This window comes from Streptomyces sp. NPDC001903, from assembly GCF_042891345.1.
Taxonomy (GTDB): Bacteria; Actinomycetota; Actinomycetes; order Streptomycetales; family Streptomycetaceae; genus Streptomyces.
The window spans coordinates 1-56,752 of sequence record NZ_JBIASZ010000027.1 but is presented as its reverse complement, the minus strand read 5'-3'; the positions used below and the strand labels follow the sequence as shown (position 1 = coordinate 56,752).

Here is a 56,752-nt window from a genome sequence, read left to right as displayed (position 1 = left end):
GCCGACGACCAGCCGCTGGTACGCCGGGGCCTGGCACTGATCCTGGCGCCCGACCCGGCGTTCGAGGTGGTGGGCGAGGCCGAGGACGGGGCGCGGGCCGTGGCGCTGGCCCACGAATTGCGGCCCGACGTGGTCGTCATGGACATCCGGATGCCGGTCCTCGACGGTGTCCAGGCCACCGAGGAGCTGGCACGGACCCTGCCGGAGTCCCGGGTTCTGGCCCTCAGCACCTTCGACATGGACGAGTACGTGGTCGCCGCCCTGCGCGCCGGCGCGTACGGCTTCCTCCCCAAGGACGTCTCCCCGGAGGAGCTCATCTCCTCGGTCCGCACCGTCCACACCGGCGAGGCCGCCGTCGCGCCCCGGCTCCTCACCCGGCTGATCTCCACGTACGTACGGGCCTCCGCCCCCGCCCGGCCGCGCCCGGCGGCGACGGATCCGGCCGGCCTCACGCCGCGCGAGCTGGAGATCTGGCAGCTGCTGGCGACCGGATTCGACAACGCGGAGATCGCCGGGGACCTGGAGATCAGCGTCTCCACGGTCAAGAACCACATCACCGGCATCTTCACGAAACTGGGCGTCCGCGACCGCGCCCAGGCAGTCATCGCGGCGTACGAATCGGGGCTGGTGGCGGCGGGGCACGGAAGCGGCTGACCGCCGAGCGGGCGGAGCGGGCCGAGCGGGCCCAGTGGCGGCGGATTCAGATGGTGACGCAGATGCCGTCCTCGATGGACCGGCCATCACGCTCCAGACCACCGCACACGAGCTTCGAACCCGCCTGCTCGTACCCCACCGCCCACCGGTGCGAGGCCGCGTTCACCTTCGAGCTGTGGAAGTCGCCCCAGTACGAGCGCAACGTGCCGGGCACGCCGTCCCGGGTCTGCACCGTGATGTCCTGCACGAACCGGTTGTGGTGCGCGGTCATCACGCAGATGTACTTTCCGCACTGGCTGTCGACACCGCTCGGGCGTGCGTCGGCGGGTGCCGCCGCGGTCAGTGCCAGCGCGGCGCCGGCGGCCAGGGTGGCGGTGAGGTGTCGCACGCGGTGGTTCAGGTTCACGGAGGGCCTTCTCTCCATCGGCGGTCGGGCGGTACTCGCGCAGCGGCTGTGCCAGCCAGACCAAAGATGTAGCGGCCCTGCGGCGCCCCCGGACAGGTACGAGGCCCACAACTCACCCGGGCGGGTGGGCGGTTTCACCGCAGTAACGACACTGCACCGCCCCACACCGGTGTCCCCCACCGCAAGCAACCACTCATATGATCTTCGGATGACGGATCCCCTCTATCCCGCGAAGCCCCGTCCCGGCGACCGGGTCGCGGTGCTGTCCCCCTCGTCCGGTCTGCCCGGTCTCCTGCCCCTGCCCTACGAGTTGGGGCTGCGCAGGCTCCAGGACGACTTCGGGTTGAGGACGGTGGAATACCCGACGACCCGCACGATGGGCGCTTCGCCCGAGGCGCGGGCCGCGGACATCCACGCGGCCTTCGCGGACCCCGACATCAAGGCGGTGATCGCCAGCATCGGCGGCGACGACCAGATCACCGTCCTCCCCCATCTCGACCGCGACCTTCTGCGGGCCAATCCCAAGCCCTTCTTCGGCTACAGCGACAACACCAACCTGCTGCTGTTCCTGCGCAACGCCGGCATCGTCGGATACCACGGCGGCTCGGTGATGGTCGAGCTCGGACGCCCCGGCGCGATGCACCCGCTGACCTCGGACTCCCTCAGGGCCGCGTTGTTCACGTCCGGCGAGTACGAACTCACCCCGGCCGGCTCCTTCCGGGAGGTCGACCGGCCCTGGCAGGACCCCCGCACGTTCGAGTCCGAACCCGAGACCGAACCCGCCGGCGGCTGGACCTGGCTGGGCGGTGGCCATGTCGTCGAGGGGCCCGGCTGGGGCGGCAACCTGGAGATCATCTCCTGGCTGCTGATGGCCGACCGCGCCGTACTGCCGGTCGACGCGTACGCCGGCAGCGTGCTCTTCCTCGAGACGTCCGAAGAAATGCCGTCCGCCGAAGAGGTCTACCGGATCCTGCGGAACATGGGCCAACGCGGGCTGCTCCGACAGTTCCCCGCACTCCTGATGGGCAGGGCCAAGGCCTGGTCGTTCGAGAGCCCGCTCGGCGCCCGGGACAGGGACCTCTTCCGCCTGCGGCAGCGCGAGGCGGTGATGCGGGCCCTCCAAGAGTACGCCCCTGCCACCATGGCGGTCTTCGACGTGGACCTGGGCCACACCGACCCCCAGCTCGTGGTCCCCGTCGGAGGTCGCATCCGGGTGGACGGCCGCTCACGCCGGATCACCGTCACCTACTGAGCCGGGCCCCGGACCGGACCCGCCGGGTGGTTATTTGTTGAGGCAGTTCTGGCGGAACGCCTCGTCGTACGCGGTGTCGTAGCCGACCGCGTAGCCGTTCTGGAAGGCGAGGATCAGCGGGTCGGGCTGCTTCTGCGGGACCAGTCGGGCGTGGGTGCGCGCGGTCACGCAGGCCTTGCCCTCGTCGCGGCCCCAGGCCTCGCCGGCAGCCTGGCCGGCGGCGGCCATGCTCTCCTGGGTCTGCGCCGGCGGCTTGGGCGCCTGCGGCTTGTTCACGGCGTCGCACGCAGCCTTGTTGGCCGCCGCGGACTTGGCGTACGCCTGGTTGTAGCCGTACGTGTAGCCCTCCGCCTTGCCCTGTACGAAGGGGGTGGGGTTGGGCGGGACCAGCGGCGGGAGGGTCTTGCGGCACATGGGCGGCTTGCCGTCGCGGTTGCCGGAGCTGGAGCCCTGGAGATAGCCCTCCCGGCAGCCCCGGTGGTAGGGGTCGTTGCCCTGTGTCAGACCGTGGCAGATCGAGGGAACGGCCGCGGGATCCTGCGCCGGCCGCTGGGCTGCGGCGGCGGGAACGACCGCCGACAACACGAGAGCCGGTGCGGCCAGCAGGGCGAGCGGGGCGAGCGCCCGCCGTCGGAAGTGGCGGGTCATGGTCATCCTCCCGGACGGGTGGTCCGGCCCCGGGCGGTCTACCGGGCGCGCGGCCCATCGGTGGAATCCCTGAGCCCGCCCCCGGGCGGCCGACGCCACGCCGGAACCCCTTGCGGACTGGTCCCTTGCCGGGCCCGCGCGCGGGCGGTCGACTCAGCCCTGGGTGAGCGCAGGACGTACACCTCCACTCTATTCCCGGCCACCACGAGGCGCCTGTCCGGTACATCCGGCGAGGCGGAACGGGACTCGCCGCGGCGGGATCGGCCCGCAAGGGCCCCGGCGGGACATACTGGACCGCGCGGCCACCCGACGGCTCACGGCGGGCCCGAAGGCTCGGGCGGCAGGTGCTGCGCGCCGTACCGGCCTGCGACGTGTGCCCGCGCGTACCACCTGACGTGACCGCGACGGCCTTCCACGACCCGCCCTCGCCCGACAGCAAAGGGCGGCATGCGCGAACTCACCTTCACCGCTTCGAGGACTCTCACGGCCGGGGGCCTGCTCTGGGCTTCTCTGGTCCAGATCTTCGTGGTGAACAACGCCGTCGTCCTGCCCCGTGCTTCGAGCCAGAACCTGATGGACCACATCATCTCGGCGCTCGGCGTGACCCGTTGCGGCCGCATCGGGGGATTTCGCTTCTGCTCTCCCTGGCACGAGGCCGCCGACATCGCCTGGATCGTGGGAGGCGTCTGTCTCATCCTGGGCGCGGGGCTCAATGCCGCGATCTTTCCCCCGGACCGTCTGCGGAACCTGGCGTTCGGCGTCCTGGCCGTCAGCGGGGCCGGACTCGTCTCCACCGGCTTCAACCCGTACAACCTCCGTCCCTCCGTACACCTGTTGTCGGCCGGAACGTGCTTCTTCTGCGGGGCCGTGGGCGTCCTGCTGCTGGGCGGCATGCTGCGACAGGCGGGGCGGCCCTTCTGGGGCACGATGGGCATCCTGTGCGGGATCACGTCCATCATCTCGGCCACGCTCACGGCGCTCAGACCGGACCCCTACGTCCAAGGGCTGTTCGAGCGGATCGCCGCGTGGCCCAGCGTCATCTGGGTGATCTGCGCCGGGGCGTACATCGCGCTCTCCGCGCGGCGGACATCGCGCAGCCGGGGTGCCTGACCGGCGAGCCCCGAGCACCGGTCAGGGACGGGGCCGCTCCGGCGCGGGCCCCGCCGGCTCCGCGGGTCCCGAGGGTCCCGCCGGCTCCGCAAGTCCCGCAGGCCCCGCCGGCTCCGCGGTCTCGCCCGTCACCCGCGTCCCCGGGTGCAGCAGCGTGCACAGGCATGCCAGGCCCAGCGCGATGGCCATCCCGTAGAACACCCACTGGTTGGCCTCGGCGAAGTCCATGTGGACGGCCTGGAAGGAACTCCGCATCAGCGTGGCGGTCGGACCGGTGCCGGTGGGCGCGCGGTCGTCCGGATGGCCGGTGACCGCTTCCGCGACGGCGTGGGCCGCGCCCTGGACCTCCGCCTCCGGCAGGCCCTTCGCCGTGAGCGTCTGCGCGACCCGGCTGGTCGTGACGTGGGTGAGGAGCGTGCCGAACACCGCCATGCCCACGGCTCCCCCGTAGTTGCGTACCGTCTGGGTGATGCCGGTGACCTCTCCGTACGAGGCGTCGATCGCGCGGTTCACGGCGTCCGTGGACGCCGGGGAGAGCACGAGGCCCATGCCGGCTCCGGCCAGGCAGGCGTAGGGCCACTGGTCGTGGGCCGACAGGTCCGTCAGTTTCCACGCCCACAGGGCGAATCCCACGCAGGCGAGGGCCGTGCCGAGCTTCATCGTGGGCTTGGCGCCGTGCTTGTCGAGGATCCGGCCGCCCCACTGCGCCGAGAGGCCGAAACCGACGAAGAAGTACAGCACGTAGAGCGCGGCCTGGTGGGGCGAGCAGCTGAGCGAGATCTGCGCGTACACCGACGCGAAGAACAGCACCGGGACGAACGCCAGCATCGAGAAGAAGAGCACCAGGACGTCGGCCGTGAACGCCCGGTCGCGGAAGACGCGCAGCTTGATCAGCGGCTCGTCGGTGCGCAGCTCGTACCGGCAGAAGAGCGCGAGGACGAGGAGCCCGCCGATGATGCAGGCCCAGGTGGCGAGGCTGTTCCAGCCCCAGGTGGCCGACTGCTGGATCCCGAAGACGTTCAGTGCCATGCCGAGGGCGACGAGTACGGCGCCCGGCACGTCGAGGCGTTCGCGCCGCCGGGCGTCGGGGATGCGGGCGAGGGCGATCAGGACGAGCGCGAGAACGGCCACGGGGACGTTGATCCAGAAGACGGCCCGCCAGGTCCAGGAGGTCAGCCAGCCGCCGACGAGCGGTCCGAGGGCGGTGAGCGCGCCGGCGAGGACGAAGAACAGGGCCAGCGCCCGGCCCCGTTTGCCGACGGGGACGACGCCGACGACCACGGCGAGGGCGGCGGGGAACACCAGCGCCGCACCCACGCCCTGGGTGGCGCGGAAGACGACGAGCCAGCTCTGGGCGAACTCCCCGGACGGGACCGAGCCGCACAGCACGGACGAGACGACGAAGACGAGCGTGCCCGCCACCACCATCCGGCGGTGCCCGAGGACGTCGGCGAGGCGCCCGCCGAGTGCGAAGCACGCGGCGAGCGCGAGGAGGTACGCGTTGACCACGCGTTGCATCCCGGAGGACGTGAGGCCGAGTTCCTCGACGATGCTGGGGGCGGCGATGCTGACGATGGTCTGGTCCACGAAGACCATCGCCACCGCGAAGAGCATGGCCGCGAGGGCGAGCGCCTGCCTCGGTGCACCGTGGGAGGACTCCCCGGCAGCGCTCCCTCTGTCCCGCACAATCCTCATCCTGCCCGGCGCGGATCCGTTCCGCACGCCGGGTACGGTCGGGCCCCGATCGCCGGGCGGGGCGGCGCGCCGGCTGTCGCCCCGCCCCCCTCGGTCAGTGTGCGGCGAGCCGGTAGGCGTTCGTGATCGTCTCCTGCACGGTGTTGCCCTCCTTGTCCGTCAGGTTCACGCGGAAGGAGACGGCCTCGGCGGTCGCGGGGTGTGTGACGTTCACCGAGCGCCCTCCCTTCGCGTCGGTCCGCACCGTGAGCGGCTTCCAGGTCGCGCCCTCGTCGTAGGAGACCTCGACGGTCAGCGCGCTCACGCGCCCGGCCCCCGCGGCCGCTCCGCCCAGTCGCAGCGGTACGTTCAGGGTGCCGCCCGCCGGCGCCGTCCCGCTCAGGGTCAGGTCCGGAGAGAGGCGTACGGTCGACAGGGGCAGCCGGACCGACTCGTCCGCGGGCGGGCGGGCCGAGGTGAACGTCCAGACCGCGGCCACCTTCGTGCTGGTGGAGGTGTCCTGCGTGGAGCGGCTCGCCTCCATGCTCAGCCGGTACGGCGCGGACGCGGCCGGAACCTCGGCGCTCAGCCAGTCGTTGGCCGAGCCCTCGGCGATGACCCGGCCCCCGGATTCCAGCCGGCTGAAGCCGTCGGTGATGGCGGACGAGCCCGAGTGGCCGGCGCCGTCGTTGAACAGCTGGACCCTGGAGCTGATGTAGTCGCCGCCGCGGGTGGCGTCCTGGTCGTCCCCGGCCTCCAGATCGGGCCCGACCACGCCGGTGTTGAAGTTCAGCGTCCGGCGCGTGGCCGGCTTGTAGGCCACCGGTCCCTCGAGGTAGATGATGCGTTCCTCGCCCCGGGCGTCGACCTGCGAGGCGTTCCAGGACCAGCGCACCCCGGCGGTGCTGACGTAACTCGTGGCGGCCAGCGGCAGGCTCTGGTCGACCGGGTCCCACACGCCGACGCCGAATCCGTCCGCGTCGGTGGGGGTCACCCGGATCCGGCCCTTCACCCCGGTGACCGAGGCGCCGAAGCCGAGCTTCACTTCGGCCACATCGGCCCGGGTGACGGTGCGCGTGAGGCCGGTGAACCAGCTGCCCGTGCGGTGGAAGGCGAGCCGGTAGTCCGTGTTCTCGCCCGCCGCGCCGGGCCTCTTCCACACTCCGTTGTACTGGGCGTGCAGATCGGCGCCGGCCGGACCCAGCCCGGCGGTGAGGATCTGCGTCCGGCCGTCGGTGAACCAGACGTTCGCGACGCCCGCGACCCGGTCCTCGTACCCGACGGTGGCGCTCACCAGCCGCGCGGCCGGATCCGGCGCCGTGACGGTGAACGGCTTGGCCTTGCGGAAGTCGAGCGTGATCGTGGCCTTGGCCGTCAGCTTCAGCACCGGCTGGACGAAGACGGCCAGCCGGTCGTCCGTGCCGTAGACGAAGCTCTCCAGCTGGTAGTCGCCTTTGGGCAGCCGCCGGGTGACGACGCCGGTCGGGTTGTTGGGGAAGTCGAAGCGCTCCGACGTCTGCGCGCCGACCCGGGAGACCGTGGCGTAGTAGGACAGCGGGTCCGGCCCGTTGCCGCCGGTGTGCCGCAGGGTGAGGTCGTACGACTCCACCTCGCGCTCGACCACGAGGCCGGTGCGCACCGACTGGCCGCCGCCCGCCGCCAGTACGCTGCCGCCGAACGCGCCGTCCACGGTGCCCTTGCGGGTGTCGGCGGTGACGGCGGTCTGTGCGCTGCCGCCTGCGGGGACGGTCAGCTCGGCGTCCTTGACGGTGAACATCCCGGCCGGGGCCGGGTTGCCCGCCGGGTCGGTCCCGGCCGCACTCAGCCGCAGTGTGACGGGCTCGGCGCCGAAGTTGCGGTAGGTGAGGGTTTTCGTGACCGGCTCGTCGTCGGCGTGCGGCCAGGACTGCGTGCCGAAGGAGAGGGCGGCGGGCTCGGAGGCGACCCGGGCGGTCACGGCACGCTCCAGGTCCACCCTGCCCGCGCCCTGCTGGTGGGCGTTGAGTGCGGGGTGGGGCTTGGCCGATCCGGTCAGCAGCGCCTTGACCTGGGCGCCGCTCCACGTCGGGTGCTGCTGGAACACCAGGGCGGCGGCACCCGCGGCGTGCGGGGCGGCCATCGAGGTGCCGCTCATGGAGACGTAGCCGTCACCCGGGGGGAAGTAGGGGCTCTGCGAGGTCTGGGCGGCGGTGATGTCGACGCCGGGGGCGGTGAGGTCCGGCTTCGACGATCCGTCGGCCGTCGGGCCGCGGCTGGAGAAGGAGGCGAGCCGGTCCTGCTTGTCGACCGCCCCGACGGTGAGCGCCTCGGGAGCACTGCCGGGTGAGACGATCGTGCCCGCCCTGTCGCCGTTGTTGCCCGCGCTCGCCACGAAGAGGGCCCTGTCGGAGAGCCGCGCGACGGCCTCCTCCATCGGGTCGGTATCCGGCTGGTCCTGGAACGCGAGGCTCATGTTGACGACCTTCGCGCCCTGGTCCACGGCCCATTGCATGCCGCTGACGACGCTCGATTCGGCGCCGTAGCCCTCGTCGCTCATGACCTTGGCGTCCAGGATCTGCACGCTCGGCGCCACGCCCCTGTAGCGCCCGCCCGACAGCGCGCCCGAGCCGGCGATGGTGGATGCCACGTGCGTGCCGTGCCCGTTGACGTCCTTGGCGTCCGGCGCTTCGGTGAAGTTCTGCTGCGCCGCCTCGATGCCCTTGAGGTCGGGGTGGGTCTCGTCGACGCCCGTGTCCAGGACGGCCACCTTGACGCCTTTGCCGGTGTAGCCGGCCGTCCACATGGCGGGTGCGCCGATCTGCGGCACGCTCGTGTCGAGGGCGGCGCGGACCTTGCCGTCCAGCCACAGGTGGGCGATGGGCGCCGCGGGGGCGGCTCCCCGCGTGCGGGCTGCGGGCGTGAGAGCGGTGACCGTCGACCACAGGGCCCCGGTGTCGGCCTTGGGCGCGTGGAATGCCTCGCCGTCCACGGCGGGCAGCGGGCGGCGCTCGCGCGCGAGCCCGGCGAGTGCGTCCGGGGTGGTGGCGAAGGAGCCCACCGCGGCGCCGTCCCGGCGGTAGCCGACGATCAGGGGCAGCGTGCTGCGGTGCGCGTCGTCGTACCCGTCCGCGACCAGCTGCGTGACGTCGAACAGCCGCCGGTCGAGGACGCCGTCGGCGACCATGCGCAGCGTGTCCTGCGGGAGGACGTACGTGTGCCCGGCCTCGCGCCGGACCGAGATGACGATCCCCTCCCGGCCCTTGCCGCGCACGAATCGGCTGACGCGGCCGTCGTCGCCGAGGACGACGCGATCGCCGGTGATCAGTGTGACGGTCGCCGGGGCCTTGGCCGGCTTCACCGGCTCCGCCGCCGCCGGTGTCCTCGTACCGCCTTGTGCGGTGGTGCTCGCGGCGCGCGCCGGCTGGATGCCGGCACCGGACGCCCCCGTGATCAGCGTTCCGACCACCGCGGCGGCCAGTGCCGCCGTTCTGGCCCTTGAAACCATCGCCACCCGAATTCCCCCAACTCCACGTGTGTACCGGTGTGTTCGCCGGTAGCACGCCCTCGGGGCGGCGTCCGGTTCGCGGCCGGGACGAGATGGGCGGCGTGGGCCGGGGAAATACAACCGTGGTGGTAGGGGGACGCTCCCCCAGGTGGTAGGTGGCCGGGAGGGAAAAATCCCGAGCCGTGGCGGGCGCGGGAAGTGCAGACTCGCTCCATGGCGGACATGTGGGCGTTCCGGGACGCGGTCGGACGCTGGGCGGCCGGCGGGCCCGGCGGACCGGCGGGGGACTTGGCGGTACGACTGGGGTTGCGGACGGCGGTGTTGCTGGAAGGGCTGAGCGACCTGGCGGCGGTCGAGGCGCTCGCCGCGCGGCGCGGCCGGGACCTCGCCGCCGAAGGGGTGTGCGTCGTGTCGATGGGCGGCGCGATGAACGTCGCCCGCTACGCCGGCCTTCTCGGGCCGCCCGGACTCGGCCTGCGCCTGACGGGACTGTGCGACGAGAGGGAACAGCCCTTCTACGAACGCGGCTTGGCGCGGGCCGGGGCGCGAGGCTCAGGGTTCTTCGTGTGCGCGGCGGATCTGGAGGACGAGCTCATCCGCGCGCTCGGCACGGCGACGGTCGAGGAGATCATCCGGGTCGAGGGCGATCTGCGTCCCTGGCAGACCTTCCTGCGGCAGCCCGCGCAGGACGGCCGGCCCCGGCACCAGCAGTTGCGGCGCTTCCTGGGCACGAAGAAGGGCCGCAAGATCCGCTACGGGGGCCTCCTGGTGGAGGCCCTGGCCCCCGGACGGGTACCGGCCCCGCTCGAGGACCTCCTCATGAGCCTGTGACGGGTCCGCCGCCTGCGGTCGAACCCGGTACGCCGCACCTACTGGGGGGCTGCTCGGCAGGCGGTCGCCGCGGTCGTGCCGGTCACGCCGCCCGCGGTCAGGCCCGCCACGCATTGGTCCTGGTCCCCGGTGAGTCCGACGTAGCAGGCCATGCGTACGGAGTCCGGGGCCTCGCCGCCGTGGAGCTCCTGCTCGACCTGGTTGATGCAGGCCGAGATGTCCGCCTGGGCGGCGGGGGCCGTGAAGGCCGCGCCACCGAGTGCGAGGGTCAGGCCGGCGAGGACGCTTGCGATGCGAGTCGACGCGCGCATGAGAGGCACCTGCTCTCCGGGGTCTTCCGTTCCGGTCCCCCCATCGACGCTAGAACAGCCCTCCGCGGCCCGCACCCGCTGTGGGTGACGGCGGAGGCGGACAGGAGGGTGGCCGCGGCGAGGGTGCCCCAGAGGGCGGCCGGGCCGTGGGGGGCCAGGGCGGTGATGGCCGCCGGGGAGACGGCCAGCCCGAGGCCCGTGGAGAGCTCGAAGCGGGCGAGGGTGCGGCCCAGGACGCGGGGCGGGGCCAGGGCGGTGACGAGCGCGGTGGCGCTGCCCGCGTAGAGGATCTCGCCGACCGTGCAGACCACGGACACCGCGGCGACGGCCGGGGCGCCCCAGCCGGGTCCCAGTGAGGTCGCCACGAGGAAGCCGAGGTAGGAGGCGGCGAGCAGCAGGCCGGCGAGGGCCAGTACGGTCCGCCGGGAGAAGCGGGACATCAGGACGGTCACCGGGACCTGCAGGGTGACCACCAGCACCGTGTTGGCCACGAAGACGGCCGCGGACCACATCGGGGACGCGTGCAACCGGGTCACGAGGACCAGCGGGACCGCGATTTCGGGGACGTTGAGGCAGAAGACGTAGATCACGTTGGCGGCGAGCAGCCCGCGGATGCGGGGAGCCGGCCCGTCCGCTTCGGACTCCGCGGGGCCGGCGGCCGGATCCGCGCGGAGGCGGACCGACCAGGCCAGGGCCGCCGCCGTGAGATACGCGAGCCCGGTGACGGCTGCCAGGGCCTGCAGCGCGGTGGCGCCGCCCGCCAGGCACGCGGTGGCGAGGAGTGCGCCCGCGCCCAGTCCGGCGTTGCGCAGGGCGCGGCCCGCCGCGAGAGCGGTGTCGCGCTCGCGGCCGCGGGAGACCGTGGCCACGAGGGCCGTGTGGGCGGCCGGCCAGGCCTGGTTGCCCATGCCCAGGAAGAGGGCGGCGGCCGCGAACGGCCAGGCGTGCCCGGCCGGGGTGGCCAGCAGCACCGCCACACCCAGCACCCGTACCAGCATCGACGCCGCCACGACCGTGCTGCGCGCACCGCGGTCCAGCCAACGGCCGACGGCGGGCATGCACGCCAGCCCCATGACCACGCCGGCCGTCATGGCGATGCCGGTGGCCGGCGCGGACAGTCCGAGCACCGTCAGCCCGTAGAGCAGCAGGAAGGGGCGCAGCAGGCCGGTGCCGAGCGCGTCCACGGCCAGGGCCACGGCGTAGCGGGGGCCGCCGGAGGCCCGGACGAGGGTGCGGGGCCGGATCTTGGTCAGGGTTGCCATGGCGTCCACCGTGGGCCGGGACGCCGGGCCGGCCGCGTCGGTTGACGGACACCGTCAACCGACTTCGGGGGCGGCCGTCCGGTCGGGGATCCTGAGGGGATGACCTTGAGGATCGACATCGGCGGGCTGCCGTCCGAGCGACTGCGGTTCGCCGCCTCGCCGCTGGCCGAGCTGACCGCGATGCTGCACGTACTGGCCGAACCGGGGCATCATCCGCAGTTCGCCGGCTGGGCCGGGGAAGTCTGGGCCGGGCTGCGGCCGGAGCTGGCGGAGCGGTTGCGGGAGGCGGAGTTCCTCTGGCGTTCCTCGCAAGCCGACTTCCTGCTCCCCGCCCGGCCCCGGCCGACCCTCGCCGAGGAGTTGGACGAGGTGGACCGGATCGACGACGAGAGGTACGTGACCGCCGCGCTCGTCACCACGTGCGGCGGCAGCCGCGTCCACCTCGCCGCGCCGTCGCCGCTCACCGATGCCGCGGCGCGCGAGCGGGCCCTGGAACTGGCCCAAGCCCGCGGCGCGCGGCAAGAGGCCTTCGCGGAACGGCTGCTGGCGGACCCGGCCGCCGTACGGTCGCGGGTGCGCCGCACCCTGGAAGAGTGCGCCGACGCGTTCTTCGACGAGGCCTGGACGGACGCAGCCGTACGGCTCGCCACCGACCTGCGCCTGAAGAACGACCTGCTGAAGCACCAGGGCGTCGCGGCGGCACTCGCGTCCGTCTCCGGCGCCGTCACCCTGGCTCCGGACGGCGACTGCATCATCGTGGACAAGCTGCAGGACAAGGCGACGGCCGCCCACGGCAGCGGGGTCACCTTCATCCCGAGCGTCTTCGGCAGCCCCCACCTGGTGGTGGTCCACGCGCCCGGGTGGCAGCCGGTGGTGCAGTACCCCGTGGCCGGGCCCGGCCCCTCGGAGCCGGTGTCGCTGGAGACGGTCACGCTGCGGCTGGAGGCGCTCGCCCATCCGGTACGGCTGCGGCTGCTGCGCACCCTGGCCCGCGGCCCGCACACCAACGGCGAACTGGCCCACGCCTGGGAGCTCTCGCCCCCGGAGGTCTCCCGCCACCTCGCCGTCCTGCGCGGCGCGGGCCTGCTCACGGCCCGGCGCCGGGGACGCTACGTCCGCTACACCCTCGATCTGCCCGAGCTGACGGCGCTGGGCACCGACCTGCTGGCGGCCGTACTGCGCTGAACGGCAGCGGCGGAGGCAACGACGGCGGCCGGCGGCCAGTGCCTGATGGCCGGTCAGGTGGCGGTGGGCCAGGTCCGCAGGAGCGCGGAGATCCTCCCGGCGGAACAGGAGGGGCTGAGGAGGAGGTCCTTGAGGGCGATCGCGTCCTCACGGGTGGGCTTGACCCGGATCCCCGCGGCTTCCAGGTACATCACCGCGGTGGCCGCCGCGACGGCCAGATTGGAACGCTCCAGCCAGCGGCAGCGCCCGAGGGTGTGCATGAGGGCCGCGGCTTTGGCGTAGGGGCCGTCGTACAGCGGCTGCCCGAACAGCTCGGCCCGGTGGCGGGCGACCGCCGAGACGGGCACGCCGTAGTCGTCCGGGGCCGGGTCGCCCACCCCGGCCGCTTCGGCGACCTGGAGGATCCAGGCGACGTCGATGTGCGGTTCCATCAGGCGGCACGCGCCCCCGGCGAGGCCTGCTGGGCGTCCTCGGCCTCGTCGAAGACGCTCTGGTGCTCGGCGAGGAAGCGGGCGGCGGCGTCCACCGCCCGGGCCCGCAGTCCGCTGGCGTCGTCCTGCACGAGGCGTGCGAGGTAGTCGCCGATGCTCAAGCCCAGGTCGGCCGCGCGCTTCCTCGCCAGTTCCGCGATGTCCGCGTCCACGCGGGCTCCCAGCTGTGTTTTCGCCATACCCGGATGGTAACAGCTGTTACCAGTCCCGGGGGCGAGCCTCCGGGACTACAACTGCGTGAGGGCCCGGGGGTCGGCCGGGCGGGGGACGTAGACCGGGGAGTCCGACTGGTAGAAGAGGTCGATGTCGGCCTCCTCGCCGCCGACGATCAGGGTGTCCCAGGCTCCGCTCTCCCGCAGGGTGCGCAGGGTGGCGGGGGCGATCGAGGCGAGGTGGGAGCGGAGCTCCTCGTCCGTCGGCAGGCCGGGAAGCCGGGGCGCCAGCCGGTCGCGGATCCCGGACATGCGCTCCAGCAGCGCGTCCAGGTCGCCCCCGTCCTCGGCGCCGGGCGCCGCAGCGCCGCCGGCCTCCGCGCTGCGCGCGATGATGTCCCTGATGGCGCGGGTGACGCCCTGCTCGTCCGTGGTCACCATCGCGTTCCAGGCCCGGCTCTTGTGGCGGTACTGGAGCATGGACATCGCCGCCTCGTGCCGGATGAAGTCGGCGTCCCGCAGCGGCTTGCCCCGCCAGGCGCGGCTGAGTGAGCGGGCGAGTGAAGTGGCGGAGGCGAGACCGCTGTTGAGGCCGCGGCCCGGCCAGAAGTGGATGGCGTTGGCCGCGTCGCCCAGCAGGAAGCCGTACGTGCCGGGGCTGGTCGCGGTCGGGCGGTGCAGCTGCGCGGTGAACCGCGGGCGCTGCACCATGTCCAGCCGGAACGAGGTGATCGCGGACAGGTCGTCCTCGGCCACGCCGAAGAGGCCGAGGCCCTGCCGGATCTCCTTCCACAGCGGGGAGCTGCGCAGCAGCGCGGGCAGGAAGAGGGTGCCGTGGGTGGGGCAGCGGAACTCGTTGTCCTCCTCCTGTCGGCTCATGAGGCAGGGGCGGGTGGCGATGCACTCCTCGAAGACCTGGCGCACCGGGTCGATGCCGATGACGTTCCTGGCCTCCTCCCGGGTGAGCCGCATGTTCAGGAAGCCCTCGCCGCGCAGCGAGTTGAGGAGGAACCGGTTCTGCGACACCGTGAGCAGCACGCTCATCGGGTCCGGCAGCTTCGACTTGACGCGCAAACCCAGGACGATGTCCTGGAGGTGCTCGCCGTCGAGGGAGTAGATCGAGGCGTCGGCGGCGCCGAAGCGGTCGGCGTAGTGCTCGCGGGTACGGGAGCGGCCGCCCTCGCAGACCACGAGGACGTGCTCCTGGGTGAGCCGGTTCTGCTGCTCCTCCACGTCGAAGCGCCTCGGGACGAGGCGGATGGCCGACCTGCGGTTCGCCAGGGCCAGCAGCCGGTCCTCGATGTGGGCGATCCGGATGTTGCGGGGCGGGCGGCCGTCGACGGAGTCAGGGCCGACGGGCCACATCTCGGAGTACGCGCCGTCGTCGTCGAAGAGCGCGCCGAGCACCTCCTCGGACAGGGCGAGGTACTGCCGGCTCTGGACGGTCACCACCTGCTGGCGGCGGAAGTTGCCCTGGGTCTCGTCCTTCCAGACGACCGCGGCGCCCTTCCTGGTCCAGCGTCCGTCGTAGAGGGTGATGAGGGTGCGGCCGGGCAGCATCTCGTCGAGCGCCAGGGCGAAGGCGAGGCCGACCGGGCCGCCGCCGGTGACGGTGACCCGCAGCATGCCGGGGTCCGCGGCGCTCGGGCGGGGGACGTCCAGGAGGGAGAGGTCCATGACCGTCTCCATGGAGTCCTGCGCCTCGTAGAGGAAGGTTTCATCACCGATGCGGATGCAGTCGTTCGGGCGCAGGACGTGCCGGGTGACGCGCTGGTCGTTGACGAAGGTGCCGTTGCGGCTGTCCCGGTCGTAGAGGACGAAGCCGGTGTCCTCTGCGAGGACCTCGGCGTGCAGCCGGGAAGCGCTGGGGCTGACGATCACGACGCCGTTGTCGCTCTTGCGCCCGAAGCTGAGGGGCTCGCTGCCCAGGACGACACTCTGCCCGGTGAAGGGACCCGTGCGCCCGACGATGACCGATGGCACTGCACACTCCTCGAAAGCGATGCTGCTGACTGTTCCTACGACAGCAACACGCCATCGAGAAGGTGTTCGGTTCAACCATCTCCGAAAAATTCCTCGCGTTCGGCTGAACCGGGAGCCCGGCAGGTACGTGATGCTCACGTCGGCCGCCTTGAGAGGAAGAACCGCCCCCATGCACAACGAGGAAACCGAGACCGAGACCGTGTCGGAGACCGTGCTCGCCGCCACCACCGCGGGCGCGGCCACCACCGCGGCCGTGCCGCAGGCATCGGGTGCACCCGGCGGCGAGCGACTGATCGCGGGCCGCTACCGCCTGCTGTCCAGGCTTGGCGAGGGCGGCATGGGCACCGTGTGGCGGGCCCTGGACGAGACCCTGCAGCGGGAGGTCGCCGTCAAGGAGGTGCGGGCCCCGGCCGGTCTGGGGGCGGGCGACATCGCGCGGATGTACAGCCGGCTCGAGCGGGAGGCGTGGGCGGCGGCCCGAATACCCGACCGCAATGTGGTGACGGTCCACGACGTGGTCATGGACGACCGCCGGCCCTGGATCGTCATGGAGCTGATCCGCGGGCGGTCACTCGCCGATCTGCTGCGGGACGAGGGGCCGCTGACCCCGCGCCGCGCCGCACACATCGGCGCGGGAGTGCTGGGCGCGCTGCGTGCCGCGCACGCCGTCGGGGTGGAGCACCGGGACGTGAAGCCGGCGAACGTGCTGCTCGCGGAGGACGGGCGGGTGGTGCTCGGCGACTTCGGCATCGCCATGGTCGAGGGCAGCACCGCCCTGACCATGACCGGCGAGGTGGTCGGCTCCCCCGAGTACTTGCCGCCCGAGCGGGCGCTGGGCCGCCCCTCGGGCCCCGAATCGGACCTCTGGTCGCTCGGCGTGATGCTGTACGCGGCCGTCGAGGGGATCTCCCCGTTCCGGCAGGACACCGCGCTGAGCACGCTGCGCGCCGTCGTGGACGAGGAACCGCCGCTACCGACCCGGGCCGGCCCGCTGGCCCCGGTCATCGCGGGGCTGCTCCGCAAGGAGCCCGCCGAGCGGACCCCCGCCGCCGAAGTCGCCGAGGCCCTGCGGGACATCGCCCACGGACCGGACGCCACCACCACCGCGACCACCACCGCCACCGCGAGCACTGCCGCGAGCACTGCCCCCGCCCTGCCGAGCCCGGTGGATCCGACCGCGGCTCCGGAGCCCGTGCCCGCCGGGCCCGCCGCCCTCCCCCGCAAGCGCCGTACGGCGGCCTTCGTCACGGCCGGAGCGGCCGCCTGCGTACTGGCGGCCGCCGGGCTGGCCTATGCCCTCACGGAGACCGACGGCGCCGCGCCCGATTCGGGCGTACGGATGTCGGTGGCGGGCGCGAACACCACCTACACCGGAAGCTGCCCGGTTCCCGAGAACCGGGCCCCGTCGTTCACCGCGACCTTCACCGCCTCCGAGCCCACCCTGATCTCCTACCGCTGGGTGTCCGGCGACGGCTCGGTGGTGGATCCGCACTGGCGCACCATGAAGATCGGAGACAAGGCCGACCCCACGGGACACGACACCGTACGCCTCACCACCTACGCCAAGGCCGGCACCCTGACCACCGGCATGGCCGTGGAGCTCCAGAGCCCCGCCCACGCCACCTCCAACCCGGCCCCCTTCTCGATCACCTGCACCGGCTGATCCCCATCGCGCCGAGGGGGTCCAGACCGGCGGACCGGCTCACTCCCCGGGGCCGTTCTGGAGCTGGTCGGCGAGGGCACGGGCGATCGAGCCGGTGATCGGGGCGGGTTGCCATGCCCACTGTCCGTTGGGGTTGCACTCGAGGAAGTACCAGTCGCCGGCGGGCGTGACGGCGAAGTCGAACGCGCCGAAGGTGAGCCGGGAACCGGTGAGGTAGGCGGACACCGAGCGCGCGACCTGGTCGGGGACGGTGATCGGCGTGCACTCCATCAGGGACTGCCGATGCCGCCAGTCGAGATCGGGACTGTCGATCCGGACCGCGAACAGCCGGTGGCCGACAGCCGTGAGGCGTACGTCGAACGCCTTCTCCACCTTGGCCTGGAACATGTGCGGGCAGCCGGCCACGGCGGCGGTGATCTCCTGCGGGCGCACGTCCCGCACCCACACCTGCCGGGCTCGGCCGTCAACCGCATAGGGGGTGTTCCACAACGGCTTGTAGACCACTCCGCCGCTCTGATGGGCGGCGAACTCCCTGGCCCGGTCGGCGTCGTTGGTGATGAGCGTGCTGGGGACCGAGAGGCCGCAGCGCCGGGCGGTGGAGAGCTGGGCCGGTTTGTACTCCGCCGCCCGGTTGTCCCACGGGTGGTTGACGTAATGGGCTCCGGGAAGCGACGCCAGGATGCCTCCGACCCCCCACAGGGATTGCGATGCCGCGAACCGGCGGTCCTGTCCCTCCAGTTCGGGCGGGCCGTCGAAGGGCGAGGGACGGCGGGTCCAGACGGAGCGCACCCTCGTGAGGTCGAGCTCGCGGCTCGGCGTGCGCAGGGTGCCGCACTGACCGCCCGTACCGTACCTGGCGGTCAGCGCGGCACCTGCGTGCAGGTCGGTGCCGGGGTCGAGACGGACCACCGGGACCCGGCGTTCCGCGAGGATGCGCAGTACCAGGTCGGTGGTCACGTCGTCAGGCTTGGTCAGCACCAGCACCGACCCGCCCGTGCCTGTCGTCGTCACTGGTCGTAGTCGGAGTCCGAGGTGTCGTCGGAGTCCGAGCTGTCCCAGGTACTGGTACTCGTGGAGCCCGAGGTGCTGCTGCTGGTCCGGGAGTCCTGGAGTTCGACCGTCCGGCCCTGCTCGTCGACGAAGACGGCGATCTGGGTTTCGGGGTCGATCTCCGGGACGTACGGGGGTACCTGGGCGGTCTCGGCGTACGGTGCCATGCGGGTGGTGCCCCAGGGTGCGCCGGTGTCTCGCGTTTCCATCGTCGTGCTCCTTCGCTTGTGACCGGTCGTCGGTATGGCTCTCCCCAAGAGGGGACGGGTGCGGTTGCGCCCGTCAGGAGGCGAAGGCCCTTTCCAGCCTGGGGATCAGGTCACGCAGGTCCTGTTCCCAGCAGCCGGCGTTGTGGCCGCCGTTGCACTGGGTGCCCCAGGCGGAACCGTCGCCGTAATCGACGTAGTAGTAGGACATTCCCAGGGCGTCCATGCTGTCCTTGACGTGCTTGGACGCGCTCTCGACCCAGAACTCCAAGTCGGTGACGTCTCCGCGCCCGTTGCCCACGTAGATGGAGACCCCGACTCCCGCCAGCTTGTTCATGTGCGCCGCCGGGTCGACCTCGTTGAACCGCCAGTCGGCGTTGAACACCGGGTAGGGCGAGCCGAACACGGCGTCGCTGTCCACGCTGGGCTCGTAGGCGACGAGGGAGGCGACGACGGCCATCCGCAGGTCCATGGAGCGGACCGACAGATCGATGTCACCCGACAGGGACGCGGTCTGGCTGAACAGGTCGGGACGGACCTGGGCGTAGTGCAGGGCCCCGAACCCGCCCATCGAGACACCGGCGACGGCCCTGGCCTTCTTGGTGGCGATGGTGCGCAGGTTCGCGTCGATGAACGGGATCACCTGCTTGAGGTGGAAGTTCTCCCAGTTCTGGGCGCCGGCCGCGGTCCTCTGGTTGAGCCAGTTGGCGTACCAGCCCCGAGGACCGCCGTCCGGAATGACGGTGATCATCTGGTCGGAGGTGGTGAGCGCCGGGTAGTTCTGCTGGATCGGGTCGTCGGGAGAACCGTGCAGGAAGTACAGCACCGGATAGCGCCTGGCCGGGTCGTCGTAATAGCCGCGCGGCAGGATGATTTTGATGTGGTGCCCACCCGCGACCTCCGGTGTGGTCACGGTGATGTGGAAGTTGGTGGGACCGCCTGTCGCCGCGCCGACCTGGGTCAGGCCGAAGCCGTCCGCCAGCGGCGGGGGGCCGGTGGGCTCGGCCGCCTGCGCCGAGCCCACCGGCACGGCCAGCGCCACCATGGCGGCCATCAGTGCCACCATCAAGCGCCACCGACTCGTCTTTCTCATCACGGTGTTCCCCCTCGGGAGCGTTGTCGTTGGAAGTCCTGATGGAAGAGAGGCCTCAGGAAAGGACCTTGGTCTCCAGCGCCGGTGAAGCCGCGATCTGATCCTCGGTGAACCGTTCCGTCACCCACTGCCCGGCCGAGAACAGCTTGGTCTGGTCGGCGTGGTGCGGCGAGTTGGGGTCGGCCGACTGGGAGTAGGCGAGCACCGAGGAGGCCTGTGGCGGGCCGTCGGCGGTGAACTTCACCTGCTGGATGAAACTGGACCCGAAGAAGATGTCCGGCTTGCCGTCGACCAGGCCGGGTGTGACCACGTTCAGTACGCCCAGTTCACTGATCGAACCGTGGATCGGGATCTGCTCACCGTTGCGGGTGATCTTCTGGACCTCCGACAGCGGCGCGTTCAGCGGAACACCCGCCCTGCGCAGGGCGAGGACCGCCCGGCCGAACGCGTCGCGGACGGCGGAGCTTCCGGAGTCCAGCGAATTGGGCGTGTGAACCGGGTCCTTGGGGTCGAAGGGCACCCGCCACGGCAGCTTCTCGATCGCCTGCCCGCCCAGTAGGAAGGCCCAGTAGTTCTCGAACAGCCAGGACCCGCGGCTGTCCGCCGTGAAGTCATGGTCACGCCAGGCGGCCAGGACCGGGCACGCCTCGCTCACGTTGACCAGATTGCCGTCCACCAGGATGAGCCCGAAGGGCACGCTCCGGCACATGGCCACCGTGGCATCGAGGGCCAGGTCGGCCGCCCTGCTGTTGTCGGCGAACAGCAACTGACGCATGTTCTCCGGTGTGAAGCCCCTGCCGGGCAGGCCGTCGGTGCCGTTGATCCGGTTCTGCGCGGTCAGGATCAGCTCCTGGGTGCGCAGCGACCGGGGGGCCGCCGTATCGCCCATCACCCTGGGGAAGGACAGCGGCTGCTCGGGGTTGGCCAGCCAGGCACTGTCGTTGGCGTTGCCGACGAAGTCCTTTCGGATCAGGCGCGGCTGCTTGTGCGGGTCCAGCAGTCCCGGCGCGACCGCGTTCGGGTCATCGGGCCAGTCGCAGGCGCTGCGTTTGCCGTCGAAGATGGAGACCGGAGGTACGTTGGGCAGCCGCAGCTCCTGGTTGAACAGCAGCCGCCCGGTCAGGGTGAGGCACGACTGCGCGTGCTCGTCGGTGATGTTCGGGGTGGCCTGGATGTCCGCGTACAGCGCGTTGCCCGTGCGGTCGGAGGCCACGGTGTTGAAGAAGGGGACGCCCTGCGTGGTCTCCAGGGTGTTGACCACCTCGTTGACGTCCTTGGCCTGGTCCAGGTGGAACCAGGTGTTGAGCGCCCGCAGGTTGTCCATGTTCACGTCGCGTACGGCGTGGGCGCTGACCACCCACGGCAGCGGGATGCCCAGGACGGACGTGACGATCGGACCGTACCGGGTGGACCAGAGCGTCCTGGTCACCCTGCCGATGGAGCCGTCCGCGTTCAGTACGTCGACCCCGACCTGCTGCGAGGTCATCTGCTGCCAGGCGCCGTCGACCAGGTAGTTGGTCGGGTTCAGCGGATCGACCTGTACGTCGAACAGCCCGAACGGGGCCACCGTGGCGACGGTGTGGCTCCAGGCGACGTCGTCGTTGTGCCCGATGTTCACCGCGGGGAAGCCGAGCAGACTGGCCCCGGAGACATTGACCTTCCCCGGGATCGTCAGCTGGCTCTGCCACATCCGGTTCTTGCCCTGCCACGGGAAGTGCGGGTTGGCCAGCAGCATGCCGGTGCCCCCGGACACGCCCTGCGAGCCCACCGCCAGAGCGTTGCTGCCCATGCTCTGTTGACGGCTGACGGCCAACGCGTCGCGGATCTTCGCCGCCGTCTCCCCGGGTGAGGATGCCGGCGCAGCGGCGGCGGCCGAGGCCCCCGGGGGCGCGGCCGTGACCTGGCCGTCCAGCAGCGGATCGGCGCTGCCCATGATGATCTCGGCGTGCGCGTGCCGGTAGACGTCCAGTTCCGTGATGGGCCGTACCCAGGCCGCACCACGGCAGGCCGGATCGGAGATGTTGTTCACCCCCGTCTCGGCCAGGTACCTGTTGTATCCCCGGACGTAGCCGCGAATGGCTTCCTTGACCTGCGGCTCCGGCCCGTTGGGGGCGGGCTGGTCGAGCAGCCGCTCCACCACCCGGTTGTCGTTGATCCTCTGGAAGTACAGGTCGCTGTTGAGATTGGTGGTGGTGTTCTGCTTCTCGCCGGGGCTGGCCTTGCCGTCGGGCCCCAGGTAGCGGGACTTCTGGGCATTGACCATCAGGTAGGTCTCCGCCAGGGTGCAGACGTTGTCCTTGGCCGCGGCGTATCCGTAGCCCGTTCCCAGCCCCTCCCAGTCCGAGGCGATGATGTGCGGGATTCCGTACTCGGTGTAACGGATCGTCGGCTTGTCCGGCCCCTGTCCGGCGGCGGGCGAGGTGGCGGCCGGCGATCCGGCGGCCGCCATCGTGCTCATCACCGCCACCGCGGCCATGACCGCCATGGGCAGCCTCGCCATGAATCTCCTGCGCTCCATCGAGCCGTCCTTCCCCCCTGTGGACCAGGCCTTCCTCCGAACGCACCCACGCTAGGGAGGAGCGATGAAATCCCGATGGAGTCGCCGCGCCCCCACCGGTTTCATCGGGATGTCATCGGCCGCTGCGACTGTCGTCCGGTGACCTTGGCCGACCGTGTTCCGCACCGGAAGGCGGACGCGTGGGCCGACTACTTGTGGAGGATCGAATGCGAGCCAGAAGGATCGCGGCCGCGGCAGCCGGGTTTCTGATGACGGTCGGACTGTCAGCGGTACAGGGGGCCAACGCGCCGGGGGCCGCGGCGCAGACGGCGGCTTCGTGCGAGGGCACGTACACGATCGTCGTCGGGGGCACCGGCAGCTCGTGGAACAACGACGGCTTCTACGGCAACATCCAGCAGCACGTCGGGTACCCCACCCAGATCCCCAACGGCGCGAGCGCGCGAGCGGGCGTCAACGAGCTGAACCGGCTGGTCCGCGACCAGCGGGCCGCCTGCCCGTGGCAGCACGTGAAGATGGCCGGCTACTCCCTGGGCGCCGCCGTGGTGCACGTCTGGGTCACCGAGAACTGGCAGACGTTCGACAACGTCAACGCCATCCTCATCGCCGACCCCAAGCGCCAGGGCCCTCCCGGTGCCAACGGCGGATCGGTGCCCTTCGGCGGGATCGTCGGCGCCCCGCTCGCCGGCGCCGACCGGTTCTTCGGCAACGTGCCCGTCAAGACCATCTGCCACTGGGACTACGTCTGCGACGAGTCCGCCGGCATCTGGACCTACCCGAACAACCACGTCAGGAACTATCCCGAAGACTTCAACATGGACCACCACAACGACAGCGCCAGCGAGCAGTGGTACAACGGCGCCTGGTACGCCTGGTAACCACGCGGCGGTCCTTCACCACCTGTCGGCGGCCGGGACATCGGCCACCGGCGGGTGGTCCCCGCGCAGGATCATCTCGTACGTCCGCCGCAGCAGCCGACTCGGCGCAACGCCCAGGTCCTCGGCCAGACGGCGGCGGGTGCGGTCGAACACGGTCAGGGCCTCCGTCCGCCGGCCACCGAGGCACAGCGCGCGCATCAGCATCGCGGCCACCGGCTCGTCCAGCGGGTTCGCCGCGGACAGGGCGAACAGCTCGGCGATCGCTTCGAAGTGCCGGCCGAGCCGGAGCTGCCACCGCGCCTTCCGCTGCGCGATGGCGATCCTGCGCTCGGCGAGCCGCAGCCGCTCCACCTCGGCGAGCGGTCCGGGCAGCCCCGCCAGAGGCTCCCCGCGGAACAGGTCCAGCGCCCGGGAGCACAGCCGGACCACCTCGGTCGCCTCGCCCGCCCGGTCGGCCCTGCCGACATCGGTGAGCAGGCTCTCCAGGCGCGCCACGTCCACTTCGACGGCGCCGGGAGCGAGCCGGTAGCCGCACCGGTCGTGTTCGATCACCGAGTCCGGGCCGTCCCCGGTGCGCAGGACCTTGCGCAGCCGGTAGACGTACACCGGCACCACGTTCGTGAGGGGAGATTCCATCCCCCACACTCCGTCGAGCAGTTCCTGCCGGCTGACCGTCCGCCCCGCGCCCAGCGCGAGCGCCGCCAGTACGGCTTGCTGACGGAGGTGCCCCAGGTTGAGGGGGCGCCCGCCCTGCCCCGCCTGCAGCGGTCCGAGCAGGGAGATCCGTACCGTCGGTCCCGCCGCCGGGCCCGCGGCGGTCCGCCGCGCCAAGCTCGCCTCCTGTGTGCGCGGTCCGCTGCCGGGCACGACGAGGCCGCAGTCGAAGGCGTGGACGATGGCGGCGGCCCGGTCGCGCAGCCCGAGCTTCGCGAGGATGCGCGCGAGGTGTCCGGCCACCGCGTCTTCGGGGATGGCGAGGTCGGCGGCGATCTCGTCGTCCTGCAGGCCGCAGCCGACGGCGCGGAGCACCCTGCGCTCCTGCTGCCTGAGCGTGGTGGCAGTCGTCGGCATCACTGCTCCCTGGGCTGGCCGGACCGGCGTACGCGGTCGACAACGTAGCGGCGCAAGCGCCGGCCGAGGCATCCGGAACGTTCCGGAGTGACACGGGAATTCGCCACCACGGATAACAGCGCGCATTCCTGCTTCTTCGGCGCCCGGATGCTCAAACGAATGCCAAACAAACGCCAAGTTCAGACAAAATGATCTTGCCGGTCAAACCGGACACCATACATAAGAACGCCATAAAAGACCAGGTCAGATAGGCAGCGTCAAGCCAACATGGCCAGTAGAGTGACTCCGAATATCAACATTTGGAGTTTGCGTGAGACGAAGAGCGGTTCGCTCCGGAAATCCGGGCGGGCGGGGGATGGCGCGATTCATTTCGCTTGCCCTCATAGGCGGAATTGCGGCTACCGGTTTGACCGCGCTCGCACCTGCGCCGAGGGCCGTGGCGGCGACCGACCCGGTCGCCGAGGGGTCGATGAGCGCCGAGGACTTCGCGCTCGCCAAGGCCAAGGAGACGGGCCAGCCCTACGAGCTGGTGTCCGCGCGGACGGAGTCCTCCGACACCTGGGCCATGCCGACCGGCAAGTGGTCGGTGAAGCGGCACGGCACCCCGGTGCGGGTGCTGCGTGCCGGAGCGTGGGTGGCGACCGACCCGACGCTGGTGTTCGCGGCCGACGGAAAGGTCGTGTCCAAGGCCGCGACCGTGTCGGTGTCGTTCTCCGGTGGCGGTACGGGTCCGCTGCTGACGGGCGTGAAGGACGGGCGCACGCTGTCCCTGACGTGGCCGAAGGCGCTGCCGAAGCCGACGCTGGCGGCGAACGTGGCGACGTACGCCAACGTACTGCCGGACGTCGACCTCCAGGTGAAGGCCGAGGTCGAGGGCTTCTCGCAGCTGCTGGTCGTCAAGACCGCCGCCGCGGCCGCCAACCCGGAGCTCGCGTCCCTGAAGTTCAAGGTCGCCACGGTGGGACTGAACGTCTCCACCGACGCCGGTACCGGAGCCATCACGGCGGTCAACCCCGCCGGCCAGACGGTCTTCACCAGCCCGTCCCCGCTGATGTGGGACTCGACCACGACGGCGGCCCCCGCGGGCGTGCAGTCCGCCGCGGCCCCGAAGTCGCTGAGCTTCGCCGCGGCCGCCGAGGGCGAGACCCCGCCGGCCCCTGCCGACGCCTTCACTCCCCCGGCGGGCGCCAAGGACGCGCAGATGCCCACGACGGTGGCGAACGGCACCCTGGAGATCAAGCCGGACCAGGCGCTGCTGACCGGCGCGCAGACCAAGTACCCCGTCTTCATCGACCCCTCGTGGGCGTGGGGTGAGCGGCAGAACTGGACCCGGGTCTACAAGAAGTACCCGAACACCTCGTACTGGAACACCAAGGACGACGTCCGGGTCGGCTACGAGGCCGAGACGAACGGGCTCTCCCGGTCCTTCTTCCAGTTCGACACGTCGAACATCAAGGGCGCGCAGGTCAACAAGTCGACCCTGCGCGTGCGCAACACCTGGTCCTGGTCCTGCCAGGACCGCCCGGTCGAGCTGTGGACCCTCAACGGGGGCATCTCCTCCAAGACGACCTGGAACAACCAGCCCGGCAAGGGCTCGAAGCTGGCGACGGTCAACGACTCCAAGGGCTGGAGCAAGGACTGCGCCGCCGGGAACCTCGAGTTCGACACGACCTCGCTCGTCCGGCAGGCCGCGGCGAGCGGCTGGGCCAACGTCACGGTCGGCCTCTACGCCGGCAACGAGTCGGACACCTTCGGCTGGAAGCGCTTCGACCCGAAGACCCTGACGGTCGAGACCGAGTACAACAACCCGCCCAGCACCCCCGGCTCGCTCGGCACCAACCCGTCCACCTCGTGCACGGACGGCGGCGCCATCGGCAACACCCAGGTGAGCCTGTACGGCACCATCGACGACGCCGACGGCGGCAACCTGCAGGCCGATTTCGAGATCTACAAGGCCGGCCAGAGCACCCCGACCGCCACGCAGTCGATCCCGGCGAACCGGGGCCGGATGGCGACGTGGGTCGTGCCCGACGCCACTCTGCCCACCGGCGAGTACACCTGGCGGGTCCGCGCCAAGGACCAGGACAACGCGTACTCCGGCTGGTCGGCCACCTGCAAGTTCTCCATCGACCGCGCCCGGCCCGAGAAGCCTCCGGTGATCAGCTCTCCCCAGTTCCCGGACGGGGCGGGCGGCTGGCCGACCACCACCGGCAAGGCCCGCACCCCGGGCAGCTTCACCTTCAGTGCCAACGGGGTGGCCGACGCCAAGGAGATCCTCTACTACACGGACGTCGAGCCCGGTCCGCGGGCCATCGCGCCGGGTGCGACCGTGACCATCACGCCGCCCGGCTACGGACCCCACCTCGTCTACGCCTACACCGTGGACAAGGCCGGCAACCGTTCCAACACGGCCGTCTACCGCTACTACGCGGCGCGCTCGGCAGTGCGTGACAGTGAGAACGACCTGAACGGTGACGGCAACCGGGACATCTGGGCACTCGACAGCCAGGGTTCGCTGCTCGCGTACGCGGGCCAGGGCAACGGCAAGTTCTCCGCCGCGACCAACGCCGGGCGCAACTTCCAGGGTGCCCAGATCCAGGCGAGCGGGGACTGGGGCCAGGACGGCTACAACGACCTCGTCGTGCTCAAGTACGACGACGTCGACAAGCGGAAGAAGCTCTGGAGCTACGCCAACAACGGCAGCGGCACCGTCACCAACCAGTACAAGGAGCTGAACGTCTCCTGCCCGTTCGCCAACGGGGAGGACTGCGTCGGCGACGACACGTGGACCGGTGACAACCACTGGTACAACGCCGAGCAGGTCGTCTCGGCAGGCGACCTCAACGGGGACCTCAACCCCGACCTCCTGGTCAAGCAGGGCAAGTTCCTCTGGGCCTACTACGGCAACCGCGCCGGGCACAGCCTCGACGCACGCGAGCCGGTGCTCGTGGGCGGCGGCGACTGGGACAAGTTCACCGTGATCGCCCCCGGCGACCTCAACGGCGACGCCATCGCCGACCTGTGGCTGCGTGACAACGCCACCGGCGACATCCTGCGCTCCTACGGCAAGAAGGCCGCCAACGGCTACCTCGACCCCACCACCTGGGGCGACACCGCCGGCCGCGTCAAGATCATGACCGGCATCACGGCCGCCACCTATCCGGGCGTCGGCTCCGTCGGCGACGTCACCGGCGACGGCATCGCGGACCTGTGGGCCCGCAAGACCGACAACAGGGTGACCGGCTGGACCGGCAAGACGCCGGGCGCCGACAACGTCTCCTTCGCCGCCACCTTCCCCATCGACGGCGTCGGGGGCGCGCGCATCGCCGCCGGCACCACGCTGTCCTCGGGCCAGGAGTTCAACAGCGGCCTCTCCAAGCTGGTAATGCAGGCCGACGGCAACCTCGTACTGCTCACCAAGGACTCCAAGCCGATCTGGGCCACCAACACCAACGGCAACCCCGGTGCGATCGCCCGCATGCAGAGCGACGGCAACCTCGTCGTCTACAAGGCCGACGGCACCACCAAGCTCTGGAGCAGCAACACCAACACGCCGTACGCGTACGCGGTACTGAACCCCCGCGGCGTGCTGGTCATCTACAACGGCTCCGGACAGGGACTGTGGACCAGCGGTTCGCAGAGCCGCCCCGACTACAACGGCGACGGCTACACCGACGTCCTGGCCATCGACCCGCACGGAGACATGTGGGTCTACCCCGGCACCGGCGGCACGGGCACCAGCACCCTCGGAAGCCGCTACTTCGTGGGCAACGGCTGGTGGCCGGACGGCTGGACCAACGCCTACACGGCCGACTTCGACAATGACGGCTACTCCGACGTCCTCGGGCGCACCAAGGAAGGCGACCTCTACCTCTTCGCCGGCAACGGCGGTACCGGCCCCTATTCCTTCAACGCGCCGGTCTTCATCGGCAACGGCTGGAACTACCACGCGCTGGGCTTCGGCGACATCAACGGTGACGGCCGTACCGACGTCATCGCCCGCGACCACGGCGGCGACCTGTGGATGTACCCGCACACCGGCGGAAGCGGCACCAGCGCCCTCGGGGCGAAAACGTTCCTGGGCAACGGCTTCTGGCCCGACGGCTGGACGACCCTGCGGTACGCCGACCTCAATGGCGACTACAAGATCGACATCCAGGCCCGCAACGTCAACGGCGGCGAGGTCTACATCTATCCGAACACCACCAAGGACGGCGCCGTCAGCTTCGGCTCCCCCACCTTCAGCGGCAACGGCTTCTGGCAGGGTGAGTGGAACCCGTACGCCACCGACCTCAACAGCGACGGTGCCCCCGAAGCCGTGGGCATCACCCGGGACGGCGGTCTCTACGACTTCCTGCCGAGCACCGGACGCACTCTGATCGGTGACGGCTGGCAGAGCTACAACGTCATCCTCTGACCCGGCCGGACCAGTGAGGGGCGAGCTGCCGCACGACCCGTGCGGCAGCTCGCCCCTTCGCGTAGGCGATGGCCCGTCCCGTTTCCCCGGCGACCTCATCAGAAATGATCTCCGCATGAACATCACCAGCAGGCGTACCGTCCTGACCTCCGTGGCGGCCGCGGCCGCCGCGCTGCCGCTGCTCAACGACCTGGCCGGAAACGGCAGCACGGCCGCCGCCGCCACCGCAGCGGCCTCGGGCGACCGGTTCGCCTCGAACTCCGAGCTGTACAACAGCGAGGCGTTCCAGGAGGGCACCCACTGGATGCGCCGCTTCCGCTGCACCCCTCGGACCGAGCTCCTCGACAACACCAGCCCCACGAGCATCCCCGTCCGCAGCACGGCCGTGATCGCCCCGCACGGCGGCGGCATCGAGGCCGGCACCAGCGAACTGTGCCTGGCCCTCGCCGGCTACCAGCCCGCCGGCGCCGGAGACACCCTGCCCACGGCCCTGAGCGGCGTGCCGCAGCGTGACTACTGGATGTTCGAGGCGCTGGCCTCCTCCGGGGAGCTCCACGTCACCTCCACGCACTGCGACGACCCGGCCGCCCTGGCCGTCTGCGGCAACAACCTGTACGCCGTATCCCTGCACGGCTTCACCCCGAAGGCCGGCCAGCCGGCCAAGCAGATCCTCATCGGGGGCCGCGACCAGCGGCTGATGCGGAACCTGGCGTCGGCCTTCGAGAAGTACGGGTTCACTCCCTCGGCCGCCACCCCCGAACTGGCCGTGACCGTGACCCTCTCCGGGGTGGACGCCGCCCTGGACGGCGACGACCCGGCGAACATCGTCAACCGCACCCGCACCGGGGCGGGCGCCCAGCTGGAGCTGTCGACGGCGCTGCGCGAGGCGATGTTCGGCGCCTTCGGCAGCGCCGCCGACCGCCGGCGGACCGCCGGTGTGGGAGAGGGCAACCAGGCCCACTTCTGGAACGGCTTCCTGGGCGCCGTACGCGAAGCCGTCGACCGGCACGAACTCGGCCGCTGAGGCGGGAAACGCAGAAGAGCCCCGCCGGACGGGTGTCCGGCGGGGCGGGGGCGGACACCCTCGGTGGAGGGTGGTCGCCGACCGTCTCGTCGTGCAGGACCGCGAAGCCGGAAGCGGCTCAGTCGACGCCGAGCAGGCGCCGTCGGTCGTCCGGGCGGGAGGCGAATTCCGTGCAGGGCGCCCGGTGGACGATGCGGCCCTTCTGCATCACCGCGACGTCATGGGCCACGGAGAGGGCGAGCCCGAGGTTCTGCTCGACGAGGACGACCGCCATGCCCTGCGCACCCACCTCGAGGATCACCTCGCCCACCTGCGCGACGATCGCGGGCGCGAGACCGTCGGACGGCTCGTCGAGCAGCAGCAGGCGCGGATTGCCCAGCAGGGCCCTGGCGATCGCGAGCATCTGCTGTTCTCCGCCGGAGAGCTGGTCCCCCCGGTGCCCGAGCCGCTCCCCCAGCCGCGGCAGCAGTTCGAGGACGCGGGCCCTCGTCCAGGGGCCCGTCGCCGGACGCCGCGAGGCGATCGTGAGGTGCTCGGCCACCGTCAGCGGCGCGAACACCCGCCGCCCCTGCGGGACGATGCCGACCCCGGCGCGGGCGATCACGTCGACGCGGGCTCCGGCGAGCTCCCGGCCGTCGAGGGCGACGCTGCCCCCGTACGGTCGTACGAGCCCCATGACGGTCGAGATGAGGGTGGTCTTCCCCACCCCGTTGCGCCCGAGGACGGCGACGATCCCGCCCGCGTCGAGGTCCAGGTCGACTCCGCCGAGGACGACGCCCCCGGCGTAACCGGACCGCAGGTCACGTACGCTGAAGAACGGTTTCACGAGGGGACCTCCGCTGTGCCGAGGTAGGCGCTCTGGACCGCGGCGCAGGACCGCACCGCGTCCGGAGGGCCGGTCATCAGGTGTCGGCCGAGGTGCATGACGGTCACCGTGTCGGCGAGTTCGAAGACCATGTCGAGGTCGTGTTCGACGAGGAGTACGGTCACCTCGCCGGGCAGGGCGGCGATCAGTGCGGTGAGCCGGGCGGTCTCCGCGGGAGACATGCCGGCGGCCGGCTCGTCCAGGAGCAGCAGCCGGGGGTCGGTGGCCAGCGCGACGGCGACCTCCAGCTGCCGCCGTTCGCCGTGCGAGAGTCCGGCCGCCGCGAGCTCGTGCCGGGCGGCCAGCCCCACCTGGTCGAGCAGCTCGTGCGCCTGGGCGATCGTCTTCGGCCGGGCGGAGACCCTCCGCCGGCCTCCGAATCCTCCCCCGGGCCGTCGCAACAGAGCGAGCAGTACGTTCTCCAGCACCGACTCCCGCATGAAGAGGCTGGAGTGCTGGAACGTCGCCGCGACCCCGAGGCCGACCCGGCGGTGCACGGGCAGCCGGGTCACGTCCTGCCCGTCGACGAGGATCGATCCGGCGGTGACCGGCAGCGTTCCGGAGATCAGGCCGAACAGGGTGGACTTGCCCGCGCCGTTCGGCCCGATGATCGCCTGCCTCGCCCCCGCCCGTACCCCGAGGGAGACCTCGTCGAGGGCCCGGAAGGACCCGAAGTGCCGCGAGACGTTGCGTAGTTCGAGGAGCGGTGGGCGGTCGTGGGTCCGGTCTGTCACGTCGTTCTCTTTCGGGTGGGCGTGAGCGGCAGCCGTACGCCGGCCAGCCCGCGGGGCAGCGCGTACACGGCGACGACGAAGAGCAGCCCGAGCAGCAACGGGCCCCGCCCGGCGACGGCTTCGAGGTTGCCGAGGTAGTCGCGGGTGAGCCAGACCAGCGCGGCTCCGGCGCAGGCTCCCCACAGGGAGCCGGAGCCGCCGATGACCACGGCCAGCAGCGCCAGGGCTGCGATCTCGAATCCGGCGTCGCCGGGCGAGACGAACCGCTGCACCGAGACCCACAGGGCTCCGGCGACGCCCGCCAGTGCCCCGGCCCCGCAGTAGACGGTCAGGGCGTAGCGCCGCGTCGGGTAGCCGATCGCCCTCATCCGCGGCTCGTTGTCGCGGATTCCGCGCAGGGCGAGGGCGAAGGGGGTCGAGCCCAGGCGCGAGACGGCCGCGATGAGCAGCAGGAACACGGCCAGTACGTGGAAGTAGACCAGTCCGTCCAGCTCCAGTGCGGGCATGCCGGGCAGGGGCACGACGGGCGGGATGCCCGATATGCCGTCGGTGCCGTTCGTCACGGGCTTCCAGTTGACGGCGGCGCTGTACACGATCTCGCCGATCGCCAGGGTCAGCATCAGGAAGACCACGCCGCGCGCCCTCACCGCCAGCCATCCGGTCGGCAGCGCCACCAGCGCCGAGACGCCCGCGGCGATGAGGAGTTGGAGGATCCCGATGTCGGTGAGGCGCGTCGCCACGAGGGCGGCCGTGTAGGCCCCGACTCCGAAGTAGGCCGACTGGCCGAGGGTCGGCAGCCCCGTCAGGCCGGTGAGCAGGTTGACACTGACGGCGAGGAGGCCGAACACCAGGATCCGCGACAGGGTGCCGATGGCGTACGGGCCGAGGACGAAGGGGGCCAGGGCGAGTGCGAGGACCGCGGCGGACGCGGAGAGCCGCCGCCCGAGGGCGCCCGCGGTTCCCGCCGTGCCGGTGGTTCCGGTCCGGTTCATGCGTGCACCGCCGACGGGACCAGGCCGTTCGGACGGACGACGAGCACGACCAGCATGGTGCCGAAGAGCAGGAAGGGCGCGTACTCGGGGAGCAGCGCCACCCCGAGGGTCTGCACCTGTCCGATGAGGAGCGCTCCGGCGAGCGCTCCGCGCACGGATCCGAGGCCGCCCACGACCACGACCACGAGGGAGAGGACGAGCACGGTCTCGTCGACGCCCGGTCCCGGGCCCAGGATCGGTGCTCCGAGGACGCCGCCGACCGCCGCCAGGGCCGCGCCGGAGGCGAAGACCCCGTACAGCACCTTGCGGACGTCGACCCCCAGTGCGCGCACCATGTCCCGGTCGGCGACGGCGGCCCGTACCAGCGCCCCGAGCGAGCTGCGCTCGAAGACGAGGTGGACCAGGAGCGCGAGGCCCGCCGCGACGCCGATGAACACGAGCCGGTAGACCGGATAGGCGTGGCCGACGAGGTCCACCGTGCCGCGCAGGGCCGTCGGCGGGTCGGTGGGGAGGACGTCGCCGCCGAAGACCGCGGCCAGCAGGTCCGCGACGATGAAGGTGATGCCGAGCGTCAGCAGGGCCTGGTCCAGGTGCCCGCGCCGGGCCAGCGGCCGGGTGAGGAACGTGAGCGCGGCCCCGCCCGCACCGCCCGCCAGGGCGCCGGCCGCCAGCGCGAGGACCAGGCCCCACAGGCTGCCGTCCGACAGCGCGTAGGCGACGTACGCCCCGGCCAGGTAGAGCGTGCCGTGGGCCAGGTTCAGCACGTCCATCATGCCGAAGACCAGGGAGAGTCCGACCGCGATCGTGAAGAGCAGCAGACCGAAGGCGACCCCGTCGACGACGCTGACGAGGTTGCCGTTCAACCATCCGGTCATGTCAGCCGCCCAGCCGGCCGAGTTCGGCGGTGACGGTGTTGGCGCCCTGCTTGACCTCGCGCAGGTACCACGGCTGGACGGGCGTGCCCGCGCTGTTGAACTTCCAGGTGCCGCGCGGGCTGTCGACGTCCCCCACCTTGGCGATGGCGGCGTTGACCGATTCCGGGGTCACGGTGCCGCCGGCGGTCTTGATCGCCTTGTCGAGCACCTGCGCCGCGTCCCACGACGCCATCGCGTAGGTGGTGGCGGGCGCTCCGTAGGCGGACCGGTAGGCGGGCGCGAACTGCTTGTTGGCCGCGTTGTCGAGGTCGGCGCTGTAGTTGAGCGCCGTGTGGATGCCTTCGGCCGCCTCCCCCTGCCCCTTCAGTACGCCGCCTTCGGTGAGGAAGCCGGGGCCGTAGAGCGGGATCTTGCCGGCCAGCCCGAAGTCCCGGTACTGCTTGACGAAGTCGACGGCGGCGCCGCCCGCGTAGAAGCAGAAGACCGCCTTCGCGCCGGAGTTCTGGATCTGCGCCAGGTAGGGCTGGAAGTTCTTGGTCCCCGGGAAGGGAGTGTAGACCTCCTCCCCCGCGAGCTTGCCGCCGGCCGGGAGGAAGGTGGATTTGAACCCCTCCACCTCGTCCTTGCCCGCCTGGTAGCCCGCGGCGATCAGGAAGACGGGGCCGCCGGCCTTCTCCGCGACGTACGTGCCGAGCGCCTTGCCCGGCTCGTCGTTGACGTACGACGTGCGCCATATGTACGTGGTCCCGGTCAGCGTCGTCGGCGAGGCGTTGGAGCCGACGAGCGGGACCTTGCTCGTCTCGAAGAGGTCCTTGACCCCGTTGACGGTGGCCGAGCTGACCACGCCGCTCACCGCCAGTACCCGGTCCTGCTTGACGAGCTTCTCCGCCGCCGCCTTGCCGGAGTCGGCCGTCTCCCCTTCGTCGGCGATCACGAGCTCCACGTCCCGGCCGCCGAGTTTGCCTCCGTGCTGCTTGACGTAGAGCTCGAAGCCCTGCTTCATGTCGTCGCCGAGCGCCTTGTACGTTCCGGACTGCGGGACGAGGAGCCCGATCTTCACCGGCCCGTCCTGCTTGTCGCCGTCGCCGGTCCCGAGGCTGGCGCCACCGCATGCGGTGGTCAGCAAGAGGCCCGTGGTGACGGCGATCAGACCAACGGGGCGAAACCGACCTGCCATGGAGACTCCGTACGTAGTCAGCCGGCCCTGGTGGACCGGGTGTTGCCGATGGATGCCTGGAGGGTGACACGTGTCTATCGCGTAAATGAGACGGCCGTCAATAGTTCGCAAGATACGGAACGGCGAGACCCTCCCACCCCTTGACCCCGCTCGCCGATATGGCGTAACACTTGCGGTCGTCAAAACTCCGCCATGCCATAATCCGGCGGCGGTCCCGCGATCAGTCAGGGAGTGAAGCACCATGACCGACGATCCATCGCGACGCAAAGTCCTCAAGAACAGCACGGTGTTGGCCGGCGCCGCACTGCTCTCCTCCGGGATCCCCGGTGGGTACGCGGCGCAGGCAGCAGCGGAGGCGGACGACCCCTCCCCGGTCGTGGACCTGCCCGCGGGCCGGCTGCGCGGAGCCGTCGAGGGAGGGCTCGCCGTCTTCAAGGGCATTCCCTACGCGGCGCCGCCGGTCGGCCCCCTGCGCTGGCGCCCGGCCCAGCCCCATCCCGGCTGGCCGGGAACGCGCGACGCCACCGCGTTCGGCCCCAGTGCGCCGCAGCTCTACCGGGAAGGCGGCGACCCGGTCCTCGGATCACACGGCTCGCCCCCGTTCGACGAGGACTGCCTCACCCTCAACGTCTGGACCCCGCGGGCCGACAACGCCAAGCGGCCGGTGATGGTCTGGATCCACGGCGGCGGCTTCCTCTCCGGATCCGGCTCACTGCCCATCTACTCCGGCGAGACCTTCGCGCGCGACGGCGATCTCGTCGTGGTGACCGTCAACTACCGGCTCGGACCGCTGGGATACCTCTACTTCGGCGAGGAGGGCGCCGGCGGGAACTTCTGGCTCACCGACCAGCTCGCCGCTCTGCGCTGGGTACGGGACAACGTCGCCGCCTTCGGTGGGGACCCGGACAACATCACCCTCGCCGGTCAGTCCGGCGGCGCGTTCTCGGTCGCGGCGCTGGCCGGTGCCCGGCCGGCGGGCCGCCCGCTGTTCCGGCGCGCCATCCTCCAGAGCCCGCCGCTGGGGCTGCAGCTCCCCACGCGTACGGAGTCGTTGCAGCGCAGTGCCACCTTCCTCGACGTCCTCGGGGCCAAGGACGTGGCGCAGCTGCGGACCCTGCCCTGGCAGCAGCTGGTGGGCGCCACCGTCGAGATGTTCAAGCGCACCGGGCGGTGGGGGTACTGGTCGACCCCGTTCCTGCCGGTGATCGACGAGGTGACGCTGGACCGCCACCCCTGCGACCTGCTGCTCGGCGGTCCCGGGGCGGACATCGACATCCTGATCGGGTGTACCAGGGAGGAGGCCAACTTCGCCTTCGCGCTCGACCCGACGTACGCCGCCTCGACCAAGGAGCAGGTGCTCGCACGGGCACGGGACACCTTCGGGAGCCGCGCTTCCGAGGCGTACAGCGCCTACGAGGAAGCCCGGCCGGGCGCCCGCCCGGTGGACGTGCTGATGGACCTCATCAGCGACGACCTGTTCCGGATGCCCGGGCTGGCGCTCGCCGAGCGGCGGGCGGCGGCTCGCAAGCGTCCGGTCTGGGCCTACCAGTTCGATCTCCCGACGCCCGCGCACGGCGGCAGGCTCGCGGCGCCGCACTGTCTGGAACTGCCGTTCGTCTTCGACAACTTCGACAAGTGGTCGCAGGCCCCGTTCCTGGCCGGGCTCGATCCCCGGATCCGTGAGGGGCTGGCCTCGACCGTGCACGCGGCATGGATCTCCTTCATCCGTACCGGCGACCCCAACCACCCGGCCATGCCGAACTGGCAGCGCTACGAACGGGACACCCGGACCACGATGCGCCTGGACTCGGTCACCACCGCGACGAACGACCTCGCCGGCTACTGGCGGCGCCTGCGGCCGGCGGGCTCCTAGGGGGTGTCCGCAAAGTCCCGCCTGCCCCGCGGAGCCCGGCACGCACTCTCGGCGCACCGGGCGAAATCCCGAGTACGCCCAGTACACCGGCTTCCGCCCGGCACACCGAGAGCACGCACCGGACACCGCGGGAGCGCCCTTCGGGCGCACGGCGCTACTTTGCGGACACCCCCTAGGAGAAAGGGAGGGCCCCCGGCCGGCCGGGGGCCCCGTCCGTGAGCGGTCAGCTCCGGTCGAAGAGGATGACCGAGCGCAGCTTCAGGCGGTCCGAGGCCGGCCGCCCCTTGGGCTTGAGCGTCCAGGAGTCTCCGGTGCAGTCGGGCTCGGTGAAGACCACCGCCCAGGCGTCGGTGTCGTTGTGCGGTGCGTAGGCGGGTGCCGAAGCGGACGGGTCCGCGACCTCGGGGATGGTGATGCAGACGCCGTTCCGCGGGTCTTGGAGCACGGCGCTCTGCTCCTCGCCGCTGAAGCCGACGAACGTGTAGCCGAACTCGCCGGTGGCGGCGTGGGCGGGTGCGGCCAGAACGGCCGTGAGGGCAAGGGCACCGCAAGCGGCGGCGACGGTGTGCCGAAGGCGCACGGGAATTCTCGTTTCGCGAGGACGATCAAGGTCATCCGCACCCGTACCGCGCCGTCTCGGCGTCCATGCGGCGTCGCCGAGCCGGAAGGTTTCTCTGCCACCCGTCCGGAGCAACCCCGGTACCACCCGGGTCGGTGTCACCCAGGTCGGCGTCACCCGGGGCGGCGCGCCCAGGCGATCACGGTGCGCTGGAACGTGGCGTGGAAGGCGCCGGCCTCCGACAGGGCCAGCTGCTCCCGGAGCAGGGCCTCGGCCCGCTCGCGCGCGATCAGGCCTCCCGTCCATGCGGCGTGCGCGGCCCGTTCCAGCGAGATGACGTGGGACAGCTCCGTGAGCGAGGAGTAGACGACCAGCTCGGTCTCGGTGCGCACGTCCGTGAAGCCCGCCCCGATCAGCAGCCGCCGCAGGTCACGGCCGATCTGGCGGTGCGGGATGTGGCTGGCGACCGCGTCCGCCACGGCGCGCGCCGCCTCGGCGTCCGCGGAGGCCAGGACGACCGATGCCCAGTCCGGCTCCAGCACCGCGAGGCTCCCGCCCGGTCGCAGCACCCGGTGCGCCCCGGCCAGGACGGCGGCGGGATCGCGTACGTGCTGCAGGACCCGCTCGATCCGGCAGCCCGCGAAGGAGCCGTCGGCGAACGGCAGGTCGTGCACGTCCGCGTGTACGAGCCGGACCGGCAGCCCGTGGGCCGCGAGCCGCCGACGGCTCGCCTCCAGCATCACACCGCTGGAGTCCACGCCGAACGCGCGGCGGCCCGCGCGCTCCAGCTCGACGAGTTCGTGTCCGGCGCCGCAGCCCAGGTCCAGGACGCCGTGGCCCGGCTCCGCGGCCAGGCCCGCGCGCATCACGTTCTTGGGTTGCTGCAGTCCTCGATGCGCCTCATCGAGGTAGCGCAGGAGTTCCGGCCCGCGACCACTGCGGTCGACGTCGGCGAAAGCGTTCATGGCGGCACCCACCTGCGGGAGCCCAGGCGGTCGGCTCCCGCGAGTGAGCTTCCCGATGGTCGGTTCCATCTCCGGGCCGCCAGTCGCTGGGACCCGCATTCTGGCACACGGGCCGGACTCGGTCGGGGGCCCGGGGTCAGCGCGAGCCGGGGCGGGTGGCGCGGGGGTGGTCCTTCTCGAAGCGGTGGAAGGCCGCTTCCTGCCGCCACTCGACCTGCGCCTTCGGGCTGCCGGCCAGGAAGCCGGCGCACCGCTCGCCCGGGTGCTCGGCGCCCTGGCGCTCCTTGGCACACGGACCGGCGGGCCGGTATCCGGAGCGCAGGTCACGGTTCCAGAGGCTGCGGCCGGGCAGGAACGAGTGTTCCAGGGAGGCTCGGGCCAGGTCCCTGAGCTCCGGGTAGCCGAGCCCGTACATCTGCGCGGCCCGCCGGTACTCGTCGGTGATCTCGATCCGGGACACGCCCGGGTCGTCGGTGGCGAGGACGACCGGCACGCCGTGGCGGCGGTAGGTGGCGAAGGGGTGCGCGTCGCCGGAGACGCGCAGGATCTGCTCGTTGCTGTGGAAGGGGACCTCGACCGCGATCCGGCGCTCGGCCATGTAGCGCATGAGCGACTCCCAGCGGTCCTCGTGCAGGACGGACACGCCGTGCCCGATCCGCTCGGCGCGGCCGGTCTGGGCGGCCTCCCGGATGTGGAAGGTGAGGTCCTCCGGCTTGACCAGGCCGGGCACCAGCTCGCCCGCGTGCAGGGTGACGTGTGCCTTGGGGTACTGGGTCTTCAGGTAGTTCAGCATCCGCATGTGCAGGCGGTAGTCGCGCAGGGCGACCTCGCCGTCCTCCGGCTGCACCAGGTTGACGGCGACGAAGCGCGGGTCGCGCTCGGCCAGCCGCATACCGAGCGCCATCTGGGTGAACACCCGCTCGGGGGTGCCGAGGCGGGCGACCTGGGAGATCCAGCGGTACGGGAGGGAGCACGCGGCGTCGGGCCGCGGGGTGTCGCAGTGCGCGGCGGTGCGGAACTCGGTGTCGGTGGTGTCGGCGTCGGCGCGGGCCTGGCCGACCACCGCGTCCAGGCTTCCGTCGGCGAGGAGCTTGTCGTGCATCCGGTCGAGGTCGGCGTCGTATCCGACCCGGTCGGCGAGGGCGCGGGCCTGTCCGGAGGCCGGGGAGATCATGGTCTCCAGGTAGAACTGGTTCTGCCGGGCGGCCGTGTTGGCGACTTCCGCGAGGATGCGGCCGGGGTGCCGCCAGGGCACCTCGCCGAACTTGTCGAAGGTCGCGAAGAAGTGGTCGTGGCCGTTGCCGTCGGCCGGGAAGTCCTGCATCGACCAGGCCCGGATGACCTGCAGGCGGAACGCGGCGTCGGTGACGGCGTCGGCGGCGGGACGGGTTCCCGACGCGCACGGCGGGGGCACCGCGGTGGTGGTGTCGGTGGTGATGCAGAGGCCATCTTCGGCGGCGAGTTCGATCAGGAACTCGGTGGTGACCGCTCCGGACAGGTGGTTGTGCAGGTCACCGCCCTTGGGGAGGTCCGCGAAGAAGTCCTTCTGGCGGGCAGCGGGCGGGACGGGGGCCGGAGTCGCCTGTGCGGGGGCGGGTGCGAGCAGGGCGAGCGCGGAGAGCGCGGACAGCGCACCGATCAAGTGGGATGGGATCACGGGCACATGGTGGTCAGGCGGGCCGCGGCGGCGCGCCATGCCGGGCCGGGCACCGCCCGGCGTCACCCGGGAGGCCCCGCAGAGGATCGTTCCTCCTGACGCAGACCCCCTGGGGATCAGGCCACGGTCAGGCGGGTCGGGTACGCCCCTGGTGTGAGGAGGGGTCACCTCCTGGTGGTAAGGGGGAATCAACTCCTGGGGGGCCGACAGGGACGGCGGGCTGCCGCTACGGTGTCGCCGCCCCGCAACGCCGCCCACGACGGAGGCCCGCTGATGCAGACCCGTTTGGCCGATGCCCCCCGCAACCGAGCGGTGTGGGGGATATCCCTCGTCCTGATCGCCGTCACCGCACTCCTCGGGGGCGCGCCCGGGGGCGCCGCGGCGGCGGCCCCCGCCGATCCGCCCGTCCCCGTCCTGTCCTGGGGCCCGTGCGAGGGAGCGGACCCCGGGGATCCGGGCGACGGCTTCGAATGCGCGACGGCCCTGGTGCCCCTGGACTACCGCAAGCCCACCGGGCGTACGATCCCGCTCGCGGTCACCCGGCGGCCCGCCGCCGACAGGGCGCACCGCACCGGCGTCCTGGTCCTGCACCCCGGCGGACCCGGCAACTCCGGCGTGGACTTCGCCCGTGACAGCTACGACGCGCTGCCCGCCTCCCTGCGCGACGCCTTCGACGTCGTCGGGTACGACATGCGCGGCGTGAAGCGCAGCGGACAGGTGGAGTGCTGGAACGACACGGAGTACTCCGCCGCCGTCGACGCCGCGCGCAGCGTGCCCGGCCCGGGAGCCCTGCGCACCGCCCTCCGCCAGGGCCTGGACTTCGCCAATGCCTGCGGGCAACGCTCGGCGGACCTCGTGCCGTTCATCGGTACGGGGTCGAACGCCCAGGACATCGACCTGCTGCGCCGGGCCCTCGGCGAGGAGAAGCTCTCCTTCTACGGCCGTTCCTTCGGCAGCTACGTCGGCACCGTCTACGCCGCGCGGTTCCCGCGGCGCGTCCGCGCGATGGTCCTGGACGGGGCCTACGATCCGCGTCGCTACGCCGACGTGCCGTACGCCTACGACGCCGGGCAGTTCGTCGCCCTGGACGCGGCGGTCGGCCGGTTCCTGGACTGGTGTGCGCAGAACGCCGCCGCCTGCGGATTCGGCGAGGGCAGGCCCCGCCAGGCCTTCGAGGAGCTGAAGCGGTCGCTGGACGCGGACCCCGTCATCACCGCGAGCGGACGCCCGGCCACCGGCTACACCCTCGCCTACCGGCTGATGTTCAACATCAACTCGGGCCGGGAGATCTGGCCCTACCTGGGAGAGGCCCTGCGGGCGGCCCGGGCCCACCAGGGTTCGTTCCTGTTGTCACCGCCCTCCCCCGCGTCGTTCGACTTCCTCAACGTCAACATGGCCGTCGAGTGCGCCGACCGCGTCTACCCGGCCGGCCGCCTGCTTCTCGGGACGCTGGTCAGCGCCCATGCCGCCGCCGCTCCGCTGCTGGGGCCGCCCATCGGCCTCGGGCCGCCGACGTACGACCACAACCACGCGCCCACCTGCGCCCAGTGGCCGGCCGAGCGCCCGAGCCGCTACGAGGGCTCCTACCGGGCGGCCGGTTCGGCCCCGATCCTGGTGCTCGGCACGACCGGCGACCCGGACACCCCGTACCAGGACGCCGTGACCCTCGCCGGGACGCTGGACAACGGTCGGCTGCTGACCTTCTCCGCCGAAGGGCACACCGCCTACAACCGGAGCGCGTGTGTCAGCGCCCTGGCGACGGACTACCTCGCGACCCTGGCGCTGCCTGCACGGGGCACCGTGTGCGCGGACGAAGCACCCCCGGAGCCGCTCGCCCGCCGCACCACGGGCATCGGGGTGGACGAAACCCGTGATGTGATCCCCGCCCTCCGGCCCGCGGCTCCCGTCGCCGCGCGGACCGCGAAGCTCGGGTGAGGGCTCGTCCCCCCAGGCCTCAATCCGCCCCGGCGCGGTGCGCCGCGACGACCCAGGCGCGGGAGTCGAACCAGACGCCGTCGTCGCTCAGGTGCGCGGCGAGGGCCGTGCGCAGGTTCTCGACGACGCGTGTCGCGGCGGGCGGATCCAGCCGCTTCAGGGCTTCGCCGGTGCAGGTGAACCCGCGGACCCAGTCGAGGGCTGCGGCCACGTCCTCCCCGTAGTAGACCCGTTCGCGGACGTCGGTGAACGCGACGTCCGCGAACCCAGCGGCCCGCAGGATCTCCCGCACGGCGGCCGGATCGGCGAGCGAGAACGGGTCCGGTCCCCCGGGGGCACCGGTCGGCGGCCCGTCGGGGGTTTCGAGGCACTCGCGGATGGTGACGTCCCATGCGTTGAGCTCGGGGGCCTGCCAGACCATCATCACCAGGCGCCCGGCCGGGCGCAGCGCCCGACCGATGTTGGAGAACGCGGCGACCGGGTCGTCGAAGAACATCGTGCCGAACCTGCTGATCGCCAGGTCGAAGCCCTCCCGCGGAAAGCGGTGCACCTGGGCGTCCGCCCGCTCGAAGGCGATGTTGCGGAGTCCTTCGGCGCGGGCCGCCTCGCGGGCGCGTCCGATCGCGGGCTCCAAGACGTCGACCCCGAGCGCACTGCCCGCCCGGGCCGTGCGCGCGGCCGCGCGGGTGGTCTGCCCGGTGCCGCAGCCGATGTCGAGCACGTGGTCGTGGGGTCGGACTCCGACCGCCCGGCGCAGCACCTCGTCGTGTCTGCGCAGTTCGGCGTCGTAGCCGGTGCTGCCGGGCGGGAGATCGCCTGTGGCGTGTCGCATCGCAGTCCCTTCGCGTCGGCCGGGGGCCGCCTGGGCGCTGTTGATCACCAGTACCCATCATCCCCGCAACTCTAACCGGATACATCATCCGCATGTGTGTTACGGTCGCCACCAAGCGGATGACCTATCCGAATTCCTGCAGCTTGGAGTGGACGAACCATGAAGAAGACCGCCGTGGTCACGGCCGGAACCGCCGGCATCGGCCTGGAGACGGCGCTGGGTCTGGCCGCCGCCGGGTACGCGGTCACCGTCGTCGGCCGCGACCCCGGCCGGGGCGCCCGCGCAGTCGAGCGCATCAACGCGACCGGCCCCGCCCACCCGGCCCGGTTCCTGGGCGCCGACCTCTCCCGCCTCGACGAGGTACGCGCGCTCGCCGGCCGCATCGCCTCCGAGCACGCCGCCTCCGGCGAACCGCTGGACGTACTGGTCAACAACGTCGGCGCGATGTTCGCCGACCGGCAGGACCTGGACGGGGTCGAGGCGTCGTTCGTCGTCAACCACCTCTCCCCCTACCTGCTGACCGAACTCCTGCTGCCCACCCTGACGGCCGCCGCGCCGAGCAGGATCGTCAACGTCACCTCGGCCGCGGTCGGGGCCGCCAAGCGGGTGTTCGACGACATCGAGCCGCCCGGCGGCTACTACGGCTTCCACTGGTACGGCCGCGCCAAACTCGCCAACCTCGCCTACACGCTCGACCTGGCCGCGCGGCTCGACGGCACCGGCGTGTCGGTCTTCGCCGCCGACCCCGGAGGCGCGGCCACCGACATGACCAACGGCACCATGACCGACCCGAAGATCGTCACCCCCGCGCTGCGGCTCCTGTGGCCGCTGGTCCGCCGCAAGTTCGAGCGCTCGACCTCCGGCCCCGCCTCGGTCGCGGCCAAGCCCTCGATCGTCGCCGCCACCGACCCGGCCCTCACCGGCCGGACCGGCATCGTCATCGGCGCCCGGGCGACCCCCGTCGCCCCCTTCCGCGCGGCAACCGACCCGCGCATCGCCCGGGACGTACGCAGGCTCAGCGAACGCCACGCACCGTCGGCGACCGCCTGACCCGGCGTCCGCGCCCGGCACACCGCGGTCGGGGCCTGCCTCGGCCGGCAGCAGAGCGCTCCATCGCGCGGCTGATCAGGGAAACCCGGGCCGACACCCCCGATGCACCCCGCCCGGGGCCGCCCGGTGCGCGAACATGGTCCGGGAAATGCCCGCCGACGCATCCCGACGGCGTCGGGCGCCGGACCCTGTTCCGCCGGAGATCCGGGACACCCGTGGTGAGAGGAGCCGAAGATGTCCTTCCTCGTTTCAGTGCTCACCGCCTCCCTGGCCGTCGTCCTGCCCCTGGGCGCGGTCACCGGCGAGGACGTGACGATCGAGGGGTCGTTCCGGGCGGCCGGCGGCGCGCCCGCACACCAGGCGGTCACCTTCGACACCGAGGCGGTACCGGTCGGCGGCAAGGTCACCGTCACCGAGCGGGTCGGCGAGGACACCCACGTGGAGCTGCGGCTCCACGGCGTGGAGGCGAACCGGACGTTCGGCGCCCACGTCCACCAGAAGCCCTGCGGCAGCAGGCCCGCCGACTCCGGGCCGCATTACCAGCACGCCGTGGATCCCACACAGCCGTCGACGAACCCCGCGTACGCCAATTCCCGCAACGAGGCGTGGCTCGACATCACCACCGACCGGCACGGGGACGGCGCCTCCGCGTCCACCCTGGACTGGCGGTTCCGCGCCGACCAGGCCCGCTCGGTGGTGATCCACGAGCACGCCACCCACACGGGAGCCGGCACCGCCGGGTCGGCCGGGGCGCGGCTCGCCTGCGTCAACGTGCCGTTCAAGTAGGAACCTCCGCTTCCCCCTTGCGTCGACGACCGCCCCGCGACCGTGTGCCATGTCCCTGACCAGCTGAGATATGTTGTCGGTCCTGCAGGGGGACGACAAACGGAGCATGTGCATGACGCAGAACAGCTGGCCGGGAGCACACGGGGGCGGTTGGGGTGGCAACCCGCAGTGGGGAGGCCGGCCGCCGGCCGCGCCTCAGCCGGGGGTGATACCCCTGCGACCGCTGGCCCTCGGGGACATCATCAGCGGATCGTTCGCGACCATCCGCGGCCACTGGAAGACGCTCGCGGGTGTGGTGCTGGCCGTGCAGGCCGTCGTCCTGCCGGCGATGGCCCTCGTGGTGGGCGTCGCGGTGGCCTCGGTCCACGACCACTTCGACCCCGTATTCGATCCGCCGTTCGGCGAGGACCCGGCGGCGGAGCACGTCGTGCCGCTGGTCATCGCGGCCGTCGCCACCTTCGTACTGCTCTTCGTCATCGGCATGCTGGGCATGTCGGTCATCGCCGCGCTCTGTCCGGCGGTCCTCAAGGAAGCCGTGATGGGCCGCCCCACCACCTTCCGCGCACTGTGGTGGTCCTCGGTCCGGCGGGCCCCCGCGGTGGCCGGCGCGCTGTTCCTCGGCGTCCTGATCGCCGGCGCCCCGATGCTCGTCGTCCTGGCGGTGTGGGTGCCGCTGGTCCTCTCCGCCGGTTCCGAGGACGGCGCCCTCGCGCTGCTCGCCTTCCTGCCGCTGCTGATGCTGGTCGCCGCGCCGGTCGCCGTCTGGCTCAACATCCGGTTCGGCCTGGCCCCGGCCGCCGTGGTCCTGGAGGGCGCGGGCCCGGTCACCGCGCTGCGCCGTTCGACGGCGCTGGTCCGGGGCGACTGGTGGCGGCTCTGCGGCTACACCATCGTCGCCGTCATGCTGGCGGGGGCGATCGCGTATGCCATCCAGCTGCCGTTCAACCTCATCGGCACGTTCGCGATGATGCCCGCCCTCCAGGCGATACCCGAGGGCGGCGCCCCCTCCGCGGGAGCCGTCACCGCCCTGGTGTTCGCCTTCCTCCTCGTGTTCGTCGGCGGCGCGGCGAGCCAGATCTTCCAGATCGGATTCAGCCAGCTGGCGAGCGCCATGCTCTACGTCGACCAGCGGATGCGCCGCGAGGGCCTCGCCGAGGCACTCCTCGCCGATCTGGCCGCCGCCCCGGCCCCCGGCGCCGCACCCGCCGCGCCGCCCCGGCCCGACGCCGACGGGGACTTCTGAGGAACGGACCCCACGGGCGCCCGCCGCGCCCGCTACGCCGCGTCCGCCGAGCCGATCAGCAGGTCGAGGAGGGCGAGGAGCGCGTCGCGGGCGTCGGTGCGGGCACGGGCGTCGAGCAGCAGGACGGGCGTCTGCGGGTCGCGCAGGTGCAGCGCGGCGGCGATCTCCTCGGCCGTGTAGGGCTGTTCGCCGTGGAAGCAGTTCGCCCCCACCACGAACGGCAGCCCGCGGCTCTCGAAGAAGTCGATGGCCGGGAAACTGCGGTCCAGGCGCCGCGTGTCGACCAGGACGAGCGCGCCGAGGGCTCCGCTGAGCAGGTCGTCCCACATGAACCAGAACCGTTCCTGGCCCGGGGTGCCGAACAAGTAGAGGACGACCCCCGCGTCGGCGAGCGTGAGCCGACCGAAGTCCATGGCCACGGTGGTGACCGCTTTGGACTCGATGCCGTCCAGGTCGTCGACGCCCACTCCGGCCGCGGTCAGCCGCTCCTCCGTACGCAGCGGCTCGATCTCGGAGATCGTCTCGACCAGGGTCGTCTTGCCGACGCCGAAGCCTCCCGCAATGAGGATCTTGACAGGCGACACCTGTCCGGCAGGGGCGACAGACGGTTCAAATCCATCATATCCGGGCAAGGTTGTCCCTGATTCTCATGAGCATGTGGACGTTGGTGGTCTCCGCCCCCTGCAAGGGCGGCTGGTGGTGGATCAGCCCGCGGTCCGCGAGTTCGCCGAGCAGCAGCGTCATCGGGGTGAGCCGGATCCGCATGCGCGCCGCGATCTCGGCGACCGCCAGCCCGCCCGGCCGGGCGCACATGGCCAGGACGGCCTGCCATTCGGTGGGCAGGCCGCCCTGGGCGTCGGCGCCGACGGCGGCCGTGATCGTCGTGTCCATGGTGAGGACCGTCTGCGGCGCGGCGGTCCGGCCGTCCGTCAGCGCGTAGAGCCGGGTACGGCGGCGGCCGCCGCGCCGCGGCTCCTGCGACTTCTCCCGTACGGACGTCTCGACTTCCGACGCCTCGACTTCCGACGCCCCGGCTTCCGCGGCTTCGGCTCCCGGCCCCTCGGCTTCAGGGGCCTCGGCTTCAGAGGCCTCGGCTTCGCGTCTTTCGGGCTCCGACATCTCGGGCTCGGGCATTACGACTTCGGCGCCGCGGGGCGCTCGGGCGTGCCCAGCCATTCGCCGAGTGCCTGGGCCGTACGCACCGCCTCGCCGCCCAGCTCGCCGAGTCGGGCCTTGCGGGAGGTCACCACGAGGAGCGTGCTGCCCTCCCCGCACCCGACGACGCACAGGTACCGGTCGTCCATCTCGACCAGCTGGCGGATCACGCGGCCGCCGTCGATCTCCCGGGATATCGCCTTCATCGTGGCGGCGATCCCGGATGCGGCGGCCGCCATGCGCTCCGACTGGTCCCGGTCGAGGAGGTAGGCGGTGAGCGGGATCCCGTCGTTGGAGAGGAGTACGGCTCCCTGGATGCCGGCGATCCGGCTCAGGTGGCTGTCCAGGACGCTGAAGATCGCGTCGTTCGACGGCGCGGTGCTGGACGTCGCGGAGTTGGGGGTCGTCGTCATCGCTGATCCTGTTCCTGTCTGAGCTCGGCTTCCACCTTCTGCGTCCCCTCTTCGTAGTCCGCCCAGGCATCGGCGACCTCTTCGGGGGTGTCCGGGCCGGGGCCCGGCTCCGGCTCGGGCGCTCGCGGCGCACGCAGTTGCCTGGTCATGTGGGTCTGCGGGACGCGCTCCGGGAGGGCGGGGCGCGCCCCGCCGTCCCCGGTCACGGGCCGGAGCGCGGACGTACGCTGCGCCGGTGCCGGTGCCGGTGCCGGTGCCGGGTTCGGCTCCGGGGTCGGCTCCGGCCGCTCGGCGGCGGTCGGCTCCGGGGCCGGTTCGGGCGCGGTCCGCCGTACGGATACGGGTACGGGTACGGGAGCGGGGACGGACTCCGACACGGCCGCCGCGGACCCGGCCGGGGCGGCCGGCCGTGCCAGCAGCTCGCTCGGCAGCACGACGACGGCCGAGGTCCCTCCGTAGACCGAACGCCTCAGCGTGACCTTGGCCCCCAGCTGGTCGGCCAGGTGGCCGACCACGAAGAGGCCCAGCCGGTGCGCGTTCTCGGCGAGTTCGGAGTACGGCGGGGCCGAGTGCAGGCGCCGGTTCATCTCCTCGTAGCCGGCCACGCCCACGCGCGGCCCGCGGTCCTCGATCTCCACGGACAGCCCGCCCGCGACCAGTTCGGCCCGGATGACCACCTTCGACCTCGGCGGGGAGAACCGGGTGGCGTTGTCCAGCAGCTCCGCCAGCAGGTGGCTGATCTGGCTGATCACGCTCGGTTCGACGCTCGCCTCGTCCAGCGCGTGCCGTTCGATCCGCCGGAAGTCCTCGACCTCCGCCGCCGCCTCGCGCAGCAGGTCGGCGACCCGCATCGGCTCGGTGTGCGGGTCGGGGACCTCGCCGCCGGACAGGATGAGCAGGTTCTCGACCTGCCTGCGCATGCCGACGGTCAGCTGGTCGGACCGCATCAACTCGGCGAGCAGCGCCTCGTCGTGGCCGAAGGCGTCCTGGATCTCCTCGGTGAGGCTCAGCTGGCGGCTCACCAGGTTTCCGGTGCGCGAGGCGATGCCGGAGGCGAACATGCCGAAGCCGTGCCGCTCGGCCGCGAGCTGCCGGTGGCCGTCGACGGACACCGCCACGACCCGGGCGAACGCGTCGTTGATCCGCCCGACCTCGTCCTGGTTCCCGCTCACCGCCGGCAGCACGGCGTCGTCGACGGGCTGGCCGCGGTGCAGCCGGGCCACGACGTCCGGCAGCGTCTGCTCGGCGATGGCCACGGTGCGCTCGTGCAGCCGCCGCAGGCGGCGGAGCACCGAGCGGGTGGTGACGACGACGACGGCCACGACCAGCAGCAGTGCGCCGGCGCTTCCGCCGACCAGCCAGTAGACCTGGGTCTCCAGCTCGGCGGCGTGCTCGTCGGCGTGCGCCAGCAGATCGCGCGAGCGCTGGGATCCGAGCTCGACGAGCTGGCCCGAGAACACCTGGTACGCCGCCGGCCAGGCGCCGACATCGGCCGGCAGCTTCATCCCGGAATCGGTGATCTTGTGCTGGGCGATGATGGCGTTCTCGACGCGGAGCTTCGTCTTCCAGGCGTCCGAGGAGGTGATCCGCTCGTACGTCTGCTTCTCCGCGGCCGGCAGGTACGGCACGATCCAGGTGTCGTACAGGTGCCGGTGCGCCCCCGCGTCGTCGAGGAACTCCCCGAAGGCGGCGGGCGTCAGCTCCCTGGAAGGACCGGCCAGGGTGAGGATCGCGTCCTGGCGGGCCAGCATCTCGGAAGCGGAGATCATGGCGACGACCGGGCGGCTCTCCGCGACGAGTTCGGCGTCGTCGGTGTGGCTGAAGGCCCCCTGGTAGAGACCGGTGATCCCGTCGATGACGCCGTCGTAGTACGCGATCGTCTGCGCGGCGACGCCGGTACGGGCGTCCACGCGCGAGCGGAAGGCGGTCAGCTGGTCGAGGCGGGCCTTGACGTCCCTCACGTGTTCAGCGGCCTCCGCGGACTCCGGCCGGCCGCCCGTGTCGGCCGAGAGGCGCCGGAACTCGGCCACGGCCTGGTCGGTGGCCGCCCTGCGGTCACGCAGATCGGAATCGGGAACGGGGGTGCCCGCCCACCGTGCGGCGCTCGTCTTGCGTTCGGCCTGCAGTTCGGCCATGAGCCGGAACAGCGGCTCGCCGATCCGCTTGCTGGCCGCCAAGTCGTCGCGCAGGTGGTCGGCCTGTACCAGCAGCCGTTCGGCGGTCACCGCCACCTGGGTGCCCATGGCCACGGTGGGGACGACCGCGAGCCAGATGAGCATCGTACGGAGGCGCACGGTGCGCCGTCTTCGGGCCTTCGACGGCCCTGGGGTGCCTTCGGGTATGGGAGACATCGGTCCTCGGGATGCGGCGGGGCAGGATCGCGCGAGCGACAGGCGCCGATCATATCCAGCCACAAAGAACACATACAGCCGCACCCACGGCCGAGATCCGCGCGGTGATGCCGTCACCGCGTCCGCCCGTGGGCCGAGGGGGTCCGGGGGCTCCGCCTAGGGTGGGCGGATGGACGAGACGGGGAGCGCGGCCGACCGGGCCGACTGGCGGGGCGGGTTCGAGGAGCGGGTGCTGGCCGGATACCGGGCCGCGGGGTGTGCGGAGCCGCTGGCCCGGGCCCTGCTGGAGCGGGCGGTGAAGGGGATCGACGACTGGACGGTGGCCACGGACGGCACCGGCTGGGTCGCGGTCGGGGTGGCGGAGGAGAACGGGGCGCTCGTGGGCCGGATCCACGACCTGACGGTGCCCCAGGGGCGGGAGTGGGCCGAGCGGTGGTGCGCCGAGCGGGGTGCCGCGCGGGTGGAGGTCCGGCTCACCGGCGGAGCGGGGGCGGAGGTGTTCGCCGGCTATCCCGTACGGGGGCAGAACCGGATGCGCGCCGCGGCCGAGCGGCCCGAGCTGCCTCCGGGCCTGACGGTCCGCCCGCTCACCGCGCAGGAGTACCCGCTCTGGTACGCCGGTGAGGAGGCCGCGTACATCGCGGACATCGTCCGCGCCGGAGCGCTGACCCCGGAGCAGGCCAAGGAGAAGTCCGACCAGGACTTCGCCCGCCACCTCCCGCAGGGGTTCCTGACCCCGGGTCACGGCTTCTACGCGATGGAGGCCGGCGGGCGGGTGGTCGGCACCGGCTGGGTGAACCACGGCTTCCTGCCGGGCGTGACCTTCGGCTTCTCGCTGGAGGTGCACGAGGAACACCGGGGCAAGGGGTACGGCCGGGCGGCGATGACCGTCGGCGAGTGGGCCACGCGGCACGGCGGCGACGAGGTGATGATGTTCAACGTGTTCGGCGGGAACGAGGTCGCGATGGGCCTCTACGACAGCACCGGCTTCGCCGTGCTGGACGAGTACCGCTCGATCGACCTCTGACGGGGACCTCAGCCTGCCTTTGATTCGGAGATTCCGGCGAGGATGAGGTCGATTCCGGCGAGGAACTCGACGCGGTCGTCGTGATCGCGCAGTTGATCCGCGACGTCGCGGGTGAACGGGTACTCGTCGGGATCCAGGCTCGCCCACGCGGCCGAGACGGTGTTGAGGAACTCGGTCCGGTTCGCCTCCGACTCCTGCCCGTGGGCGTTGGCCGCGTTCTGTCCGCCCACTCCGAGGATGTAGTTCAGGAGCGTGGACGCGGCGGTGAACCGGCCGGCCTGGGGCACTCCGAGCACCCGGACCTGGCGTCCGAGGTGTTCGAAGACCCGCAGCAGCGGCGACTGCCCCGGTGAGCGGGCGAGCTGAGTGCCGATCCACGGGTGCGCGTCGATCGCGTCGAACAGCCGGAGGGCGAGCGCGCGGATCGCCTCCTGCGGGGTCGCCGCGGCGGGGCCGCCGACCTCGGGGCCGCCGATCACGGTGTCGGCGATCACGGTGTCGGCGACGACGGTCGCGGTGGCGACGGCCAGCAGCTCGTCCTTGCCCGTGACGTGCCAGTAGATGGCACCCGGCCCGGTGGCGAGGCGCTCGGCCAGCACGCGGAACGTGAGCCCTCCCTCGCCCGCCGCGTCGAGAATCCCGATCGCCGCCTCGACGATGCGCTCCCGGGAGAGCGGCTCCTCCCGTCGCTCCGCACGACGCGTCCTGGTTGCCATGCGGCCATCCTGACACATCCCTGGAACCCCGTTCCAGCTTGACATCGTTGGAACGGGGTTCCAGTCTGGGGGTGGAACGACATTCCAGAACCGGGACGAGCAAAGGATCACCATGACCACTGACGTCACGATCATCGGAGCCGGGCTCGGAGGGCTGACCCTCGCCCGCGTCCTCCACGTCCACGGCATCGCGGCGACGATCTACGAGGCGGAGCCCTCGCCGACCGCGCGCACGCAGGGCGGCATGCTCGACATCCACGACTACAACGGACAGCTCGCCCTCAAGGCCGCCGGCCTGTTCGAGGAGTTCCTCGGGCTCGTCCACGAGGGCGGTGAGGCGTCCCGCGTGCTCGACCGGGAGGCGACCGTGCTCCAGGACCAGCCGGACGACGGCACCGGCGGGCGTCCGGAGGTCCACCGGGGGGACCTGCGCCGCATCCTGCTCGACTCGCTGCCGCCCGGCACGGTCAAGTGGGGGCACAAGGCCACCGCGGTCCGCCCCCTCGGTGACGGCCGCCACGAGGTGGCTTTCGCGGACGGGGCGAGCGTGACGACGCGCCTGCTGGTCGGCGCGGACGGGGCCTGGTCGCGGATCCGTCCGCTGCTGTCCGACGCGAAGCCCGAGTACGTCGGCATCTCCTTCATCGAGACGTACCTGTTCGACGCCGACACCCGTCACCCGGCCGGCGCGGAGGCGGTCGGCGGCGGGGCGCTCTTCGCGCTCGCGCCCGGGAAGGGGATCCTCGCCCACCGGGAGCCCGGCGGCGTCCTGCACACGTACGCGGCGCTCAACAAGCCGGAGGAGTGGATCAACGGGATCGACTTCGGCCGCGCGGGCGCGGCCGCGGCGCTCGTCGCCGAGGAGTTCGACGACTGGGCACCGCAACTCACCTCGCTCATCACCGACGGCGAGACCGCTCCGGTCCCGCGGACCGTCAACGCCCTGCCGATCGGCCACCGGTGGGACCGCGTGCCGGGCGTCACGCTGCTCGGCGACGCCGCCCACCTGATGTCGCCCTTCGCCGGCGAGGGCGCCAACCTCGCCATGTACGACGGCGCCGAGCTGGCCAACGCCATCGCCGCGCATCCGGACGACCTCGAGGCCGCGCTCACCGCATACGAGGAAGCCCTCTTCCCCCGGAGCTCCGCCGCCGCCGCAGAGGCCGCCCGGAACCACGAGTTGTGCTTCGACGACAACGCCCCGCACAGCCTCGTCTCCCTCTTCGCCGGCCACGAGCAGGCCGGCTGAACGGGACCGGTACCGACGGTGCCGCCCGCCGCCGCGGACTCAAGGCGGCGCTGTCAGTACGGCGTGCGACGATGCGAAGCATGATCGTCTCGTCGGAAACCCTGCTGCCGACCACCGGTGCGCACACCTCCACCACCTATGCCGACTGGGTCGCCGCCCACGACCCGGGCGCGGCCGGGAGCGCGCGCGATCTGATCGAGGACATGCGCACGGAACTCGGGCGGTCCCAAACCAAGCCGGGCCGGTTCGTGGACACGATGGCGGCGCGGGCCCGGCGGCTGCCGGCGGCCCATCTGCCGTGGTTCTGGGACACCGTGGGACATCGGCTGATCGGCTACGGGAGCCGCCCGGGCGGCCGGGCCTACGCGGCGGCGCGGTCGGCCGAGGCCCGGCACGGGCTCCCGGTCGACCCCGCCTACCGCAGGGCCAACGCGCTGCTGTTCGCGGCGGGCGGGGCCATGCCGGCCAAGGAGTTCGGGGCTCATCAGCACTTCCTCGCCGAGACCCTGGAGCCGTCCGCCGCGCACACGGCCCTGGAGGAGTTCCTGACCGCCTGGGCGGGCTCGCGGGCGGACCTGCCGGCCGATCTGGTGCGCCGGGTACGGGCCTCCGCCAAGGCGGCCGGTCACGATGACGAGGAGGCCGCGCGGCTGGTGGGCGCGATCCTGTCGGTCACGCGGAAGAAGTCCGTGCCCGACGCGCTCCTCGATGCCGCCACCACGGTCCTGACGGCCCACCCGCCGGCGGAGGACGTCGCCGCCGGGCTGGTGGAGGTCTTCCCGGACGGAGTCACCGACGGCGGGGCCTGGCTGCGGATGCTCATCGGCTGTGGCGCGGCAGCGGCCATGGCGGCCGGGCGGGTGGTGCCCGAGGGCGGGCTGCACGGCTGGGTGGGGAACTACGTACGGATGTACCAGTACGCGGCGCAGTCCGGCGGCGGGGTGGCGCGCCAGCCGCTTCCGGTGGAATTCCTCGACCTGGTGGGCCGGTTGGGGCCGCGGCTGCGGGCGGAGGGCGCGGCGGTGACCGTGCACACCACCCGGCACCACCACCAGGGCTTCGACGCGGACGTACTGGACGCCTTTCTGGCGGCCGGGGTGGCGGTCGTCGACCCGGGACCGGAGACGCGGATGCGGTTCTGGGGCGAGCGGTCCCGGCGGGACCTGTCCGCGCTGGCCGCCGACCCGGTGTTCGGCCCGCGCCTGGAGGGGACCGTGCACGCGGACCTGATGCCGCGGTGGGGGCCGGCGCCCGGGCGCCGGGCCGGCTCGGCGGTGACGCTGCTGCCGGGCAACGAGGGCATCGCCCAGGAGGTCGCCGTACGGGTCGGCAAGCTCGTCGACACCGTGGCCGGCGGCGGGATGGCGGGCGCCGAGGAGGCCGTCGCCGAGCTGGAGGCCGTACTGGACCGGCCGACGGTGTCGGCGCTCGACGGGATCACCGACGCACTCGCCGGGGCGGGGGCGGCCGGCGCGCTGCGGCGCTCGCTGGCGGCCGGTCTGCCCGAGGAACTGGCCTGGCCCGCACTGGAGTCGGTGTACGCCGAGTTCGCGGCGGGCGCCGACGGGGAGGAGGCGCAGGAGGGGCTCCCGGGGGCGGCGGGGGTGGCCGGGGTGACCGCCACGTGGCCGGTGCTGACGGTGTTCGGGCGGGACCGGGCGGTCGCCGTCGGGCCGCACGGGGTGCGGGGCTCCTGCCGGTTCACGGTGCCCGACGGAGCGACGATGTACGCGGTGCACTACGTGGGCGGCTCCTTCCTGGTGAGCTGGACGCTCGAACCGAACCCGTACCACTGCGACACCGCCGTGTGGGCGGACCGTCCCGCGGAGGTGTTCGCTCCGGACGAGCTGAGCGGGCTGGTGCCGTTCGGCGGCAGTCTGGACGGGGCGTACGGCTTCCAGTTCGAGAGCGCCGACGGGGGCGGGCGCCACGACGGCCGACGGGTCCTGCGCCCGGGTGGGACGCAGGGCATCGACGGGGACGAGCTGCAGCTCGGCGACGGCTCGCGGATCTGGACCAACGCCGTGTTCGGGCGCAGGCCGTGGGAGCTGGTGGATCCGGTCACCGGGGAGCCGTGCGGCGCGGTCGCGCTGCCGGACTTCCCGGGCCGACCGGCGAGTGACGATCCGGCTGCGGAGCCCTCCGAGGCCGGCATGGCGCCGGCCTCGGAGGCCCTGCAGCTGGCGCCGCTGCCCGCCGGTCTGGCCGCCTCCCCGCTGGGCAGCCGGGAGGGTCTGGTCGGGACGCGGGTGCTGTTCCGCACCCGGCACCGCAACCACGCGCCGGACCACTACCTGGTGGAGAGCGTGGACGGGCGTACGGCCCGGTTCGACATCGACCGGCCGGGGCAGGAGCCGTGGGGCCTGTGGGCGCCGCCGGAAGGCGCCGTTCAGGACGTGGTCCTCGCCGAGGCGCAGACCCGGACGGGCGTGCGCGCGTACGCCGCCGACGGCGCTCTGCTCTGGGAGTTGGACGGGCACCGCTCCACGCGCCATCCGGTGGTGGCCCCGGTGCGCCGGGTCACCGCGTCGGGGGGCGTGGCGCTGCCGCCCGCCTTCTGGTACTTGCTGCGGACCCGGGACGCGGCCGGGTCGCGGGCGCTGAGAAGCGTGGGGCGAGCGACGGCGGACGCACTGCTGGAGGCGGCCCGCACGGACGCGCGGGGGCTGCCTGCCGTCGTGGCCCGGGAGTTGCCGGAAGTCGGCGATCCGGTGCTGGCCGAGGCCGTGGTGGCGGTGGCCCGGCGGGCCGCCCGGGTGGAGGAGCGCAGGCTCGCCCTGCTCCGGCGGGTGAGCCTGCTCGCGCAGGCGCCGCCCGCCCTGCCGCGCCGGTCCGCGCCGGACATCGAGCTGATGCCCGCGCTGTTCGGACTGGTCTCGCAGGGCGGCGACGACCCGCGGCGGCGCAGTCGTGCGGTGAACCTGCCCGCGACGCTGAGCGCGCTCGCCTCGGACGGCGCCTGCCTTGCGGGGACCGTCGTAGAGGAGGTGCGGCGGCTCTCGCCGCCGGCTCCGCCGCACGACTGGTCGCAGCTGATGGGGGCGATCGACGCCGCCGCCTGGCGGGCGGCGGTGGAGCCGACCGCGGACGGGGAGCGGGCCGCTCTGGTGGCGCTGCTGGACACCTGGGCCGACCAGCCGTTCGCCCGCGCGGGCGGCCGGTGGTGGGTGGGCCGCGCGTCCGCCGGGGTCCTGGACGGGCTGCGCGGGGGCGGGCTCGCGGCGGCGTCCTGGCCGGTACGGGCCGGCGGCTCGGAATGCTGGTTCGTGGCGGCCGCCACGGATGGGGACGGGGATCCGGTGCCGGCGGCGGTTCCGCAGGCGCGGCTCGTCCGGGTGGAGCGGGATGACTCCGCCCGGCTGCGGGCCCTGGTCGCGCAGATCGAGGCGCACGGGCCGGTCCCGGTGCCCGAGTCGGCCGCCGCTCGCTTCGCCGAACTGACCGGTGTGCGCGGGGCGGTGGCCCGGCTCGTGGTGGCCGGTCTGGTCGGCCGGGCCGACCGCGACGAGGACCGCGCCCTGGTGTGCCGGGCCCCGTACAAGGCGACGGCGATGACGGCCGAGTCGTACGAGCGGCTGCGCGCACGGCTCGGCGGCGCGGGCCGGCGCGCCGTCCTGGCGGCGGCCCTGCCCGGGGACCCGGCCGAGCTGTGGCGGCCGGGCGGGATCGAGGCGGCCGCGGAGCGCATGGCCGAGGTGTGGCGGGAGCGTCTCGGGACGCTCCCCGCCCTGGACGACGAGGCGGCCGACGCCCTGGAGGCCGAGCTGGGGCTCCCCGAGGTGTGGGCGCGGCGGCTCGCGGGCGGGTACGGGGCCGCCGCGGACGCGACCGTGGAGGCGGCCGGCTGGGAGCTGGCGGCGACGCCCTACGGGGTGGGCGTCGAGGTCCGGGCGGTGCCGCCGGCCGGGCGCGAGCTGCCGTACCGCACCCCGGTGGGGCTCCCCCTCTGGCAGATCGCGAGCGCGCTGGTGTGGGCGTGGACGGACCGGCCGGTGGGTGATCCGGCGGTGGGCGGCGCGGCTGACCTGTACGAGCGGCTGCGGACGGAGCTCGATCGTCCGGAGCTGCTGGTGGCGCTGGCCGGTGGGCGTGTCCAGGACACCTCGGAGCGGATCGCGGAGCGGTTCGGGCCCGGGCGGCTGCCGGTGGCGATGGACCCCCGCAAGGCGGAGGATCCCGTTCCGGTGACCGCGTACGACTCCGGTCCACTCGTGGTGTGCGCGCCCGGCGGCGCCTCGTTCCTGCGGCCCGCGGCAGCGGCCGACCCGCAGGTGTGGCGGCGGGTGGGAGAGGTCACCGACCTGGCCGAGGAGCTGGACCGGGTGGCGCCGCTGCTGGCCGGCGGCGGTCTGGAGCGGATGATGCGCCGGGCCCGGTCCGGGGCGGTGCCGGCCGGTGCGTACGAGGCGGACCCGCGGCAGTCCTGCCCGGAGCTGGTCGTACGGGTGTCCGGGCGGCTCGGGGTCGGCGCGGACGCGGCGGCCCTGTACCTCCAGCTGGCGACGCTGGCCGCGCCCACCGACCGGAACGTGCGGCGCTGGAACGGCTGGTCGCCCAAGCGGCACGCGGCGGCGCGTACGGAACTGCTGGGCACGGGCCGGGTGGTGGAGGCGAAGCGGGCGCGGGCGGGCCGGACCCTGTTCCTGCCCGGGGAGTGGACCGAGCTGAAGTCCCCGCACCTGCCGCTGGAGGCGGCGAAGCCGGCCGCTCATGCGGTGCGCCCGCTGGGGCGGGGCCGGATCCGCGGCCCGTTCGGGCGGATCCTGCCGACGGCGCCGCTGCACGAGATGTTCGCCGCCGCCTGGGAACGGGAGTCCGGCGCGGGGAGCGGGGAAGCCGGCTGAGCCCGCGGTGCCAGGCGCCGCGGGCCCGGCATGATCCGAAAGACACGGCCTAGATATGAAACTGCCGGACGTTGGTTACACATGGGTCTTCGAG

At 72.4% G+C, this 56,752-nt stretch carries 45 protein-coding genes and 1 riboswitch (1 of these 46 cut by a window edge); of the genes, 17 read left to right on the top strand and 28 right to left on the bottom strand.

Features of this window, described 5'->3' with window-relative positions; translation table 11 throughout:
- Positions 1-654: the 3' portion of a response regulator gene (locus ACFYZS_RS37295; protein WP_389023030.1), read on the top strand. 18 nt of this gene lie to the left of the window's left edge; 654 of the gene's 672 nt are visible here — the last part of the coding sequence; the start codon falls outside the window, past its left edge; the stop codon is at positions 652-654.
- A 46-nt stretch (positions 655-700) separates the two neighbouring features.
- Here ACFYZS_RS37295 and ACFYZS_RS37290 read toward each other — a convergent pair whose 3' ends face one another.
- Positions 701-1,060 carry a hypothetical protein gene (locus tag ACFYZS_RS37290; RefSeq protein ID WP_389023027.1) on the bottom strand — a complete coding sequence of 120 codons (360 nt, stop codon included), beginning with the start codon at positions 1,058-1,060 and terminating at the stop codon, positions 701-703.
- 208 nt (positions 1,061-1,268) lie between these two features.
- Between ACFYZS_RS37290 and ACFYZS_RS37285 the strand changes: the two genes are divergently transcribed.
- Positions 1,269-2,312 carry a S66 peptidase family protein gene (locus ACFYZS_RS37285; RefSeq protein ID WP_389023025.1) on the top strand — a complete coding sequence of 348 codons (1,044 nt, stop codon included), beginning with the start codon at positions 1,269-1,271 and terminating at the stop codon, positions 2,310-2,312.
- A gap of 30 nt (positions 2,313-2,342) precedes the next feature.
- Here ACFYZS_RS37285 and ACFYZS_RS37280 read toward each other — a convergent pair whose 3' ends face one another.
- Complete coding sequence (locus ACFYZS_RS37280) at positions 2,343-2,960, bottom strand: hypothetical protein (protein ID WP_389023022.1); 618 nt, start codon at positions 2,958-2,960, stop codon at positions 2,343-2,345.
- 447 nt (positions 2,961-3,407) lie between these two features.
- Here ACFYZS_RS37280 and ACFYZS_RS37275 point away from each other — a divergent pair, with 447 nt between their 5' ends.
- Positions 3,408-4,070: a DUF998 domain-containing protein gene (locus ACFYZS_RS37275; RefSeq protein WP_389023019.1), complete on the top strand. Its 663-nt coding sequence runs from the start codon at positions 3,408-3,410 to the stop codon at positions 4,068-4,070.
- A 21-nt stretch (positions 4,071-4,091) separates the two neighbouring features.
- On the opposite strand, the gene ACFYZS_RS37270 is transcribed toward ACFYZS_RS37275, so the two are convergent.
- Complete coding sequence (locus ACFYZS_RS37270; RefSeq protein WP_389023017.1) at positions 4,092-5,765, bottom strand: MFS transporter; 1,674 nt, start codon at positions 5,763-5,765, stop codon at positions 4,092-4,094.
- Between the two features lie 94 nt (positions 5,766-5,859).
- The gene (locus ACFYZS_RS37265; protein ID WP_389023148.1) at positions 5,860-9,228 is read right to left on the bottom strand and encodes a S8 family serine peptidase; all 3,369 of its coding nucleotides are present in this window, start codon (positions 9,226-9,228) and stop codon (positions 5,860-5,862) included.
- Between the two features lie 213 nt (positions 9,229-9,441).
- On the opposite strand from ACFYZS_RS37265, the gene ACFYZS_RS37260 reads away from it, so the two are divergent.
- The gene (locus tag ACFYZS_RS37260) at positions 9,442-10,059 is read left to right on the top strand and encodes a TOPRIM nucleotidyl transferase/hydrolase domain-containing protein (RefSeq protein ID WP_389023014.1); all 618 of its coding nucleotides are present in this window, start codon (positions 9,442-9,444) and stop codon (positions 10,057-10,059) included.
- Positions 10,060-10,097: 38 nt separating this feature from the next.
- Here ACFYZS_RS37260 and ACFYZS_RS37255 read toward each other — a convergent pair whose 3' ends face one another.
- Both ACFYZS_RS37255 and ACFYZS_RS37250 read right to left on the bottom strand, forming a co-directional pair.
- Positions 10,098-10,370: a hypothetical protein gene (locus ACFYZS_RS37255; protein ID WP_389023011.1), complete on the bottom strand. Its 273-nt coding sequence runs from the start codon at positions 10,368-10,370 to the stop codon at positions 10,098-10,100.
- A complete protein-coding gene (locus ACFYZS_RS37250; RefSeq protein WP_389023008.1) occupies positions 10,328-11,632 on the bottom strand; it encodes an MFS transporter in 1,305 nt (434 codons plus the stop codon). Before ACFYZS_RS37250 ends, ACFYZS_RS37255 begins: the two co-directional genes overlap by 43 nt.
- A gap of 99 nt (positions 11,633-11,731) precedes the next feature.
- Here ACFYZS_RS37250 and ACFYZS_RS37245 point away from each other — a divergent pair, with 99 nt between their 5' ends.
- Positions 11,732-12,817: a DUF5937 family protein gene (locus ACFYZS_RS37245; RefSeq protein ID WP_389023006.1), complete on the top strand. Its 1,086-nt coding sequence runs from the start codon at positions 11,732-11,734 to the stop codon at positions 12,815-12,817.
- A 53-nt stretch (positions 12,818-12,870) separates the two neighbouring features.
- Here the strand turns inward: ACFYZS_RS37245 and ACFYZS_RS37240 are convergent, their stop codons facing one another.
- Genes ACFYZS_RS37240 through ACFYZS_RS37230 form a run of 3 tightly spaced genes read right to left on the bottom strand, consistent with a single transcriptional unit; the run spans position 12,871 to position 15,443 of the window.
- Positions 12,871-13,248, bottom strand: coding sequence for a fic family toxin-antitoxin system, toxin component (locus ACFYZS_RS37240; RefSeq protein WP_389023003.1), 378 nt, complete (start codon positions 13,246-13,248; stop codon positions 12,871-12,873).
- Complete coding sequence (locus ACFYZS_RS37235) at positions 13,248-13,487, bottom strand: hypothetical protein (protein ID WP_389023001.1); 240 nt, start codon at positions 13,485-13,487, stop codon at positions 13,248-13,250. Before ACFYZS_RS37235 ends, ACFYZS_RS37240 begins: the two co-directional genes overlap by 1 nt.
- A 48-nt stretch (positions 13,488-13,535) precedes the next feature.
- The gene (locus ACFYZS_RS37230; RefSeq protein WP_389022998.1) at positions 13,536-15,443 is read right to left on the bottom strand and encodes an FHA domain-containing protein; all 1,908 of its coding nucleotides are present in this window, start codon (positions 15,441-15,443) and stop codon (positions 13,536-13,538) included.
- 169 nt (positions 15,444-15,612) lie between these two features.
- On the opposite strand from ACFYZS_RS37230, the gene ACFYZS_RS37225 reads away from it, so the two are divergent.
- Complete coding sequence (locus ACFYZS_RS37225) at positions 15,613-17,106, top strand: serine/threonine-protein kinase (RefSeq protein WP_389022995.1); 1,494 nt, start codon at positions 15,613-15,615, stop codon at positions 17,104-17,106.
- 39 nt (positions 17,107-17,145) lie between these two features.
- Here ACFYZS_RS37225 and tgmB read toward each other — a convergent pair whose 3' ends face one another.
- The 4 genes from tgmB to ACFYZS_RS37205 all read right to left on the bottom strand — a co-directional run bounded on the left by tgmB (position 17,146) and on the right by ACFYZS_RS37205 (position 21,973).
- Positions 17,146-18,117 (bottom strand): ATP-grasp ribosomal peptide maturase, encoded by a 972-nt coding sequence (gene tgmB, locus ACFYZS_RS37220; protein ID WP_389022991.1) that lies wholly within the window; start codon positions 18,115-18,117, stop codon positions 17,146-17,148.
- The gene (tgmA, locus tag ACFYZS_RS37215; RefSeq protein WP_389022989.1) at positions 18,114-18,365 is read right to left on the bottom strand and encodes a putative ATP-grasp-modified RiPP; all 252 of its coding nucleotides are present in this window, start codon (positions 18,363-18,365) and stop codon (positions 18,114-18,116) included. The genes tgmB and tgmA overlap by 4 nt, the downstream gene beginning before the upstream one ends.
- A 73-nt stretch (positions 18,366-18,438) precedes the next feature.
- Positions 18,439-19,416 (bottom strand): alpha/beta hydrolase, encoded by a 978-nt coding sequence (locus ACFYZS_RS37210; RefSeq protein WP_389022986.1) that lies wholly within the window; start codon positions 19,414-19,416, stop codon positions 18,439-18,441.
- Between the two features lie 94 nt (positions 19,417-19,510).
- Positions 19,511-21,973: a penicillin acylase family protein gene (locus ACFYZS_RS37205; protein ID WP_389022983.1), complete on the bottom strand. Its 2,463-nt coding sequence runs from the start codon at positions 21,971-21,973 to the stop codon at positions 19,511-19,513.
- A 206-nt stretch (positions 21,974-22,179) separates the two neighbouring features.
- Here ACFYZS_RS37205 and ACFYZS_RS37200 point away from each other — a divergent pair, with 206 nt between their 5' ends.
- Complete coding sequence (locus tag ACFYZS_RS37200) at positions 22,180-22,848, top strand: cutinase family protein (RefSeq protein WP_389022980.1); 669 nt, start codon at positions 22,180-22,182, stop codon at positions 22,846-22,848.
- Between the two features lie 15 nt (positions 22,849-22,863).
- Here ACFYZS_RS37200 and ACFYZS_RS37195 read toward each other — a convergent pair whose 3' ends face one another.
- Entirely contained in the window at positions 22,864-23,919 is a 1,056-nt protein-coding gene (locus ACFYZS_RS37195; RefSeq protein ID WP_389022977.1) for a BTAD domain-containing putative transcriptional regulator, read from the bottom strand.
- A gap of 436 nt (positions 23,920-24,355) precedes the next feature.
- Between ACFYZS_RS37195 and ACFYZS_RS37190 the strand changes: the two genes are divergently transcribed.
- Together ACFYZS_RS37190 and ACFYZS_RS37185 are read left to right on the top strand one after the other, a co-directional pair.
- Positions 24,356-28,336, top strand: coding sequence for an FG-GAP-like repeat-containing protein (locus tag ACFYZS_RS37190; RefSeq protein WP_389022974.1), 3,981 nt, complete (start codon positions 24,356-24,358; stop codon positions 28,334-28,336).
- Positions 28,337-28,451: 115 nt separating this feature from the next.
- A complete protein-coding gene (locus ACFYZS_RS37185; RefSeq protein ID WP_389022972.1) occupies positions 28,452-29,360 on the top strand; it encodes a poly-gamma-glutamate hydrolase family protein in 909 nt (302 codons plus the stop codon).
- A 118-nt stretch (positions 29,361-29,478) separates the two neighbouring features.
- Here ACFYZS_RS37185 and ACFYZS_RS37180 read toward each other — a convergent pair whose 3' ends face one another.
- The 5 genes from ACFYZS_RS37180 to ACFYZS_RS37160 are packed head-to-tail and all read right to left on the bottom strand — an operon-like array spanning position 29,479 to position 34,003.
- Positions 29,479-30,186 (bottom strand): ABC transporter ATP-binding protein, encoded by a 708-nt coding sequence (locus ACFYZS_RS37180; RefSeq protein WP_389022969.1) that lies wholly within the window; start codon positions 30,184-30,186, stop codon positions 29,479-29,481.
- Positions 30,183-30,959: an ABC transporter ATP-binding protein gene (locus ACFYZS_RS37175; protein WP_389022966.1), complete on the bottom strand. Its 777-nt coding sequence runs from the start codon at positions 30,957-30,959 to the stop codon at positions 30,183-30,185. The genes ACFYZS_RS37180 and ACFYZS_RS37175 overlap by 4 nt, the downstream gene beginning before the upstream one ends.
- A complete protein-coding gene (locus ACFYZS_RS37170) occupies positions 30,956-31,951 on the bottom strand; it encodes a branched-chain amino acid ABC transporter permease (RefSeq protein WP_389022963.1) in 996 nt (331 codons plus the stop codon). Before ACFYZS_RS37170 ends, ACFYZS_RS37175 begins: the two co-directional genes overlap by 4 nt.
- Positions 31,948-32,826, bottom strand: coding sequence for a branched-chain amino acid ABC transporter permease (locus tag ACFYZS_RS37165; protein ID WP_389022960.1), 879 nt, complete (start codon positions 32,824-32,826; stop codon positions 31,948-31,950). Before ACFYZS_RS37165 ends, ACFYZS_RS37170 begins: the two co-directional genes overlap by 4 nt.
- 1 nt (position 32,827) lies before the next feature.
- Positions 32,828-34,003, bottom strand: coding sequence for an ABC transporter substrate-binding protein (locus ACFYZS_RS37160; protein ID WP_389022957.1), 1,176 nt, complete (start codon positions 34,001-34,003; stop codon positions 32,828-32,830).
- Between the two features lie 241 nt (positions 34,004-34,244).
- On the opposite strand from ACFYZS_RS37160, the gene ACFYZS_RS37155 reads away from it, so the two are divergent.
- Positions 34,245-35,876, top strand: coding sequence for a carboxylesterase/lipase family protein (locus ACFYZS_RS37155; protein WP_389022955.1), 1,632 nt, complete (start codon positions 34,245-34,247; stop codon positions 35,874-35,876).
- Between the two features lie 223 nt (positions 35,877-36,099).
- Here ACFYZS_RS37155 and ACFYZS_RS37150 read toward each other — a convergent pair whose 3' ends face one another.
- The 3 genes from ACFYZS_RS37150 to ACFYZS_RS37140 all read right to left on the bottom strand — a co-directional run bounded on the left by ACFYZS_RS37150 (position 36,100) and on the right by ACFYZS_RS37140 (position 39,096).
- Entirely contained in the window at positions 36,100-36,456 is a 357-nt protein-coding gene (locus ACFYZS_RS37150) for a hypothetical protein (protein ID WP_389022952.1), read from the bottom strand.
- A 152-nt stretch (positions 36,457-36,608) separates the two neighbouring features.
- Positions 36,609-37,400, bottom strand: coding sequence for a methyltransferase domain-containing protein (locus tag ACFYZS_RS37145; protein ID WP_389022949.1), 792 nt, complete (start codon positions 37,398-37,400; stop codon positions 36,609-36,611).
- A gap of 13 nt (positions 37,401-37,413) precedes the next feature.
- Positions 37,414-37,498: riboswitch (ZMP/ZTP riboswitch) on the bottom strand.
- A gap of 38 nt (positions 37,499-37,536) precedes the next feature.
- Positions 37,537-39,096: an adenosine deaminase gene (locus tag ACFYZS_RS37140; RefSeq protein WP_389022946.1), complete on the bottom strand. Its 1,560-nt coding sequence runs from the start codon at positions 39,094-39,096 to the stop codon at positions 37,537-37,539.
- A gap of 234 nt (positions 39,097-39,330) precedes the next feature.
- Between ACFYZS_RS37140 and ACFYZS_RS37135 the strand changes: the two genes are divergently transcribed.
- On the top strand, positions 39,331-40,992 hold the full coding sequence (locus tag ACFYZS_RS37135; protein WP_389022943.1) for an alpha/beta hydrolase: 1,662 nt from the start codon (positions 39,331-39,333) through the stop codon (positions 40,990-40,992).
- Positions 40,993-41,011: 19 nt separating this feature from the next.
- Here the strand turns inward: ACFYZS_RS37135 and ACFYZS_RS37130 are convergent, their stop codons facing one another.
- Complete coding sequence (locus ACFYZS_RS37130) at positions 41,012-41,824, bottom strand: class I SAM-dependent methyltransferase (RefSeq protein ID WP_389022940.1); 813 nt, start codon at positions 41,822-41,824, stop codon at positions 41,012-41,014.
- A 159-nt stretch (positions 41,825-41,983) separates the two neighbouring features.
- Here ACFYZS_RS37130 and ACFYZS_RS37125 point away from each other — a divergent pair, with 159 nt between their 5' ends.
- From ACFYZS_RS37125 to ACFYZS_RS37115, 3 genes are all read left to right on the top strand, one after another.
- Entirely contained in the window at positions 41,984-42,874 is an 891-nt protein-coding gene (locus ACFYZS_RS37125; protein ID WP_389022937.1) for an SDR family NAD(P)-dependent oxidoreductase, read from the top strand.
- A 234-nt stretch (positions 42,875-43,108) separates the two neighbouring features.
- Positions 43,109-43,660 (top strand): superoxide dismutase family protein, encoded by a 552-nt coding sequence (locus ACFYZS_RS37120; protein WP_389022934.1) that lies wholly within the window; start codon positions 43,109-43,111, stop codon positions 43,658-43,660.
- A 112-nt stretch (positions 43,661-43,772) separates the two neighbouring features.
- The gene (locus ACFYZS_RS37115) at positions 43,773-44,903 is read left to right on the top strand and encodes a hypothetical protein (RefSeq protein ID WP_389022931.1); all 1,131 of its coding nucleotides are present in this window, start codon (positions 43,773-43,775) and stop codon (positions 44,901-44,903) included.
- Between the two features lie 32 nt (positions 44,904-44,935).
- Here ACFYZS_RS37115 and ACFYZS_RS37110 read toward each other — a convergent pair whose 3' ends face one another.
- The 4 genes from ACFYZS_RS37110 to ACFYZS_RS37095 are packed head-to-tail and all read right to left on the bottom strand — an operon-like array spanning position 44,936 to position 48,765.
- Positions 44,936-45,487 carry an ATP/GTP-binding protein gene (locus tag ACFYZS_RS37110; RefSeq protein ID WP_389022928.1) on the bottom strand — a complete coding sequence of 184 codons (552 nt, stop codon included), beginning with the start codon at positions 45,485-45,487 and terminating at the stop codon, positions 44,936-44,938.
- A 34-nt stretch (positions 45,488-45,521) separates the two neighbouring features.
- Positions 45,522-46,037: a DUF742 domain-containing protein gene (locus tag ACFYZS_RS37105; protein WP_389022926.1), complete on the bottom strand. Its 516-nt coding sequence runs from the start codon at positions 46,035-46,037 to the stop codon at positions 45,522-45,524.
- Entirely contained in the window at positions 46,037-46,471 is a 435-nt protein-coding gene (locus ACFYZS_RS37100; RefSeq protein WP_389022923.1) for a roadblock/LC7 domain-containing protein, read from the bottom strand. The genes ACFYZS_RS37105 and ACFYZS_RS37100 overlap by 1 nt, the downstream gene beginning before the upstream one ends.
- Positions 46,468-48,765 (bottom strand): nitrate- and nitrite sensing domain-containing protein, encoded by a 2,298-nt coding sequence (locus tag ACFYZS_RS37095; RefSeq protein ID WP_389022920.1) that lies wholly within the window; start codon positions 48,763-48,765, stop codon positions 46,468-46,470. The genes ACFYZS_RS37100 and ACFYZS_RS37095 overlap by 4 nt, the downstream gene beginning before the upstream one ends.
- A gap of 226 nt (positions 48,766-48,991) precedes the next feature.
- Here ACFYZS_RS37095 and ACFYZS_RS37090 point away from each other — a divergent pair, with 226 nt between their 5' ends.
- A complete protein-coding gene (locus tag ACFYZS_RS37090) occupies positions 48,992-49,849 on the top strand; it encodes a GNAT family N-acetyltransferase (protein ID WP_389022917.1) in 858 nt (285 codons plus the stop codon).
- Between the two features lie 8 nt (positions 49,850-49,857).
- Here ACFYZS_RS37090 and ACFYZS_RS37085 read toward each other — a convergent pair whose 3' ends face one another.
- Positions 49,858-50,565, bottom strand: a complete 708-nt coding sequence (locus ACFYZS_RS37085; RefSeq protein WP_389022914.1) for a TetR/AcrR family transcriptional regulator — start codon at positions 50,563-50,565, stop codon at positions 49,858-49,860.
- A 112-nt stretch (positions 50,566-50,677) separates the two neighbouring features.
- On the opposite strand from ACFYZS_RS37085, the gene ACFYZS_RS37080 reads away from it, so the two are divergent.
- A complete protein-coding gene (locus ACFYZS_RS37080; protein WP_389022911.1) occupies positions 50,678-51,814 on the top strand; it encodes an FAD-dependent oxidoreductase in 1,137 nt (378 codons plus the stop codon).
- Between the two features lie 80 nt (positions 51,815-51,894).
- On the top strand, positions 51,895-56,658 hold the full coding sequence (locus ACFYZS_RS37075; protein ID WP_389022908.1) for a hypothetical protein: 4,764 nt from the start codon (positions 51,895-51,897) through the stop codon (positions 56,656-56,658).
- The last annotated feature ends 94 nt before the right edge of the window (positions 56,659-56,752 follow it).

What these genes read in the sequence shown, in the direction of transcription:
- ACFYZS_RS37285 (WP_389023025.1), top strand. Translation starts at nt 1,269, where the DNA reads ATGACGGATCCCCTCTATCCCGCGAAGCCCCGTCCCGGCGACCGGGTC.
- ACFYZS_RS37280 (WP_389023022.1), bottom strand. Translation starts at nt 2,960, where the DNA reads ATGACCCGCCACTTCCGACGGCGGGCGCTCGCCCCGCTCGCCCTGCTG.
- ACFYZS_RS37275 (WP_389023019.1), top strand. Translation starts at nt 3,408, where the DNA reads ATGCGCGAACTCACCTTCACCGCTTCGAGGACTCTCACGGCCGGGGGC.
- ACFYZS_RS37270 (WP_389023017.1), bottom strand. Translation starts at nt 5,765, where the DNA reads ATGAGGATTGTGCGGGACAGAGGGAGCGCTGCCGGGGAGTCCTCCCAC.
- ACFYZS_RS37265 (WP_389023148.1), bottom strand. Translation starts at nt 9,228, where the DNA reads ATGGTTTCAAGGGCCAGAACGGCGGCACTGGCCGCCGCGGTGGTCGGA.
- ACFYZS_RS37260 (WP_389023014.1), top strand. Translation starts at nt 9,442, where the DNA reads ATGGCGGACATGTGGGCGTTCCGGGACGCGGTCGGACGCTGGGCGGCC.
- ACFYZS_RS37255 (WP_389023011.1), bottom strand. Translation starts at nt 10,370, where the DNA reads ATGCGCGCGTCGACTCGCATCGCAAGCGTCCTCGCCGGCCTGACCCTC.
- ACFYZS_RS37250 (WP_389023008.1), bottom strand. Translation starts at nt 11,632, where the DNA reads ATGGCAACCCTGACCAAGATCCGGCCCCGCACCCTCGTCCGGGCCTCC.
- ACFYZS_RS37245 (WP_389023006.1), top strand. Translation starts at nt 11,732, where the DNA reads ATGACCTTGAGGATCGACATCGGCGGGCTGCCGTCCGAGCGACTGCGG.
- ACFYZS_RS37240 (WP_389023003.1), bottom strand. Translation starts at nt 13,248, where the DNA reads ATGGAACCGCACATCGACGTCGCCTGGATCCTCCAGGTCGCCGAAGCG.
- ACFYZS_RS37235 (WP_389023001.1), bottom strand. Translation starts at nt 13,487, where the DNA reads ATGGCGAAAACACAGCTGGGAGCCCGCGTGGACGCGGACATCGCGGAA.
- ACFYZS_RS37225 (WP_389022995.1), top strand. Translation starts at nt 15,613, where the DNA reads ATGCACAACGAGGAAACCGAGACCGAGACCGTGTCGGAGACCGTGCTC.
- tgmA (WP_389022989.1), bottom strand. Translation starts at nt 18,365, where the DNA reads ATGGAAACGCGAGACACCGGCGCACCCTGGGGCACCACCCGCATGGCA.
- ACFYZS_RS37210 (WP_389022986.1), bottom strand. Translation starts at nt 19,416, where the DNA reads ATGGCCGCCATGGTGGCGCTGGCCGTGCCGGTGGGCTCGGCGCAGGCG.
- ACFYZS_RS37205 (WP_389022983.1), bottom strand. Translation starts at nt 21,973, where the DNA reads ATGGAGCGCAGGAGATTCATGGCGAGGCTGCCCATGGCGGTCATGGCC.
- ACFYZS_RS37200 (WP_389022980.1), top strand. Translation starts at nt 22,180, where the DNA reads ATGCGAGCCAGAAGGATCGCGGCCGCGGCAGCCGGGTTTCTGATGACG.
- ACFYZS_RS37195 (WP_389022977.1), bottom strand. Translation starts at nt 23,919, where the DNA reads ATGCCGACGACTGCCACCACGCTCAGGCAGCAGGAGCGCAGGGTGCTC.
- ACFYZS_RS37185 (WP_389022972.1), top strand. Translation starts at nt 28,452, where the DNA reads ATGAACATCACCAGCAGGCGTACCGTCCTGACCTCCGTGGCGGCCGCG.
- ACFYZS_RS37170 (WP_389022963.1), bottom strand. Translation starts at nt 31,951, where the DNA reads ATGAACCGGACCGGAACCACCGGCACGGCGGGAACCGCGGGCGCCCTC.
- ACFYZS_RS37165 (WP_389022960.1), bottom strand. Translation starts at nt 32,826, where the DNA reads ATGACCGGATGGTTGAACGGCAACCTCGTCAGCGTCGTCGACGGGGTC.
- ACFYZS_RS37160 (WP_389022957.1), bottom strand. Translation starts at nt 34,003, where the DNA reads ATGGCAGGTCGGTTTCGCCCCGTTGGTCTGATCGCCGTCACCACGGGC.
- ACFYZS_RS37155 (WP_389022955.1), top strand. Translation starts at nt 34,245, where the DNA reads ATGACCGACGATCCATCGCGACGCAAAGTCCTCAAGAACAGCACGGTG.
- ACFYZS_RS37145 (WP_389022949.1), bottom strand. Translation starts at nt 37,400, where the DNA reads ATGAACGCTTTCGCCGACGTCGACCGCAGTGGTCGCGGGCCGGAACTC.
- ACFYZS_RS37140 (WP_389022946.1), bottom strand. Translation starts at nt 39,096, where the DNA reads ATGGCGCGCCGCCGCGGCCCGCCTGACCACCATGTGCCCGTGATCCCA.
- ACFYZS_RS37135 (WP_389022943.1), top strand. Translation starts at nt 39,331, where the DNA reads ATGCAGACCCGTTTGGCCGATGCCCCCCGCAACCGAGCGGTGTGGGGG.
- ACFYZS_RS37130 (WP_389022940.1), bottom strand. Translation starts at nt 41,824, where the DNA reads ATGCGACACGCCACAGGCGATCTCCCGCCCGGCAGCACCGGCTACGAC.
- ACFYZS_RS37125 (WP_389022937.1), top strand. Translation starts at nt 41,984, where the DNA reads ATGAAGAAGACCGCCGTGGTCACGGCCGGAACCGCCGGCATCGGCCTG.
- ACFYZS_RS37120 (WP_389022934.1), top strand. Translation starts at nt 43,109, where the DNA reads ATGTCCTTCCTCGTTTCAGTGCTCACCGCCTCCCTGGCCGTCGTCCTG.
- ACFYZS_RS37115 (WP_389022931.1), top strand. Translation starts at nt 43,773, where the DNA reads ATGACGCAGAACAGCTGGCCGGGAGCACACGGGGGCGGTTGGGGTGGC.
- ACFYZS_RS37105 (WP_389022926.1), bottom strand. Translation starts at nt 46,037, where the DNA reads ATGCCCGAGCCCGAGATGTCGGAGCCCGAAAGACGCGAAGCCGAGGCC.
- ACFYZS_RS37100 (WP_389022923.1), bottom strand. Translation starts at nt 46,471, where the DNA reads ATGACGACGACCCCCAACTCCGCGACGTCCAGCACCGCGCCGTCGAAC.
- ACFYZS_RS37090 (WP_389022917.1), top strand. Translation starts at nt 48,992, where the DNA reads ATGGACGAGACGGGGAGCGCGGCCGACCGGGCCGACTGGCGGGGCGGG.
- ACFYZS_RS37085 (WP_389022914.1), bottom strand. Translation starts at nt 50,565, where the DNA reads ATGGCAACCAGGACGCGTCGTGCGGAGCGACGGGAGGAGCCGCTCTCC.
- ACFYZS_RS37080 (WP_389022911.1), top strand. Translation starts at nt 50,678, where the DNA reads ATGACCACTGACGTCACGATCATCGGAGCCGGGCTCGGAGGGCTGACC.
- ACFYZS_RS37075 (WP_389022908.1), top strand. Translation starts at nt 51,895, where the DNA reads ATGATCGTCTCGTCGGAAACCCTGCTGCCGACCACCGGTGCGCACACC.